General features: G+C 52.8%; 34 protein-coding genes. 24 read left to right on the top strand and 10 right to left on the bottom strand.

Going from position 1 to position 41,452, the window contains the following annotated elements:
* Positions 1 to 175: 175 nt before the first annotated feature.
* Complete coding sequence (gene metK / locus DRI82_RS21810) at positions 176 to 1,330, bottom strand: methionine adenosyltransferase (RefSeq protein WP_114196007.1); 1,155 nt, start codon at positions 1,328 to 1,330, stop codon at positions 176 to 178.
* 395 nt (positions 1,331 to 1,725) lie between these two features.
* On the opposite strand from metK, the gene DRI82_RS24865 reads away from it, so the two are divergent.
* From DRI82_RS24865 to DRI82_RS21790, 6 genes are all read left to right on the top strand, one after another.
* Positions 1,726 to 1,875 (top strand): hypothetical protein, encoded by a 150-nt coding sequence (locus tag DRI82_RS24865; RefSeq protein ID WP_484068170.1) that lies wholly within the window; start codon positions 1,726 to 1,728, stop codon positions 1,873 to 1,875.
* A gap of 139 nt (positions 1,876 to 2,014) precedes the next feature.
* A complete protein-coding gene (locus tag DRI82_RS23955; protein ID WP_157968126.1) occupies positions 2,015 to 2,158 on the top strand; it encodes a hypothetical protein in 144 nt (47 codons plus the stop codon).
* A complete protein-coding gene (speA, locus tag DRI82_RS21805) occupies positions 2,151 to 4,133 on the top strand; it encodes a biosynthetic arginine decarboxylase (protein WP_114196006.1) in 1,983 nt (660 codons plus the stop codon). Before DRI82_RS23955 ends, speA begins: the two co-directional genes overlap by 8 nt.
* Before the next feature lie 116 nt (positions 4,134 to 4,249).
* Entirely contained in the window at positions 4,250 to 5,176 is a 927-nt protein-coding gene (gene speB, locus DRI82_RS21800) for an agmatinase (protein ID WP_114196012.1), read from the top strand.
* Between the two features lie 168 nt (positions 5,177 to 5,344).
* Positions 5,345 to 6,271 (top strand): glutaminase B, encoded by a 927-nt coding sequence (glsB, locus tag DRI82_RS21795; protein WP_114196011.1) that lies wholly within the window; start codon positions 5,345 to 5,347, stop codon positions 6,269 to 6,271.
* Positions 6,272 to 6,319: 48 nt separating this feature from the next.
* Complete coding sequence (locus tag DRI82_RS21790) at positions 6,320 to 7,048, top strand: YggN family protein (protein WP_114196005.1); 729 nt, start codon at positions 6,320 to 6,322, stop codon at positions 7,046 to 7,048.
* A gap of 200 nt (positions 7,049 to 7,248) precedes the next feature.
* On the opposite strand, the gene hemL is transcribed toward DRI82_RS21790, so the two are convergent.
* Entirely contained in the window at positions 7,249 to 8,535 is a 1,287-nt protein-coding gene (hemL, locus tag DRI82_RS21785; RefSeq protein WP_114196004.1) for a glutamate-1-semialdehyde 2,1-aminomutase, read from the bottom strand.
* 248 nt (positions 8,536 to 8,783) lie between these two features.
* Here hemL and clcA point away from each other — a divergent pair, with 248 nt between their 5' ends.
* On the top strand, positions 8,784 to 10,220 hold the full coding sequence (gene clcA / locus DRI82_RS21780; protein WP_114196010.1) for a H(+)/Cl(-) exchange transporter ClcA: 1,437 nt from the start codon (positions 8,784 to 8,786) through the stop codon (positions 10,218 to 10,220).
* Between the two features lie 96 nt (positions 10,221 to 10,316).
* Entirely contained in the window at positions 10,317 to 10,661 is a 345-nt protein-coding gene (erpA, locus tag DRI82_RS21775; RefSeq protein WP_114196003.1) for an iron-sulfur cluster insertion protein ErpA, read from the top strand.
* A gap of 525 nt (positions 10,662 to 11,186) precedes the next feature.
* On the opposite strand, the gene DRI82_RS23950 is transcribed toward erpA, so the two are convergent.
* From DRI82_RS23950 to mtnN, 4 genes are read right to left on the bottom strand one after another with little or no spacing between them, the layout of a single operon-like run.
* Positions 11,187 to 11,573 (bottom strand): hypothetical protein, encoded by a 387-nt coding sequence (locus DRI82_RS23950; protein ID WP_157968125.1) that lies wholly within the window; start codon positions 11,571 to 11,573, stop codon positions 11,187 to 11,189.
* A gap of 42 nt (positions 11,574 to 11,615) precedes the next feature.
* Positions 11,616 to 12,236, bottom strand: coding sequence for a TRIC cation channel family protein (locus DRI82_RS21770; RefSeq protein ID WP_114196002.1), 621 nt, complete (start codon positions 12,234 to 12,236; stop codon positions 11,616 to 11,618).
* Positions 12,236 to 13,108, bottom strand: coding sequence for a vitamin B12 ABC transporter substrate-binding protein BtuF (gene btuF / locus DRI82_RS21765; RefSeq protein ID WP_114196001.1), 873 nt, complete (start codon positions 13,106 to 13,108; stop codon positions 12,236 to 12,238). Before btuF ends, DRI82_RS21770 begins: the two co-directional genes overlap by 1 nt.
* Entirely contained in the window at positions 13,074 to 13,775 is a 702-nt protein-coding gene (gene mtnN / locus DRI82_RS21760; protein ID WP_114196000.1) for a 5'-methylthioadenosine/S-adenosylhomocysteine nucleosidase, read from the bottom strand. Before mtnN ends, btuF begins: the two co-directional genes overlap by 35 nt.
* Before the next feature lie 163 nt (positions 13,776 to 13,938).
* Between mtnN and dgt the strand changes: the two genes are divergently transcribed.
* From dgt to DRI82_RS21745, 3 genes are all read left to right on the top strand, one after another.
* Complete coding sequence (dgt, locus tag DRI82_RS21755) at positions 13,939 to 15,456, top strand: dGTPase (RefSeq protein ID WP_114196009.1); 1,518 nt, start codon at positions 13,939 to 13,941, stop codon at positions 15,454 to 15,456.
* Between the two features lie 214 nt (positions 15,457 to 15,670).
* A complete protein-coding gene (gene degP, locus DRI82_RS21750; protein WP_114195999.1) occupies positions 15,671 to 17,113 on the top strand; it encodes a serine endoprotease DegP in 1,443 nt (480 codons plus the stop codon).
* 312 nt (positions 17,114 to 17,425) lie between these two features.
* The gene (locus tag DRI82_RS21745; RefSeq protein ID WP_114195998.1) at positions 17,426 to 18,583 is read left to right on the top strand and encodes a CdaR family transcriptional regulator; all 1,158 of its coding nucleotides are present in this window, start codon (positions 17,426 to 17,428) and stop codon (positions 18,581 to 18,583) included.
* A gap of 104 nt (positions 18,584 to 18,687) precedes the next feature.
* On the opposite strand, the gene garD is transcribed toward DRI82_RS21745, so the two are convergent.
* Positions 18,688 to 20,253 carry a galactarate dehydratase gene (gene garD, locus DRI82_RS21740; RefSeq protein WP_114195997.1) on the bottom strand — a complete coding sequence of 522 codons (1,566 nt, stop codon included), beginning with the start codon at positions 20,251 to 20,253 and terminating at the stop codon, positions 18,688 to 18,690.
* A gap of 582 nt (positions 20,254 to 20,835) precedes the next feature.
* Here garD and garL point away from each other — a divergent pair.
* The 4 genes from garL (at position 20,836) to DRI82_RS21720 (ending at position 25,270) form a co-directional block, all read left to right on the top strand.
* Positions 20,836 to 21,606: a 2-dehydro-3-deoxyglucarate aldolase gene (gene garL, locus DRI82_RS21735; protein ID WP_114195996.1), complete on the top strand. Its 771-nt coding sequence runs from the start codon at positions 20,836 to 20,838 to the stop codon at positions 21,604 to 21,606.
* Positions 21,607 to 21,685: 79 nt separating this feature from the next.
* A complete protein-coding gene (garR, locus tag DRI82_RS21730; RefSeq protein WP_114195995.1) occupies positions 21,686 to 22,570 on the top strand; it encodes a 2-hydroxy-3-oxopropionate reductase in 885 nt (294 codons plus the stop codon).
* A gap of 99 nt (positions 22,571 to 22,669) precedes the next feature.
* The gene (locus tag DRI82_RS21725) at positions 22,670 to 23,809 is read left to right on the top strand and encodes a glycerate kinase (RefSeq protein ID WP_114195994.1); all 1,140 of its coding nucleotides are present in this window, start codon (positions 22,670 to 22,672) and stop codon (positions 23,807 to 23,809) included.
* Positions 23,810 to 23,977: 168 nt separating this feature from the next.
* Positions 23,978 to 25,270 (top strand): amino acid deaminase, encoded by a 1,293-nt coding sequence (locus DRI82_RS21720; RefSeq protein WP_114195993.1) that lies wholly within the window; start codon positions 23,978 to 23,980, stop codon positions 25,268 to 25,270.
* 23 nt (positions 25,271 to 25,293) lie between these two features.
* On the opposite strand, the gene barA is transcribed toward DRI82_RS21720, so the two are convergent.
* Positions 25,294 to 28,062, bottom strand: coding sequence for a two-component sensor histidine kinase BarA (gene barA, locus DRI82_RS21715; protein ID WP_114195992.1), 2,769 nt, complete (start codon positions 28,060 to 28,062; stop codon positions 25,294 to 25,296).
* Between the two features lie 65 nt (positions 28,063 to 28,127).
* On the opposite strand from barA, the gene rlmD reads away from it, so the two are divergent.
* From rlmD to queE, 6 genes are all read left to right on the top strand, one after another.
* Complete coding sequence (gene rlmD / locus DRI82_RS21710) at positions 28,128 to 28,796, top strand: 23S rRNA (uracil(1939)-C(5))-methyltransferase RlmD (RefSeq protein ID WP_114196008.1); 669 nt, start codon at positions 28,128 to 28,130, stop codon at positions 28,794 to 28,796.
* A gap of 9 nt (positions 28,797 to 28,805) precedes the next feature.
* Complete coding sequence (relA, locus tag DRI82_RS21705) at positions 28,806 to 31,052, top strand: GTP diphosphokinase (protein WP_114195991.1); 2,247 nt, start codon at positions 28,806 to 28,808, stop codon at positions 31,050 to 31,052.
* Between the two features lie 120 nt (positions 31,053 to 31,172).
* Positions 31,173 to 31,964, top strand: a complete 792-nt coding sequence (gene mazG / locus DRI82_RS21700; RefSeq protein WP_114195990.1) for a nucleoside triphosphate pyrophosphohydrolase — start codon at positions 31,173 to 31,175, stop codon at positions 31,962 to 31,964.
* Between the two features lie 252 nt (positions 31,965 to 32,216).
* Positions 32,217 to 33,854: a glutamine hydrolyzing CTP synthase gene (pyrG, locus tag DRI82_RS21695; protein ID WP_114195989.1), complete on the top strand. Its 1,638-nt coding sequence runs from the start codon at positions 32,217 to 32,219 to the stop codon at positions 33,852 to 33,854.
* A gap of 77 nt (positions 33,855 to 33,931) precedes the next feature.
* Positions 33,932 to 35,227: a phosphopyruvate hydratase gene (eno, locus tag DRI82_RS21690; protein ID WP_114195988.1), complete on the top strand. Its 1,296-nt coding sequence runs from the start codon at positions 33,932 to 33,934 to the stop codon at positions 35,225 to 35,227.
* Positions 35,228 to 35,374: 147 nt separating this feature from the next.
* Positions 35,375 to 36,046, top strand: a complete 672-nt coding sequence (gene queE / locus DRI82_RS21685) for a 7-carboxy-7-deazaguanine synthase QueE (protein ID WP_114195987.1) — start codon at positions 35,375 to 35,377, stop codon at positions 36,044 to 36,046.
* 52 nt (positions 36,047 to 36,098) lie between these two features.
* Here queE and queD read toward each other — a convergent pair whose 3' ends face one another.
* Entirely contained in the window at positions 36,099 to 36,461 is a 363-nt protein-coding gene (queD, locus tag DRI82_RS21680; RefSeq protein ID WP_114195986.1) for a 6-carboxytetrahydropterin synthase QueD, read from the bottom strand.
* Between the two features lie 388 nt (positions 36,462 to 36,849).
* Between queD and cysJ the strand changes: the two genes are divergently transcribed.
* Genes cysJ through DRI82_RS21665 form a run of 3 tightly spaced genes read left to right on the top strand, consistent with a single transcriptional unit; the run spans position 36,850 to position 41,130 of the window.
* Positions 36,850 to 38,655: an NADPH-dependent assimilatory sulfite reductase flavoprotein subunit gene (gene cysJ, locus DRI82_RS21675; RefSeq protein WP_114195985.1), complete on the top strand. Its 1,806-nt coding sequence runs from the start codon at positions 36,850 to 36,852 to the stop codon at positions 38,653 to 38,655.
* Positions 38,656 to 38,668: 13 nt separating this feature from the next.
* Positions 38,669 to 40,384, top strand: coding sequence for an assimilatory sulfite reductase (NADPH) hemoprotein subunit (gene cysI / locus DRI82_RS21670; RefSeq protein WP_114195984.1), 1,716 nt, complete (start codon positions 38,669 to 38,671; stop codon positions 40,382 to 40,384).
* Positions 40,385 to 40,395: 11 nt separating this feature from the next.
* Positions 40,396 to 41,130: a phosphoadenylyl-sulfate reductase gene (locus tag DRI82_RS21665; protein ID WP_114195983.1), complete on the top strand. Its 735-nt coding sequence runs from the start codon at positions 40,396 to 40,398 to the stop codon at positions 41,128 to 41,130.
* Here DRI82_RS21665 and DRI82_RS21660 read toward each other — a convergent pair.
* Positions 41,116 to 41,346 (bottom strand): hypothetical protein, encoded by a 231-nt coding sequence (locus DRI82_RS21660; RefSeq protein WP_114195982.1) that lies wholly within the window; start codon positions 41,344 to 41,346, stop codon positions 41,116 to 41,118. The genes DRI82_RS21665 and DRI82_RS21660 overlap by 15 nt on opposite strands.
* Positions 41,347 to 41,452: the final 106 nt, after the last annotated feature.

Genomic DNA, 41,452 nt, shown 5'->3' with positions numbered 1-41,452 from the left:
AACGTTTGCAGTTGCCAGACCGCAAACTGTTTTAACAAATCAAAAGGGGTTTTTATAACTGGCTCAAAGCTGAAAGCTTTACGGAACCTCCAGCCTAGCTGGAGGTTTTCTGTGCACAAAAAAACGGTGAGCTTCTGGCTCACCGTCTTATAGGGAATAAAGGTCGTCAACAGGGTTATTTGAGGCCAGCGGCTTCACGCAAGACGCCTGCTTTATCCGTTTTTTCCCATGGGAAGTGTTCACGGCCAAAGTGACCATAGGCTGCGGTCTCTTTGTAGATTGGGTGCAGCAGATCCAGCATCTGAATCAGACCATACGGGCGCAGATCAAAGAATTCACGCACCAGCAGGGTCAGTTGCTCGGTTGCCACTTTCTCGGTACCGAACGTTTCCACCATGATCGAGGTAGGTTCAGCCACGCCGATAGCGTAGGAAATCTGGATTTCACAGCGATCGGCCAAACCCGCAGCAACGATGTTCTTCGCGACATAACGTGCCGCATAGGCCGCTGAACGGTCAACTTTAGACGGATCCTTGCCGGAGAAAGCACCGCCACCGTGACGAGCCATACCGCCGTAGGTATCAACAATAATCTTGCGACCCGTCAGACCGCAGTCACCCATCGGTCCGCCAATAACAAAACGACCTGTCGGGTTGATAAAATACTTGGTCGCTGGGCTCAGCCATTCTGCTGGCAGGGTTGGCTTGATGATCTCTTCCATTACCGCTTCATGCAGATCTTTCTGGCTGATCTCTTCAGAATGCTGGGTAGACAGAACGACAGCATCGATACCGGCAATCTTGCCGTCATCGTACAGGAAAGTGATCTGGCTTTTCGCATCAGGGCGCAGCCATGACAGCGTGCCGTTTTTGCGCACTTCGGCCTGGCGTTGTACCAAACGGTGAGCGTAAGTAATCGGCGCTGGCATCAGCTCGATAGTTTCATTGGTGGCATAGCCAAACATCAGGCCCTGGTCACCGGCACCTTGCTCCAGCGGATCGATACGGTCAACGCCTTGATTGATATCAGGGGATTGTTTGCCGATTGCGCTGAGTACTGCGCAAGAATTCGCATCGAAACCCATTTCAGAATTGACATAACCGATTTCACGTATGGTTTGACGGGTAATCTCTTCGATATCTACCCACGCGCTGGTGGTGATTTCACCGCCAACCAGCACCATGCCGGTTTTGACATAGGTCTCACACGCCACGCGTGCTTTCGGATCCTGCTCCAGAATCGCGTCAAGAACGGCGTCAGAAATCTGATCAGCAATTTTGTCGGGGTGTCCCTCTGATACAGACTCGGACGTAAAGAGGTGTTTAGCCATTATCTTCTTTACCTTGAAAAGACGGATTAAAAATCACTGCATAGCGCTGATGTTCCCAATACGGGATAGGCTCTTACTTACCTAATGCGTCCTGCAACGCCCTCGCGGGCAAAGCCGTTAAGCAGTTAGTATAGACGGATTAACATCTGGACGGCTATTTTAGGTCAGCTTTTACCCGGATTGCCAGCAGTTTTTTTTCTTTCGGAATTCCTTGCGGACAGTGAATAATCCTCTATTCACAGGATGAAACAATAACGGCTGCATTTTCATTTTGCTTTTTTAGTGGGTTATGGGTATAAACTGCGCGCGCCAGACATTCGTTTGGCGTACATATGAATGTATCTTAGAGGCATTGCCGATCATGACGATTGGCGCGCGTGGAGGTGAGTAGATTAATGACCCGCTGTTTACTGGTTGTTACATTTCAGCAGACACTGCACCTTCAGGTGCTTCCTATCACTGCGACCTGTTTTTCCTCTTCATCTGTAACATCCGATCGATGTTATACGCAACTGAGCGCTACCCAGGATTCACGGGCCGGTTAACCGCCACTGAATATCTGAAAGGGTACCTGCAACCTTCCTGTAGGAATTTTTCTTTACTGGGTTAATCGATCCTCTCTCGGATCTGTTACTGGTTTATTAACCGTGCAGCGCATGGTTTAAACAGGGTGTTTACAATTATATGAGTGATAAACCGATCGCGTCCGGTGTTGGGCAGCGTTTTGTCCTGCCATTTGCCCGCTGGAGTGGGTTGTTCTCACCTGTTGTTACTGCGATAGTGACTGGCCATGTTGTCAGTGTAGAAAGAGGAATTAACTATGTCTGATGACATCCAGTCCCACCGTCCGACACATGCGGGCGATTCTGTTTCTTTGCGCTCCATGCAGGAGGTTGCCGTGAACGATCGTGATGCCAGCAAAATGCTGCGTACTTACAACGTTGCCTATTGGGGTAACAACTATTATGACGTCAACGAACTAGGCCACATCAGTGTTTGCCCGGATCCAGACGTTCCGTCAGCCCGTGTGGATCTGGCACAACTGGTGAAAGACATGCGTGAGCAAGACGGCCAACGTCTGCCCGCACTGTTCTGCTTCCCACAAATTTTACAGCACCGTCTGCGTTCGATTAACGCCGCGTTCAAACGTGCGCGTGAGTCGTTCGGCTACGAGGGTGACTACTTTCTGGTTTATCCGATCAAGGTCAACCAGCATCGCCGGGTGATTGAATCCCTGGTCGAATCCGGTGAACCCCTGGGTTTGGAAGCCGGTTCAAAAGCCGAGTTAATGGCGGTTCTGGCGCATGCGGGCATGACCCGTTCGGTGATTGTCTGTAACGGTTATAAAGACCGTGAATACATTCGCCTGGCGCTGATCGGCGAGAAGCTGGGTCACAAGGTCTATCTGGTTATCGAGAAGATGACCGAGATTAAACTGGTTCTGGAAGAAGCCGAACGCCTGAATGTGGTGCCACGCCTCGGCGTGCGTGCGCGCCTGTCATCGCAGGGTTCCGGTAAATGGCAGTCCAGCGGCGGTGAAAAATCCAAATTTGGTCTGGCAGCCTCACAGGTTCTGCAACTGGTTGAACTGCTGCGTGAAGCGGGTCGCCTTGAAAGCCTGCAACTGCTGCACTTCCATCTGGGCTCGCAGTTGGCGAACATCCGTGACATCTCTACCGGCGTGCGTGAGTCCGCGCGTTTTTACGTTGAGCTGCACAAACTGGGTGTCAATATTCAATGCTTCGACGTCGGCGGCGGTTTGGGTGTTGACTATGAAGGGACGCGTTCGCAGTCAGACTGCTCGGTTAACTATGGCCTGAACGAATACGCCAACAACGTTATCTGGGGTATTGGCGATGCCTGTAATGAACACGATTTGCCGCACCCGACGGTGATCACCGAGTCTGGTCGCGCCGTGACTGCCCATCACACGGTGCTGGTGTCCAATATCATCGGTGTTGAACGTAACGAATTCCGTGCTCCTGTCGCCCCGCAAGACGATGCACCGCGTGCGCTTGGCAGCATGTGGGATACCTGGAATGAAATGCACGATCCGGAAAATCGCCGCTCACTGCGCGAATGGCTGCACGACAGCCAGATGGATTTGAATGATGTTCACAGCCAGTATGCACACGGAATATTGGATCTGTCCCAGCGCGCCTGGGCGGAAGATATTTATCTGAATATCTGTAACAAGATTCAGGATCAACTTGATCCGAGCAACCGCGCGCACCGTCCAATCATCGACGAACTGCAAGAGCGCATGGCTGACAAACTGTACGTCAACTTCTCGCTGTTCCAGTCAATGCCGGATGCCTGGGGCATTGATCAACTGTTCCCGGTCCTGCCGCTGGAAGGTTTGGATAAACCACCGGTAGGCCGTGCGGTGTTGCTGGATATCACCTGTGATTCCGATGGCACCATCGATCATTACATCGACGGTGACGGTGTGGCGACAACAATGCCGATGCCACCCTATGATCCAGAAGATCCGCCGGTGCTGGGCTTTTTCATGGTGGGTGCCTACCAGGAAATCCTTGGCAACATGCACAACCTGTTTGGTGACACCGCCGCAGTCGACGTGTTTGTGTTCCCTGACGGCAGCATCGAAGTGCAACAGTCTGATGAAGGCGATACGGTTGCTGATATGCTGGAATATGTGCAGTTGGATCCGAACGTGCTGCTCAGCCGTTTCCGCGATCAGGTGAAAGAAACCGATCTGGATGCCGAATTGCAGGCACAGTTCGTTGAAGAGTTTGAAGCCGGTCTGTACGGTTATACCTATCTGGAAGAAGACGAGTAAGCCTTACCCTGATTACACGTGTTACGGCATCAATTACGGGTATGACTATTTAATGGACCGTAGCCGGGGAAGGCTGGCACGGTGATGGCAAAAGAGGATTGTTTATGAGCAAATTAGTGAGCACATTGGGACATCAGCCCGATAACTCCCTGGTTTCAAATGCGTTTGGTTTCCTGCGTTTTCCGCTGAATTTCCAGCCTTACGACGCAGATGCGGACTGGGTTATCACCGGTATTCCTTTCGACATGGCGACTTCTGGCCGTTCCGGTGCGCGTCTGGGCCCGGCGGCGATTCGCCAGGTGTCCGTCAATCTGGCGTGGGAAGGTAAACGCTGGCCGTGGGATTTCGATCTGCGTGATCGCCTGAATGTGATCGACTGCGGCGACGTGGTGTTCAATTTTGGTGATGCCCAGGATCTGACTGACAAACTGCAGCAACATGCGGAAAAAGTGCTGGCCTCCGGCAAGCGTATGCTCTCCTTCGGTGGCGATCATTTCGTTACGCTGCCACTGCTGCGCGCACATGCCAAACACTTCGGTAAAATGGCGCTGGTGCATTTCGATGCACACACCGATACCTACGCCAATGGCAGTAAATTCGATCACGGCACGATGTTTTTCCATGCGCCGAACGAAGGTCTGATCGATGCCAACCACTCCGTGCAGATCGGGATCCGTACCGAGTTCGATCGCGACAATGGTTTCACCGTATTGGACGCGGCGCAGATCAACGACCGCACCGTGGATGACATCCTCGCCGAGATTAAGCAGATTGTTGGCGATCTGCCGGTATATCTGAGTTTTGACATCGATTGCCTGGATCCGGCACATGCACCGGGAACCGGTACGCCAGTGATCGGCGGTCTGACCACCGATCGCGCACTGAAACTGGTTCGTGGCCTGAAGGATTTGGATCTGGATATCGTCGGTATGGATATCGTTGAGGTTGCCCCGGCGTACGACCAATCCGAAATCACCGCACTGGCTGCAGCTACGCTGGCGCTGGAAATGCTCTACGTTCAGGCGTCCAAAAAAAGCGCATAACCTGAGCACCCGCATGACTAAAGCGGGCGTACTGGTGAGAGAGCCGCGTAAAAACCGATGATGCTGTCATCGGTTTTTTTACGTCATGCGGATGGTGGTACACTCAGCCGTCAGTCTGCAAAATTGGCGTCAATGGCGCAGATGTTTCACTTCCTAGGGAGAATCGCAGTGGCGACCGAATTGGATAATGTGCTGCTTGGCGATATTTTACAGCAGGTTCGGCCATTGATCGGCAGCGGCAACGTAGCGGATTATATTCCCGCACTCTCTGAAATCTCCGGCGACAAGCTGGGTATCGCCGTCTGCACGGTTGACGGGCAACAGTTTCAGGCGGGTGATGCCAATGAGCGTTTCTCTATTCAGTCAATTTCCAAGGTACTCAGCCTGACGCTGGCGCTCACCCGCTATCAGGAGAGTGAAATCTGGCAGCGCGTCGGCAAAGAGCCTTCGGGCCAGCCGTTCAATTCGCTGGTGCAGTTGGAATTGGAAAAAGGAAGACCGCGCAATCCGTTCATTAATCCTGGGGCGCTGGTGGTATGCGATATGTTGCAGACCCGCCTGAGTGCGCCACGGCAGCGGATGCTGGAAGTGGTGCGCCAACTGGCTAATCAGTCAGACATTGTCTACGATCAGCGCGTCGCCCGATCTGAATTTGAACACTCCGATCGCAACGCCGCCATTGCCTATCTGATGCGGTCCTTTGGCAATTTCGAGAATGACGTGATCCCGGTTCTGCATACCTATTTCCACTATTGTGCGCTGAAAATGAGCTGTACCGAACTGGCGCGGGCGTTTGTGTATCTGGCCAATCAGGGGCGCGCGCTGGGTGTTGACGAGCCGGTTATTTCGCCACGTCAGACCCGGCAGATTAATGCCCTGATGGTTACCAGCGGTATGTATGATGGCGCAGGGGAATTTGCCTACCGCGTGGGTATGCCCGGTAAATCAGGGGTCGGCGGTGGCATTATCGCCATTGTACCGGAAGAGATGTGTATTGCCGTTTGGTCGCCTGAACTTGATGATTCAGGGAACTCTCTGGCAGGAACGGCTGCCTTAGAGTTGCTGGCACAGCGCATAGGCCGCTCAATATTTTAGGAACGGTTTTACATCATGCGATGAACAAACCGCTTCAAGGGAGAAAATATGTCCGTAAAAAATGTGATGAAAAGTACCGCATTGGCAGTATTGATGTTAACCGCCTGGCAGGCGCAGGCTGATTATCAATGCAGCGTGAAACCTCAGGATGACATTATTATCACCCCGCAAAATGTGCAGGTGGTGGGCAGCAGCGGCAACGTACAGATTTTGCCAAACGGCGACGTCACCCGCAACGGGCAAGCGGTAACGCTGAACGCAGTACAGCGGCAAAAAGCGGTGGATTATCAGAACGCACTGCGTCGCGATCTGCCGTGGATTGATCAAGGTGCACAGCAGCATCTGGAAAAAGCCCGCGTTTCACTGGATAACGTGATTGTGCAGCAGTTGGGAAGTTCAAGTAATGTGCGTAACCGCCTGACTACGCTCAATGATCAACTGAAACAGCAGATGAACCGCATTATCGAGCATCGCAGTGACGGCCTGGCGTTTCACCACAAAGCCGTTGATCAGGTGGAACAGGATGGTCGGCAGATTGTTCAGCAAAGTATGGGCGGTGTCTTGCAGGACAGCCTGAACGAAATGGGTATCAAACAGGCGACCAGCGGTTCCAATAATCCACTGCAAGCGATAATGGGTAATTTGGGTGGTTTGCAAAATTCCATTCAGACTGAGTGGAACAGACAGGAGCAGGATTTCCAGAATTTTGGTCACGATGTCTGTAACCGGGTAACGACCCTGGAGCAGCAGCGTAAAGATCTGCTTGGCAGTCTGTAGGCATTTTCAGACGCAGGGTGGATCTATCAGACTGCTGACAAAGCCCGTTATTAGGGAGAGCGTGCCGAAGGGGTCGTAGCGGCGTAAGCCGCCGGAGCGCCCCTCGGTGCGCTAGGCCCGGGTATCTCGGGCTAAAAGGCCACGTTGTCATCAACTCATCTATTTCGCCCTGCGACTGACAGTCTTGCTTGTTGCTACTTTCAGTTTGGCAACCTGGCGAAGCAACGGCGTGCTGCATCAACCGTGCGCTGAATATCTTCGCGAGTGTGGGCCAAAGACATAAAGCCCGCTTCAAACGCGGACGGTGCCAGATAGATACCTTCTTCCAGCATCAGATGGAAGAAACGTTTAAAGCGCTCAACATCACACTTCATCACGTCCTGATAAGACGTCACGGCTTGCGCATCGGTGAAGAACAGCCCGAACATGCCGCCAACGTGATTGACCACGAACGGAATATTTTCTGCTTTCGCTGCCTTCAGCAGGCCGTCAGCCAACTCATCGGTCAGTTCAGTCAGGGTTTGATGAACGCCAGTCCGGGCGACTTCCGTCAGGCAGGCAAATCCTGCCGCCATGGCAATCGGGTTACCCGACAGCGTACCCGCCTGATAAACCGGACCGGTTGGTGCCAGAGCGTCCATAACCTCACGACGGCCACCAAATGCCCCCACAGGCATTCCGCCACCGATTATTTTACCCAGGCAAGTGAGATCCGGCTCAACGCCGTAATATGACTGTGCCCCGGCCAGTGCGACGCGAAAACCGGTCATTACTTCATCAATGATCAGCAATGCGCCAAACTCATCACACAGTGCGCGCAGTCCCGGCAGGAAATCAGGCAGCGGCGGCACACAATTCATATTGCCCGCAACAGGTTCGACGATGATACAGGCGATATCTGCCGGATATTGCTCAAATGCGCTACGCACTGAAGGCAGATCGTTAAAAGTGCAGGTCAGCGTGTGCTTGGCGAAATCTGCCGGAACGCCCGGCGAGTTGGGTTGACCGAGGGTTAATGCACCGGATCCGGCTTTCACCAGCAGGCAGTCCGCATGGCCGTGATAACAGCCCTCAAACTTGATGATTTTATCGCGGTGGGTAAAACCACGCGCCAGACGAATGGCACTCATGGTCGCCTCCGTACCGGAGTTCACCATCCGCACCATATCCATAGTCGGCACCAGTTCGGTCACCAGTTGCGCCATTTTGACTTCCATCTCGGTAGGTGCACCGAAGCTCAGCCCGCGGCTTGCGGCTTCAATCACCGCCTCACGGATGGCCGGATGGTTATGACCCAGAACCATAGGGCCCCAGGAACCGACGTAGTCTATATAAGCTTTGCCATCGACATCGAACAGGTAGGCACCGTCAGCACGTTCAATAAACAGCGGTACCCCACCGACGCCGGTAAATGCGCGCACAGGGGAGTTCACCCCACCTGGGATCAACTGCTGTGCCTGGGCATACAGACTTTCTGACTTACTCATGGATCGGCTCCTGATGTTCATGTTTATCGTTAGATAGATATATTCTATTGAAGTCAGCGATGTTATGAAATCATTGCCGCGCGTTCATTTTCGGTGGCAGCGATAAAAAGGGGCCATTTTGTTGCAAACGTTATCATTGGCGCTGATAAGCGAGACCTTTCCGTGGCTCGAGAGTAGAATGCCCCTCCGGTTGATTTGTATGATATATCTTTTGCGTTTTTCCTTTGCTCACTCAAGAATGAATGATGATGCCTGACATAAAAACGGAAGTCGCCCGAGAACAGAATGTGCGAATTAGCCGCAGTGAAAAGCTGCGGCAATTTATCCGTCGCGATAAAACGCCGGTGGCGATCCTGCTGACTGCCGCGCTGGTGGGGACTCTCGCCGGGCTGCTCGGCGTTGCGTTCGAGAAAGCGGTGGATTGGATGCAGCAGCAGCGTCTGGCGTCTATTGCGCAGGTTGCAGACTATTGGTTTTTGGCGTGGCCGCTGGCTTTCATCGGCTCCGCATTGTTGGCGGTGTGCGGCTACTATCTGGTACGTCGATTCGCGCCAGAGGCCAGTGGTTCTGGTATTCCCGAGATTGAAGGGGCCCTGGAAGAGCTGAGGCCGGTGCGCTGGTGGCGGGTGATTCCCGTTAAATTCGTGGGTGGGATGGGAACGCTGGGTGCCGGCATGGTACTGGGGCGTGAAGGGCCGACGGTGCAGATGGGGGCCAATGTCGGGAAGATGATGGTGGATATCTTCCGGCTGCGCAGCGCAGAGGCGCGACACTCCCTGCTCGCTACCGGGGCCGCCGCCGGGCTGTCTGCGGCGTTCAATGCACCGCTGGCCGGGATTCTGTTCATTATTGAAGAGATGCGCCTACAGTTCCGCTATAGCCTGATTTCGATTAAAGCGGTGTTTATCGGCGTGATCATGTCGAGCATCGTTTTTCGCATTTTCAATGGGGAAGGGGCGGTTGTCGAAGTGGGGAAACTGGCCTCTGCGCCACTGAATACGCTCTGGCTGTATCTGGTTCTGGGTATGGTTTTCGGCGTCGTGGGCGTAATGTTCAATGCCTTGATTTTCCGCACTCAGGATCTGTTTCAGCGGCTGCATGGTGGCAACATGCGCAAGGTATTGCTGATTGGCGGCTTGCTGGGTGGCTTGTGTGGCGTGCTTGGCCTGATTCAGCCCGAAGCGGCCGGTGGGGGATTTGCGTTGATCCCGATTGCGGCGGCAGGGAACTATACGCTCGGAATGTTGCTGTTCATCTTTATTGCGCGCATTGTCACTACCCTGTTATGTTTTGGTTCGGGTGCGCTTGGCGGAATTTTCGCGCCGATGCTGGCACTGGGCACGCTTTTTGGTACCGCGTTTGGTATGGCCTGCGCGGCATATTTCCCGCAATACGGTATTGAGCCGGGTACGTTTGCCATCGCGGGAATGGGGGCGTTGTTCGCGGCGACCGTGCGTGCGCCCTTGACCGGCATTGTATTGGTGCTGGAAATGACTGATAACTATCAACTGATTTTGCCGATGATTATTACCTGTCTGGGCGCGACGTTGCTGGCGCAGTTTTTAGGCGGCAAGCCCTTGTATTCTTCGATCCTGGCCCGCACTTTACAAAGGCAGGAGCAACAACAGGCGCAAAATGGCGGGCAACCTGCTGAGAACGTACAGGAAAGCAATCCAATGCGGTGAATACTTGAACGTATCAGTCAGGTATTGGATAATTACAGTATTAATCAGGTTGCCATTGAAGCGGTCTGAAGCAGAACACTGGTTGGGAGTAACGAGATGAGCGAAGAAATGGCACTGCCCCTGCAATTCACCGAGGCGGCGGCACACAAGGTTAAGCACCTGATTGCTGACGAAGAAAACCCGAATTTGAAATTACGGGTCTACATCACCGGTGGCGGTTGCAGCGGATTCCAGTATGGCTTTACCTTCGACGATCAGGTTAACGACGGCGATATGACTATCGAGAAATCGGGTGTGGCATTGGTGGTTGACCCGATGAGCCTGCAATATCTGGTGGGTGGATCGGTTGATTACACTGAAGGGCTCGAAGGTTCGCGTTTTATTGTTACTAATCCGAATGCAAAAACCACCTGCGGGTGTGGATCGTCATTTAGTGTGTAATATGGGGTATTTAGTTTAAGTGCCGGGTTGGCGTAGGTTTCAGTTGAGTTAAGTTTGGCTTCTACGTTAGCCAATGTCCAAAGATAGCTTTGTTGGTTGGATGCTTGGCTATGCTGTTGTTTAAAAATGGGCTCGGCGCAGGTTTCGGTTGAGTTAAGTTTGGCTTTTAGCTTGAGTTGAAGTTAAGGTCAAAAGATAGCTTTGTTGGTTGATTGCTTTGGCTATGCTATTGATCTTTAAGTATGAAGATCGGCAATCAAGCAAGGGGCGAAAGCGCGCCCCTTGCATCCGCGCTTTACGCAGCACGAATTGCCCGCGTTGCGGGTTCCTTCGGTTGTCATTCCGGCGGACGGGTCGGCTTTAGGCTACAGGTCCCTGTAGCCGGACGCCTTTCGCCGCCATCCATGGCGGCTCATCCCTGCCTTCATTCCGCCCTCAGCAATTCATGATGCTCGGGGGAAAGTCAAAGACAAAAGAAATAATCAAAAGAGAAAATGAAAACATCAAGATTTTCTCAAGGCATTATCATTTTTTTATCTGTTGCTGTTTCTTTTGACCTTCCCAGAGCGTCATGACTCGCTGAGCGAAGAACGCAGGCAGGGGCGAACCGCCAGGACGGCGGTGAGAGGCGTCCGCCGCCAGGGACTGGTGGCTAAAGCCGACCCGTCCGCCGGAGAGATGAGTGAAGGAACCGGCGCAGCCGGCGAGGAGTGCCGCGAAAAAGCCCGGGTTCAAAGGGTCGCGGCGACTGGCGACCCTTTGTCGGTTGAGGCGAAAACGTTCAAGTAGAATTGCGATCGTAAGCCAACCGAAACCTGCGCCGAGCCCGTTTTTAAAGATCAACAGCATAGCCAAAGCAATCAACCAACAAAACCCTCTTTTGAGGCTAACGTCGAAAGCCAACAAATCCACCGGAATTATTTCGTTAACGAAATAATCACCGCACGAAACTATTCATCCATTATTCTCCAAAATAAACGTCGGCAATTTCAAATGCCAACGTATCGCAGCCAGACGAATGGCGAGCGTCACTACCATCCCCAGCATCATCGCCTGTTGCAGCGGCATATCAAAGAAGTGGAAAGCAGTAGTATGAACAATCCCACCGGCGATACACGCAGAGGCATAGATCTCTGTTCGCAGGATCATGGGAATTTCACGCGCCAGAATATCGCGGATGATGCCCCCGCCGACGCCAGTAATCACCCCCATGCATATGGCGATAAGAGGGCTGGTTTCTGCAGCAAACGCCTTGTTGACGCCAATCCCAACAAAAACGGCCAGCCCAACGGCATCCAGTACGGGCAGCACCCACTTGGGTAACCGACGGGGCTGACGCACCAGAATAATGGTCAGCATGCAGGTCACCATCGCGACAACCAGATCCGTGGGATCTTTTACCCAAAAAACCGGGCCATGCGCCAGCGCCATATCACGGATCGTTCCACCACCCACGGCGGTAACCACCCCGAGCACCAGAACACCAAAAGGATCCATGCGCAGTTTGCCTGCCAATAACACACCAGAGATGGCGAAAACTGCCGTACCCAGAATATCAAGCCAGTAGACGAGCATCAGTGATTACCTGTCGGTGGAGTGGAAAGGGCAGCCAACTGCGGGCAGAGTTGCTGGGCCGCAAGAATGATCCGTGGCCCGGCGCGGCTGAACCAGTCATCGTTCAGCGCAATAACCGGTACGCTGAGCTGGGGATGCCAGAATGCACGCACGTTGGCGCGCTGGGTTTCAGAACCGGTGATGACAATGGCGGCGGGATGGCGTAATAACACTTGCTCGCGACTGATTTGTGGCCACGGAACCCGGCTATCAGCAAAGATGTTTTGTGCCCCACACAATGACAATACCTGACTTTGCAAGGTCGCTGAAGACGCTGTGAACAAAGGTTGTGTGCCGAATTGCAGCAGCACCGGAATCCGATCCTTGCGCGCATATTGCTGCTGTAACCTGATCTGTTGTTGCAGAAGGTCATGGGCGGCCTGTCTGGCCAGATCCGGCTGCGGGCTGTATTCAGCCAAGGACGTCAATGCGGCAGCGACCTGATCGATACTTTCAGGATCAAGGTAAAGGATCTTTATACCGAGCGAAGCCAATTGATCGAGGGGGCGCTGCGGATTTCCACCACGCCACGCCAGAATCAGATCGGGTTTCAACGCCAGGATCCTCTCTACATTGATGCCCTGCCAACTGGCTATCCGTTCGATCTTCCTGGCGGCCTCGGGGTAATCGGAATAACTGCTGACACCCACCATCTGCTCGCCCATTCCTGCGGCAAAAGCCATTTCAGTCAGGTTGGGAGAGAGTGAGACGATCCGTTCGGCAGGCGCAGATTGTGCAAGGGAAGGCCAGGCTACCAGCAGTACCAGCAGCCATAACAAACGTGACGACACGTTCACGCTAAGCGCGCTTGGCCAGCGTCTGCAACATGGCATCAACCATGCGCGTGGACTGCTCGGCAGCAACCACCAGGAACTCCTCAAAACTCTGGTGGGAGGCTTTATCCGCCACGTCAGAGATTGCGCGAACCACGACAAATGGCGTATTGAACAGATGGCAAACATGACCAATCGCGGCAGCTTCCATTTCTACCGCAGCCGCGGTAGGGAAAGTTGCGCGGATACGGGCCAAAGGTTCAGCACCATTGATAAAGGCATCGCCGCTGCATACCAGACCGCGAACGGCATTCAGATCCAGATCACGAATACAGTTTTCTGCCAGGGCAATCAGCGCCTCATCGGCCACAAATGCCGCCGGGCAACCGGCCATCTGACCCGGCGCATAACCGAAAGCGGTCACATCCACGTCGTGGTAACGCACTTCTTCTGACACGACGATATCGCCGACTTTCAATGTAGATGCCAAGCCACCAGCGGAACCGGTATTGATCACGACATCAGGTTGGCAATGCTCCAACAGCAGCGTGGTGCCCAGCGCCGCAGAGACTTTACCAATGCCGGATTTCAGCAGTGCCACGTCCACACCATGCAGTGTGCCGGTATAAATTTCGCAGCCAGCGCGTTGCAGAGTCTGGCGGTTTTCAATTTTATCGCGCAGCAGGGTGACTTCTTGCTCCATCGCGCCAATGATGCCAACTTTCATAGGGATACTCACAGATGATATATGGGTGGAATTCGCTTTCTAATGCAGCAGCATAGTCTATCATGGCTACAGGCAACAGATAATGCGTTTAGCCACGGTGTTGACCCGTTTGCAGGGGATCACACCCGCGCTGAAGGGGGATAATGAGCAGATGGGGGACTCAATGTCAGGAATCGATTTTAGGAAGAAATTCAGTTTCCAGCGTCCTTTCAGCCCACTGATTACGGCTGAAGATGAATATGGCATTGTGCGTCAGTTCGAAAGCGATCGCGGACGGATCATCAATTCGGCGGCGATCCGCCGGTTGCAGCAGAAAACCCAGGTTTTTCCCCTTGAACGCAATGCCGCAGTGCGCAGCCGTTTAACCCACTCCATGGAAGTTCAGCAGGTTGGTCGGCATATTGCCAAAGATATCCTGTATCGCTTTCGCCAGGACGATCGGCTTGAGGAACTGGGACTGCAACAACTGCTCGATCCCTTTGAAAGCGTGGTCGAAATGGCGTGCCTGATGCATGACATTGGAAATCCGCCGTTCGGTCATTTCGGTGAGTCAGCGATCAACAACTGGTTCGGCAGGCGGATGGACACCGCCAGTTGTGGCAGAGAGCCGCAAAGTCACGATCGTTGCCAGGTACAATTCCTGATCCTGCGTGAAGGCGAAAGTGAACTGAACCAGTTGCGCAGCCGTATCCGTCACGATCTCAGCCATTTTGAAGGCAATGCCCAGGCCATCCGTTTGGTTTTCACGCTGTTGAAACTGAACCTCACCTATACACAGGTGGCCTGCATTCTTAAATATACCCGCCCTGCCTATTGGTCGGAGGACGTTCCGGCAGATTTTCACTATCTGATGAAGAAGCCGGGCTTCTATCTGGCAGAAGAAACCTTTATCCAGACGTTGCGCAGTGAATTGCAATTGGGCGAATTCAACCGTTTTCCGCTAACCTATATTATGGAAGCGGCCGATGACATCTCTTACTGCATCGCGGATCTGGAAGATGCCGTGGAGAAAAGCATTTTCACTGTTGAACAGCTTTACGGCCATTTGGCAGAGGAGTGGGGAGAAAGTGCGTGCGGGGATCTGTTTGAACTGGTGGTCGGCACGGCGTATCAAAAGATGGCCAGGTCGAAAACCTACCGCCATCCGATCGACTATTTCTTTATGGAGTTACGGGTGCAGACGGTGAAGCAATTGGTTCCCCATGCGGCTGCGCGATTTATTGATAATTTACAAAGCGTCTTCGATGGCACCTTTAATCAGGCGCTGTTGGAAGATTCGAGTCAGGCCAATCGGTTACTGGAAATATTCAAAAGTGTAGCCTTTAAACATGTGTTTAATCACCACGAAGTCGAAGAACTGGAATTACAAGGATATCGCGTTATTAGTGGCTTACTGGATATTTACAGTCCGCTTCTGGATATGCCGCTGAATGATTTCCGTCAATTGGTCGATGAGGATACTCATCGTGCTTATCCCATTGAAACAAGGCTTTTTCATAAACTCTCGACGAAACATCGCCTTGCTTACAATGAGGCCGTTAATCGCATTGGGAATGCGTCGGCCGATCGTCAACAGATTGAGGAATATTATTACCGCGCCCGACTTATTCAGGATTATATCAGCGGTATGACCGACCTCTACGCTTACGACGAATATCGACGCCTAATGGCTGCTGAATAAGACAATATGGGGTTCAGTGATCCTGCGGGTTAATAACAAAAAGGGATTGGTTAAAAAGTAGACATTTGTAAATGCCGACAATAAATTTTTACCATTAGCGGATCGCCGCAAATGAACTATGGGTTATTAATTTAATCTTATCCATACGACTACACAATCAGTCGGCATCGTACTTGTCGCCTTCAATAATTTATATTTATAGAGATACAGACTCATGAAAAAGAAGACCTTACTCCTGAGCGCATTGGCGTTAAGCATCGGTATGGCTATGGGACCCGTTTCAACCGCAATGGCGGCGGAAACGGCATCATCAAGCACTGCACAACTGCCAAGCCTGGCACCGATGCTGGAAAAAGTCATGCCTTCCGTAGTTAGCATTAATGTTGAGGGCAGCACTACTGTAAATACGCCGCGGATGGGACAGCAGTTCCAGCAGTTCTTTGGTGAAGATTCCCCTTTCTGCCAGGACGGCTCACCGTTCCAGGGATCGCCGATGTGCCAACAGGGCGGTGGCGTTGAAGGGGGTGGGGCTGCACCTCAGCCTAAACAGAACTTCCAGGCACTGGGTTCTGGCGTCATCATGAATGCGGAAAAAGGCTATGTCGTAACCAACAACCACGTTGTTGATAACGCTACAAAAATCACCGTGCAATTGAATGATGGCCGTAAATTCGAAGCGAAAGTCATCGGTAAAGATCCGCGTTCTGATATCGCGTTGATTCAGTTGCAAGATGCGAAGAACCTGACCGCAATCAAACTGGCAGACTCCGAGCAACTGCGTGTGGGTGATTACACTGTCGCTATTGGTAACCCGTATGGTTTGGGTGAAACCGCGACCTCAGGTATCGTATCCGCGCTGGGTCGTACCGGGCTGAATGTTGAAAACTACGAGAACTTTATCCAGACGGATGCCGCAATTAACCGAGGGAACTCAGGTGGGGCGCTGGTCAACCTGAACGGGGAATTAATCGGTATCAATACGGCGATCCTGGCACCGGACGGCGGTAACATCGGTATTGGTTTCGCTATCCCAAGCAACATGGTGAAAAATCTGACCAACCAGATGATCGAGTTCGGCCAGGTCAAACGTGGCGAACTGGGCATTATGGGAACCGAGCTGAACTCCGAACTGGCGAAAGCCATGAAGGTTGATGCCCAACGTGGGGCATTCGTCAGCCAGGTCATGCCTAAATCCGCTGCCGCGAAAGCCGGGATCAAGGCAGGTGATGTCATTCTGACCCTGAATGGCAAACAAATCTCCAGCTTTGCCTCGTTCCGTGCCGAAGTGGGTACCCAGCCGATTGGGACGAAAATGTCTCTGGGACTGCTGCGCGACGGTAAGCCGGTAACGGTTGAAGTCACGCTGGAACAGAGCGTTCAGGCTCAGGTTGATTCCGGAAATATCTACACCGGGATCGAAGGGGCTGAACTGAGCAATACAGAAGTGGACGGTAAGAAGGGTATTAAAGTTGATAACGTGAAAGCGGGATCAGCGGCGGCGCGTATCGGGCTGAAAAAAGGCGATGTGATTCTGGGTGTGAACCAGCAGCCGGTCGCTAACCTCGGCGAACTGCGTAAAATCCTGGATAGCAAGCCGTCAGTACTGGCGTTGAATATTCAGCGCGGCGATACCTCGCTCTATCTGTTAATGCAGTAATCTTTTTTTTACCGCTATACCTAAAGTAATTGAATGCAGCGAACACTCCCTGCAACGTCAAGTACCTAGGGTAGATATAGACCTTGCCACAGGCGACAATGCTCGTCTGTGGCAATCCTTTCTCAAGCACGTCACACTTTGTTATCTCCTTCCTCGCAGCGTCCCGCCTGAAAGATGTGATATTAACCACAACTTTAATCTCATTATTCACGCTTAAGGCATTTGCACAATGTATTAGGACTTTCTCCTGAGTATGCTAGGGCAAGGGCATATGTCGACGTTGACCAAAAAAGCAGGGGGACGGAGAAGGAAATGGCGGCTTATCATCTCGATGCCAAATTGGCACAGGACATTGTGGCTCGCACCATGCAAATCATCGACAGCAATGTCAATGTGATGGATGGCCGCGGGAAAATCATCGGAAGTGGTGACGAAGATCGTTTGGGCGAATTGCACGAAGGTGCTCTGCTTTCCATCTCGCAAGGCCGGGTTGTCGATATCGATGAAGCGGTTGCGCGCCATCTCCACGGCGTTCGTCCTGGCATCAATCTACCTTTGCGTATTGATGGGGACATTGTCGGTGTCATCGGTTTGACCGGCAATCCGACCTATCTGCGACAATACGGCGAACTGGTGTGCATGACCGCCGAAATGATGCTCGAACAGGCGCGATTGCTGCATATGCTGGCGCAGGACAGTCGTCTGCGTGAAGAGTTGGTTCTGAACTTGATTCGTGCTGACGAACTCTCCCCCGCGTTGATGGAATGGGCGCAGCGGTTGGGCATCGATCTTAATCAGCCACGTGTGGTTGCGGTGGTAGAGGTTGATAGCGGTCAGCTCGGTGTGGACAGTGCCATGGCGGAGTTGCAGCAACTCCAGACTCTGCTGACAACGCCTGAACGCGACAATCTGATCGCCATAGTATCCCTGACCGAAATGGTAGTATTGAAACCGGCGTTGAACAGCCATGGCCGCTGGGATCCTGAGTCGCACCGCAGCCGCATCGATACCCTGTTATCGCGTATGAGCGACAGCGGTCGTTTGCGTATCCGGTTGGCACTGGGCAACTACTTCTCCGGCCCAGGCAGCATTGCCCGTTCCTACCGCACCGCCCGCACGACCATGATGGTCGGTAAACAGCGGATGCCAGAACAGCGCTGTTATTTCTATCAGGATCTGATGCTCCCCGTGTTGCTGGACAGCCTGCGCGGCGGTTGGCAAGCCAATGAACTGGTACGCCCCTTGGCAAAATTGAAAGCCATGGACAGCAACGGTTTGCTGCGCAGAACGCTCTCTTCGTGGTTTTTGCATAATGTCCAGCCCACCGCAACGTCAAAAGCGTTGTACATCCACCGTAATACGCTCGAATACCGTTTGAACCGTATTTCAGAGCTGACGGGGCTGAATCTCTCCAATTTTGACGATCGGTTGTTGCTGTATGTAGCGCTGCAACTTGATGACGAAAATTAGCGTCGGCGCAGTGGGTTGGACGGGTTACTAAAAAGGCGCTTCCTTCTGGATAGCGCCTTTTTAGCATCAGCGTTGAACCACCTCCAGAGGGAAGTGGTGACAAATCAGGTCACCGGTGCCGGATTAAATACCGCCAGCGCGTTGTGGAGTCCCCATTGATCGGACCAGGTTTTCTTGCGTCCGCTGGCGATGTCGAGAATTAATTCAAACAACTGCCAGCCCACATCTTCGATGGTCGCATCACCGGTTGCAATGGTTCCCGCGTTGATATCCATCAAATCATACCAACGATCGGCGAGTGCAGTGCGCGTTGCCATTTTTATCACGGGCACGGCAGTCAGGCCATAAGGTGTGCCGCGGCCCGTGGTGAATACTTGCACCGTAATACCGGAGGCCAATTGCTGGGTGCCACAGACAAAATCACTGGCCGGTGTGGCGGCAAAGATCAGGCCGCGTTTCGTTGGACGTTGGCCGGGTGACAGAACCTCTGAAATGGCGCTGCGTCCAGATTTGGCGATGGAACCGAGCGCCTTTTCGACGACGTTCGCCAATCCGCCTTTTTTGTTACCGGGGGAGGGGTTGGCGCTACGGTCGGTTTTTCCGACATCCAGGTAATTATCGTACCACGCCATTTCCTCCAGTAAGCGCTTGCCAACTTCCACATCCGCAGCACGCGGGGTAAGCAGATGGATGGCGTCACGCACTTCCGTCACTTCCGAGAACATCACCGTTGCACCACAGCGCACCAGCAGATCGGAGGCAAAACCGACCGCAGGGTTGGCCGTTACGCCAGAGAAGGCATCGCTGCCGCCGCACTGCATACCCACAACCAGTTCCGAGGCCGGGCAGGTTTGGCGCTGGCGACGGTTCAGGCGCTGCAAATGACGCTCGGCCACCGCCAGAATGTCGTCCACCATCGACTTGAAGCCAACGTGTTTTTCATCTTGCAGACGAACTATATTGCTCTCGTCGAGGGAGATGGCCTGCACATCAGGCGTTCCTTCGAGCAGGCGCTCTGGCTGCAGTTTTTCACAACCGAGCCCGACCACCATGACTTCACCGCCAAAATTTGGGTTCAGTGAAATGTTGTGGATAGTACGGATAGGCACCACCGCAGCGGGCGCATTGATGGCAACTCCGCAGCCGTAAAGATGGTTCAGGCCCACTACGCCATCTACATTCGGGTATTTGGGCAGTAAATCGCGTTCGATGATTTTCACGACATAATCAACCACACCCGCGACACAATGCACGCTGGTGGTAATGCCGAGCAGGTTTTTGCTACCCACGCTGCCGTCATCATTCAGATAGCCTTCAAACGTATAGCCGTCCAGCGGTGGCAACGGAGCGGGAACCCGGGTTGCCAGCGGCAGTGTTTCCAGAGCCGGTGCGCTTGGCAACGCGACCAGCGATTCATCAATCCAACTGCCACGGGCAATATCACGAACGGCATAGCCAATCACTTCGCCATAGCGAATAATATCGCCGCCGGATGAAATATTGGTTAACGCGACTTTATGGCCTTGTGGAATATGCTCAATTAATTCCAGACCGCAAGAAAATCGGGTGCCAGCAGTTAAACCATTATCATTAACAATAATCGCGACATTATCGGTGTCGTGAACTTTTATATAGAATGCCTGTTGAGCATTTTCATTTGTACGTGACATAAACGTCCCCGCTTTATAATTGGTTAATTCCGAACACTGGCTCACAAACGTTTAAATAATCAGACTCTGGAAAAGAGTATAAGCCAATGGCTTTGACACTTCATTGTGCGGATGACCAAGTTTTCGTTCCCGGAGTAGGATTCTATTTGGCGGATGACATGTAATATGTGACTTGAATCACTGACTGTTGCAGAGACAGAGGGATTGATTCCTTCACCGCTGACCCATTAATTCAGGTGCGGATATATGTTCATTATTACCCATGGGTTCACCACTCTTGTGCAACTCGAATTATTTGGCTCGAATGCAACTGACATAATGTGATTGTTCTCCCAGTGTGATGTGTGAATGCAAAAAAATGAAGGCAATAAATTGCGCTATTGTTGGGCGAATGCACAGTGTCATTTCCGCCTACTCTTTTTATACTGTACCTGCGCTCTGATATCGCCTCTGCTGGAAAATGGGATGTCATTGGCGATTATTTTCAACAGGCTACGACCATGGGTGATATGACAATTTACACTCGTGGCAACCGGGAAAGCAGAAAAACGAGACTGCCGCCGCTTTACTACGAGGTAACGTATGACTACTCCACTTTTGCCCAATAAATTCCGTCAATCGCTGATACAGGGTGAGACTCTCATTGGTTGCTGGTGCGCACTGGCGAATCCAGTGTCGACAGAGGTCCTGGGTTTGGCCGGTTTTGACTGGCTGGTACTTGATGGCGAACACGCCCCGAACGATATCACTACTTTTGTGCCGCAATTGATGGCACTGAAAGGGAGCCACAGTGCGCCGGTGGTACGCCCACCGTGCAACGAGCCAGTGATCATCAAACGCTTGCTGGATATCGGCTTCTATAACCTGTTGATCCCCTTCGTCGAAACCGAAGAACAGGCGTTGCAGGCCGTTGCATCGACCCGTTATCCCCCGGCGGGGATCCGCGGTGTCTCCGTCGCCCATCGCAGTAACAACTTTGGTACCGTCCCGGACTATTTCGCCACGATTAACGACAATATCACCGTGATGGTACAGATCGAGAGTCAGCAGGGTGTCGATAACATTGACGCGATCGCCGCCGTAGAGGGTGTGGACGGCATTTTTGTCGGCCCTGGCGATCTCTCTGCCGCGCTGGGTTATCTCGGTCAGCCAAACCATCCCAATGTGCAAGAGGTTATCCGCCACATTTTTACCCGTGCCAAAGCGCACGGCAAGCCGAGCGGGATCCTCGCTCCGGCAGAAGCCGATGCACGCCGTTATCTGGAATGGGGCGCGACCTTTGTGGCCGTTGGCAGCGATCTGGGCGTTTTCCGCGCCGGCACGCAGGCCCTGAGTGACAAATTCAAGAAATAGACAGTTCAGGATTACCACGAAAGTAGGTGTTCCACTTACTTCCTCAGTAAATGAATGAAATGGATAAGAGGTAAATCGCATGAAAATTGGTTTTATTGGCCTGGGCATCATGGGTAAACCAATGAGCAAAAATCTGCTGAAAGCAGGTTATTCGCTGGTGGTGATGGATCGTAATCAGGATGCGATTCAAGAGTTGGTGGCCGCAGGCGCAGAGTCCGCAGAGACGCCGAAAGCGGTTGCTGCCCTCAGCGATATCATCATCACTATGTTGCCAAACTCACCGCAGGTGAAAGAGGTGGTACTGGGTGAGAATGGCGTAATAGAAGGTGCCAAGGCTGGCAGTATCGTTATCGACATGAGTTCTATCGCCCCATTGGCCAGCCGTGAAATCAGTCTGGCACTGGCGCAGAAACAGGTCGCGATGCTTGATGCGCCCGTCAGCGGCGGGGAGCCGAAAGCCATTGATGGAACGTTGTCTGTGATGGTGGGTGGCGATAAAGAAGTGTTCGATGGCTGCTTTGACGTCATGAAATCCATGGCCGGTTCAGTGGTCCATACCGGGGATATTGGCGCGGGCAACGTGACCAAACTGGCGAACCAGGTGATTGTGGCCCTGAATATCGCGGCCATGTCGGAAGCGCTGGTTCTCGCTACCAAAGCGGGTGTTGATCCGAATCTGGTTTTCCAGGCTATTCGCGGGGGATTGGCGGGAAGTACCGTTCTGGAAGCCAAAGCACCGATGGTGATGGATCGCAATTTCAAACCGGGTTTCCGCATTGATCTGCATATCAAGGATCTGGCAAACGCGCTCGATACATCGCATAGCGTAGGCGCACAGTTGCCGCTGACGGCTGCTGTAATGGAGATGATGCAGGCGCTGAAGGCTGACGGCATGGGTACGGCGGATCATAGTGCGCTCGCCTGCTATTATGAAAAATTGGCGAAGGTTGAAGTAACCCGGTAGTCGGTCAGGGATAACCGGATGATGATATCCATTCCGGTTATCCCCATCGACAAGATGAAAATTGACAGGACGCAGTTATCTCAGCGGCGCGGGTAGTGTATGAAAATTGTAATCGCACCGGATTCATATAAAGAAAGTCTGTCTGCCCTGGAGGTCGCGACGCAAATCGAGGCCGGTTTTCGGGAGATTTTCCCTCAGGCGGAGTACGTCAAACTGCCCGTCGCCGATGGCGGCGAAGGGACTGTGGAAGCGATGGTTGCCGCAACCGGCGGACAGATCATTAATGTCACCGTTACGGGCCCCCTCGGTGAGAAGGCCGATGCGTTCTTTGGTCTGTCAGGTGATGAGAAGACTGCATTTATCGAAATGGCTGCTGCCAGCGGGTTGGAACGCGTTCCGGCCGCAAAACGCAATCCCTTGAAAACGACCTCGTATGGTACGGGGGAATTGATTCGCTGTGCACTGGATCATGGTGTGGAGCACTGCATTATCGGTATTGGCGGCAGTGCGACCAATGACGGTGGCGCAGGAATGGTACAGGCATTGGGTGCCAGACTGTTAACCAGGGAAGGGAAGCAGATTGGTTATGGCGGGGGGGAACTTGCCCATCTGGATCACATCGATATCAGCCAGTTGGACAAGCGCATCCAGAAATGTCGTTTTGAGGTGGCCTGTGATGTGACCAATCCCCTGACCGGGGACGACGGCGCATCCGCGATTTTCGGTCCGCAGAAAGGCGCAACCCCGGCGATGGTAAAACAACTCGACGGCTACCTTCGTCACTATGCTCAGGTTATTGAAAAAGACCTGGGGATTAAGGTCGAGAATGTTCCCGGTGCGGGCGCCGCAGGGGGGATGGGCGCAGCATTGCAGGCATTTTGTCATGCTGAATTGCGTCAGGGAATCGAGATCGTTACTGAGGCTCTGGGGTTGGATGCGTTAGTGAAAGACGCAACGCTGGTCATTACAGGTGAAGGACGCATTGATAGCCAGAGCATTAATGGCAAAGTCCCTATTGGCGTTGCGCGGGTAGCGAAACGTTACAACAAACCGGTCATTGGGATTGCAGGGAGCCTGACTGAAGACGTAGGCATCGTGCATGAGCATGGTATCGACGCTGTTTTCAGTGTGCTTTACAGTATTTGCACATTGGAAGAGGCGTTGGATGATGCAGCCAACAACGTACGCATGACGGCAAGAAATATCGCCGCAACCATCAAACTCGCGCAGAATCTATAAGCGCCCAAAAGCGTATCTGGCCGTATAAGAGCCGACGCGATAGCAATGACGCCGGTGCTGCCCAATATCGGGTCGGCACCGCGATTTTCCCTTTCTTTTAATGAGAACACATTCCTTCCTTATGCGTTTTACGCTAGCGTAGTCTGACACTCTTCAGGAGGCTTCCCCATGTCAGAAACACGCTTTTCCTCACAACCCATCAATCTGAAAACCAAAGGATTGGGTCATCTTAATGCCGATGCCCAGTGTGGTGATGTTGCTTCGCAGAACTGGAATATCCTGCGCGAAGACGTCAGTCTGCCGGTGGCGGTGTTGCGGGAGGAGCGCATCAATCACAATCTGGCCTGGATGCGCGATTTCATCGGGCGTTATGGTTTGAAGCTGGCTCCGCACGGCAAAACCACCATGAGCCCGGCCCTGTTTCAGCGCCAACTCGATTACGGCGCATGGGGAATTACCCTCGCCAGCGCGTCTCAGGTCAATGCGGCTTTCCAGTGCGGTGTTCGCCGGGTGATTATGGCCAATCAACTGGTTGGCAAAGCCAATATGGCGATCATCAGTAAACTGCAGAGGGAAGACAGCGGTTTCAGTTTTACCTGCATTGTGGATTCGGCAGATAACGTTGCGGCCCTGGGGGCATTTTTCAGCGCACAACAGCAAACGCTGAGAATTTTGCTGGAGTATGGCGTGGCGGGTGGACGTACCGGGATCCGCAATGAGCAGCAGGAAGCGCAGATTCTTGCGGAGATCGCACGCTGGCCTGATGCACTGGCGCTGGTGGGGGTGGAAATTTATGAAGGTGTGATGAAGGATGAGGCGGCGATCCGCACTTTTCTGCGTCACGCCTTATCGCGCACGCAGGCTCTGGCTGAGCGCGGACTGTTCGCTGAACCGGAGGTGATCCTCACTGGCGCGGGCTCTGCCTGGTATGACGTTGTGGCGCAGGAGTTCACGCTCGCTACGCCTTACCTGGACAGCGCGCAGCGATATACCCTTAATGTGGTGCTTCGACCCGGCTGTTATCTGACCCACGATGTTGGTGCTTATAAGCAGGCGAATGAGCGCATTCTGGCAAATAACCCGGTCGCCCGGGAAATGAACGGGAGTTTGCTGCCCGCGCTGCAAGTTTGGGCCTATGTGCAGTCGTTGCCTGAATCTGGGCTGGCTATTGTTGGGCTGGGTAAGCGAGATGTGGCTTTCGACGCCGGATTCCCACAGGCCGCCTTGCACTATAGGCCGGGAGCCGATCTCCCGCCTGGCGTTGCTGACAGCGAATGGCGTATTTTCAATATGATGGATCAACACGCTTTTATGGCCGTACCTGCCAACGCCGACATCCGGGTGGGAGATATGCTGGCGTTTGATGTATCGCATCCCTGCCTGACATTTGATAAGTGGTGTCAATTATTGCTGGTGGATGAACAGTTCCAGGTGACAGATTTAGTTGCTACCTGGTTCTGAGAACCGCGGGGACAGCGTCCCCATTATTTTGGCTTGATGTCACTTTGCAGGTGGATCTTGGCGGCGTTGCAGACGTTTTCTATCTCATCAAGCAACTCCAGCCATTCGGGTTCGAGATCTTCATTTCTTGCATTCTGGCGCAGACGTTGCTCGATATAAAAACAGATCTGTTTCAAACGCGGGACGCCGCTATAGCTGCAACTGCCGTGCAGTTTATGGATGAGCGCCAGCATGGTGTCATCGGTGCCACCCTCCATAATCGCATGCACACGATCGCTAACCTGCGGCAGGAATTCGACGAGCATTTGCAGCAGATCGCGCGCCAGATCCTCTTTATTGGCCGATTGACGCAGCGCCAGCGGCCAGTCGAGCGATTTGAGCGGCTCATTCGACACGGGGCTCATCAAATCCTGTTGCGGAAGAGGCGGTTTTGGGAAAGCCAATTGCCTCGTCAGAACACGCTTGAGCATCGCTTCGTCGATGGGTTTAGCCAGATAATCTTCCATGCCCGCTTTCATCAGATATTCCCGCTCACCGGTGATCGCGTGGGCGGTGACCGCCACAATAGGCGTCTTGGTATGGCGCGGTTGCTGGTGGATCAATTCGCTGGTGCGGATCCCATCTATTTCCGGCATCTGAATGTCCATAAGAATGACATCCAGATCCTGTTCTCGCGCCACAGCGATCGCCTCTACGCCACTGTGGCACAAAATAGTGCGTTCGACCTGTTCTTCAAGCAGGGCACCGATGAGTTTGAGGTTGGCCGGATTATCATCAACCGCCATGACGGTGAGCGGCAACCGCGGCCCCCGTTTCTCCTCGGGTACCGGCAGCGAACCATGCTCCCGGTAATCAAGCAGTAACGGCATCAATCGCACGCTGGAAACAGGTTTAATCAGGCAGGCCTGCACGCCGCTGTGCTTCAATCCCTCAGCATCAATCTGCAAATGACTTGGCAGCGCCAGAATGACCCGATCCGACATCTGCAGCATCTTGTCCAGACTGTCCTGATAATTTGGCGGCATCTGCCGGAGTTTGACTGGAACACCGAGCAGCAGAATATCAAAATGCTCTTCGGGCAGTTGCGCCAGATGCGTACCGTGGGTGACGTGCAATGGCGTCGTGGACAGGATTTCGAGCGTGGCTTTGGCTGCGGCAGGATTCAACTCCACATAGGCCAGGCGTTTGCCTTCCAGGCGATCCATCGCGCCAAGGCTGGCGAGATAGTTGTCATTCAGTTCAATATTGACGTGGAACCAGAAAGTTGACCCGCGATTAAGCTGACTGTAGAAACTGATATCGCCGCCCATCTCTTTGACCAGTTTCTGGGTGATGACCAGTCCAAGCCCGGTACCACCGTGCCGGCGGGAGATACTCGCATCGGCCTGGCGGAAGGCCTGGAAAAGCTGTGACTGCTGGCGTTCGGATATACCGATACCCGTGTCATGGATTTGCACTTCCAACTCGGCATGCAGATTGTCCTGCGAACGCAACTCAACGTTGATATCGATATTGCCGTTTTCAGTGAACTTAATCGCATTGCCCAGCAGATTGGTCACCACCTGCTGTAATCGCATCGAGTCACCAATGACATATTCCGGCACGTTATTCTGTACGTTGATGGTGAGCTCAAGCCCCTTCTCATGGGCGCTGTTAGCCAACAGTACGACGACTTCATCCAGCGTTTCGCGCAGCGAGAACGGGATATGTTCCAGAACTAGTTTCCCGGCTTCAAGTTTGGAAAAGTCGAGCACATCATTAATGATAGTCAGAAGATTATTGGCTGAACGCTCAATGGTTTGCAGATAGTCAGACTGCGTGGGTGACAGCGCCGTCTTGAGCGTCTGGCGGGTGAACCCAATAACGCCATTGAGCGGGGTACGTAATTCATGGGACATATTGGCGAGGAATTCAGATTTGATGCGCGCCGCTTCCTGAGCGCGTTTTTTCGCCAGATCCAGTTCGACGTTCTGGATCTCCATCTGTTCCAGCGTTTCCCGCAGATCGGAGGTGGCCTGATCAATATTCTGCTGCATCTCTTCGTGATAGGCCGTCAGCGACATCGCCATCGAGTTGATGCCGTTTTTCAGCATATCCAGTTCACCGAGCATATGCCCTTCAACCCGGCTGTCCAATTGCCCGCGGCGGATGCGATCGACGGTATTGACCATATTGCGGATTGGCCCCGTGACATCACGCATCAACCGGTAGGCGAAAAGAATGGCGATACACAGACACAACAACAACAGAAGGGTGGAAATAAACACTTCTTTGTATTGCTGTAACCGCACCGAATTCAAATCCAATTCAATGGCGATGTAACCGAGACTATTGCTTTTCAGGCTGGAAGCGTTGTCATTTTCATCGGGAGAATTATTTTCAGAAATAATCGGCGTGCGCAGGATCAACTCGTCGCCATAGCGCGTCAGCATCAATTCGCTCGGGATTGGCATTCCATCGCTGATTTGTAACTGGCTGTAATTGCGGTGGTAATTTGATGTAACAAACAATTTATTGTCGTGATCGAACACCGTGATCGAACGTACAATGTCGGAATGGCGACGATGCAAAAGACTGACAAGCTGTCTCACTGCTTCGCGGTTATTGAACGTCATGCCATATTCACTGGCTACCGCCAAGGGTTCGATGATACTGGCACCTGAATCAACTAATTGATTTTGCAGCTCATTGTAGCGGTGCACCACGAAGAAGGTGCTGAGCAGCAAACCAATCAGCAGCGTGGGGGCTAAAATCAGGATCATCATCCGTGCGCGAAGGCTATATTTGGTCATGTGATTCCAATGTGGGAGAATTGGTCGCTGACGCAAGCTTAATGAACCAGCGCTTAATCGACAATATGGCTCAATTCTACTCTCCGGACCGTCGTGTGACGACCCGACAAACAATAAGTGTGACGGCGACAGACCTTGATGCCTTCGGGCAAGGTGTTGCGCGGCATAGAGGCAAGGCCATTTTTATCCCCGGCCTGCTCCCTGAAGAGCAGGCTGAAGTCGTGATTACTGAGGATAAACGCCAATTTAGCAAAGGCAAAATAAAAAAGTTACTGATTCGCAGCCCACAGCGGGTGCTGGATCTGTTCTGTGGGATGGGGAATTTCACCCTGCCGTTAGCAAAGTGTGCAAAAGAGGTCGTTGGGGTAGAAGGTGTGACTACCCTGGTGGCGAATGCACAGTATAATGCTCGTATTAATTTGGTGAATAATGTTTCTTTCTTCCATGCAAATCTTGAAGATGAAACGACGTGGCAGCAGTGGGCGACACAAGATTTTGAGAAAGTGTTGCTCGATCCGGCGCGGGCGGGTGCCCCCGGAGTGATGCCACACATTGCCACACTTGCACCCAAACGGGTGGTCTATGTCTCCTGTAATCCGGCCACATTGGCGCGGGACAGTAAAATTTTGCTGGAGGCGGGTTATCGATTGGCGCAATTGCGCATGCTGGATATGTTCCCCCATACGGGACATCTGGAATCGATGGCTCTGTTCATTAACCAGTCTGAAGAGTAGGGAGAGGGTATGGTTGCGGTAAGAAGTGCGCATTTGAATAAAGCTGGCGAGTTTGAACTCGATAACTGGATCGAAAGTTTAGGTCTTTCCAGTCAGCAGTCATGTGAGCGTTTAGCCGAAACCTGGCGTTACTGCGAACAACAGACCATGGACCACCCCGATGCGTCGCTGTTGCTATGGCGCGGATTGGAGATGGTTGAAATCCTCTCGACCCTCAGCATGGACAACGACAGCATGCGCGCGGCGCTGCTGTTTCCGTTGGTCAACGAAGGCATTGTTGACGAAGCGACGCTGACCGAACATTTCGGTGCCGGAATTACCGCGCTGGTTCGCGGTGTGATCGAGATGGATGCCATCCGGCAGTTGAAGGCGACGCAAAATGACTCGATGGCCTCCGAGCAGGTGGACAATGTCCGCCGTATGCTGCTGGCCATGGTTGAAGATTTCCGCTGCGTAGTGCTGAAACTGGCTGAACGTATCGCCCACCTGCGTGAGGTCAAGGATGCGCCGGAAGACGAGCGCGTTCTCGCCGCCAAAGAATGTACCAACATCTATGCGCCATTGGCGAACCGGCTGGGTATTGGTCAACTGAAGTGGGAACTGGAAGATTTCTGCTTCCGCTACCTGCACCCTGATGAATATAAACGCATTGCCAAACTGCTGCATGAGCGGCGCATCGATCGCGAACAGTACATCGATGATTTTGTTGGCAACTTGCGCAACGCGATGAAAGAAGAGGGCATCAAGGTCGAGATTTATGGCCGCCCGAAACACATCTACAGCATCTGGCGCAAGATGCAAAAGAAAGCGCTCTCGTTTGACGAACTCTACGATGTCCGCGCAGTCCGCGTGGTGGTCGAACGGTTGCAGGATTGCTATGCCGCACTGGGCATCGTGCATACCCACTATCGCCATCTGCCGGATGAATTTGATGACTACGTGGCCAACCCCAAACCGAATGGTTATCAGTCGATCCATACCGTCGTTCTGGGACCGCGTGGCAAAACGTTGGAAATCCAGATCCGTACCCGCCAGATGCATGAAGATGCAGAGCTGGGTGTCGCCGCGCACTGGAAATACAAAGAAGGTACCGTGGTCGCTGCCGGGGCGCGTACCGGTTACGAAGAGCGTATCGCGTGGCTGCGTAAACTGATCGCGTGGCAGGAAGAGATGGCCGATTCTGGTGAGATGCTGGATGAGGTGCGCAGTCAGGTGTTTGACGATCGGGTTTACGTATTTACGCCAAAAGGCGATGTGATCGATTTGCCGGCTGGCTCGACGCCACTCGATTTCGCCTATCACATTCATAGCGATGTGGGTCACCGCTGTATTGGCGCCAAGATCGGCGGTCGTATAGTGCCGTTTACCTATCAGTTGCAGATGGGCGATCAGATCGAAATCATCACCCAGAAACAACCAAACCCGAGTCGCGACTGGTTGAATCCCAACCTGGGTTACATTACGACCAGCCGTGGCCGCTCCAAGGTACATAACTGGTTCCGCAGACAGGATCGCGACAAAAATATCATCGCCGGTAAACAACTGCTGGATGATGAATTGGGGCGTCTCGGTATCAGCCTGAGAGAAGCAGAAAAACTGCTGATCCCGCGCTATAACATGAATTCGATGGATGAAGTGTTGGCGGCGATTGGCAGCGGTGATATCCGCATCAATCAGATGGCCAACTACCTGCAGTCGCACCTGAATAAACCGAGTGCGGAAGAGCTGGACAAACAGGCGCTGCGCCAGTTGACGCAGAAAACGACGCCACCGCCGCAGCGCGGCTCTTCGAAGAAAGACAATGGTCGCGTCGTGGTCGAAGGTGTCGGCAATCTGATGCACCATATCGCGCGCTGCTGCCAGCCGATCCCTGGCGATGAAATCGTTGGATTTATCACTCAGGGGCGGGGGATTTCGATCCACGGTGCAGATTGCGATCAGCTTGAAGAACTGCGTTCACATGCGCCGGAGAGAATCGTTGATGCGGTCTGGGGTGAAAGCTACTCCAGCGGTTATTCGCTGGTGGTACGCGTCACGGCCAACGATCGCAGTGGGTTGCTGCGCGACATCACCACCATCCTCGCCAATGAAAAGGTGAACGTGCTTGGCGTGGCCAGCAGGAGTGACACCAAAAAACAGTTGGCAACCATCGATATGGATATCGAGATTTACAACCTGCAGGTGTTGGGGCGGGTTATCGCCAAGCTCAACCAATTGCCGGATGTGATAGATGCCAAGCGGCTATACGGTACCTGATTCTCACTTTGTCTTATAAAAACAGGGGCTGGAATGTGTACAATGTCCGGCCCCTGTTACATTGCCAACTTTCCACATTCGCTAAAACTTTCCATACTTGCTAAAACAATGAGCCCAACCATGACTGACACCGCCCTGCAACGCCTGCTTACTATCATGAAAACCTTGCGCGACCCGCAAACGGGTTGTCCGTGGGATCGCAAACAGACCTTTGCGACCATCGCGCCTTATACTCTTGAAGAAACTTATGAGGTACTTGATGCGATTCAGCGGGAAGATTATGCCGATCTTCGCGATGAGTTAGGCGATTTACTGTTCCAGGTGGTCTTTTATGCCCAAATGGGCAGTGAGCAAGGGCTGTTTGATTTCGATCAGGTGTGCAACGCCATCAGCGATAAACTCGAGCGCCGTCATCCGCATATTTTCGCCACGGAACTGAAGATCAGCAGCGATGAGGCGCTCTCCAAATGGGAACAGACCAAATCGCAGGAGCGCGCGGATAAAGCCCTCTTTTCAGCGCTGGATGATATTCCGCAGACGCTGCCTGCACTGATGAAAGCCCATAAGATCCAGAAGCGCTGCGCGGCAGTCGGTTTTGACTGGGATACGTTGGGGCCAGTGCTGGGCAAAGTGTATGAAGAGATTGACGAAGTGATGCACGAAGCCACCCAGGCCGTCGTTGATGAAGAGAAACTGGGCGAGGAAATCGGTGATTTGCTGTTTGCGACGGTTAATCTTTCCCGTCATTTGGGCCATAAAGCAGAAGACGCCTTACAGGCGGCCAACCGCAAATTCGAACGTCGTTTCCGTCGGGTCGAGGAGCTCGTTGCGCAAGCGGGAATGACGATGAACGATGCCACGCTGGAGCAGATGGAAGTGTTCTGGCAGCAGGTGAAAAAAGAGCAGGGTTAAGCCGGCTCAGCCCCTGCAATGTGGAATTATCTATAGCGAATCTGCGTCACTCATGACAGTGGCTGAAAAGACAATAAAATGCCTGTAATTAAGGTGTTAGCGAGGGGGTAAGGGGTGGGAAACGGGTCTGAAAGCCTGCAATAACGCCTTAGGGGCTTAAAACGAGCAATTGTGGGGCAACCAAGGTTCGGGTATACTACTTTCCCGTCTTGGTTCTTCCATCGTCTTTAAACCTAAACTCTCAGGTTCAGCATGACAACTAATTATATTTTTGTGACCGGCGGGGTCGTATCCTCTCTGGGTAAAGGCATTGCCGCAGCCTCTCTGGCGGCTATTCTCGAAGCCCGTGGCCTCAACGTTACCATCATGAAACTGGACCCGTACATCAACGTGGACCCGGGCACCATGAGCCCGACTCAGCATGGGGAAGTTTTCGTCACCGAAGACGGCGCAGAAACCGATCTCGATCTCGGTCACTACGAACGTTTTATCCGCACTAAAATGACTCGCCGCAATAACTTTACTGCGGGGCGCATCTATTCCGACGTTCTGCGCAAAGAACGCCGTGGCGACTATCTCGGCGCGACCATTCAGGTAATTCCACACATCACCAACGCGATCAAAGAACGCATTATCGAAGGCGGTGAGGGGCATGATGTGGTGCTGGTCGAAGTAGGTGGCACCGTGGGGGATATCGAATCCCTGCCATTCCTCGAAGCTATCCGCCAGATGGCCGTTGAAGTGGGTCGTGAGCACACGCTGTATATGCATTTGACGCTGGTTCCTTACCTGGCTGCGGCCGGTGAAGTGAAAACCAAACCTACCCAGCATTCCGTTAAAGAACTGCTTTCTATCGGTATTCAGCCAGATGTGCTGATTTGCCGTTCAGATCGTGCGGTGCCTGCCAATGAGCGGGCAAAAATCGCATTATTCTGCAATGTGCCAGAAAAAGCGGTGATTTCACTTAAAGACGTTGATTCCATTTATAAAATTCCGGGGCTCTTGAAATCACAGGGTCTTGATGATTATATTTGTAAACGATTCAGCTTAAACTGTGAAGCCGCAAATCTGGCAGAATGGGAACAAGTGATTTACGAAGAAGCCAATCCTGGTGGTGAAGTGACCATCGGCATGATCGGTAAATACGTTGAATTGCCTGATGCCTACAAATCTGTGATTGAAGCGCTTAAGCACGGTGGGTTAAAAAACCGGCTTACGGTCAATATAAAGTTAATTGACTCACAAGATGTTGAGACTCGTGGTGTAGAATTGCTGAAAGGTCTGGATGCCATCCTGATCCCAGGTGGTTTTGGCTACCGTGGTGTCGAAGGGAAGGTCGCCACCGCCCGTTATGCACGGGAAAATAATATTCCTTATCTGGGCATTTGCCTGGGTATGCAAGTTGCACTGATGGAGTTTGCCCGCAATGTGGTGGGTATGGAAAACGCAAACTCCACTGAATTTGTGCCAGACTGTAAGTACCCGGTGGTCGCGTTGATCACCGAATGGCGCGACGAAGACGGTAACGTTGAAGTGCGCTCAGAAGAGAGTGATTTAGGCGGTACCATGCGTGTAGGCGGGCAGCAATGCCACCTGACCGACGGTAGCCGGGTTCGCGAGTTGTACGGTGAACCGACTATCGTTGAGCGTCATCGCCATCGTTATGAAGTCAACAATATGCTGTTGAAGCAAATTGAAGCTGCTGGTTTACGTGTTGCCGGGCGCTCAGCCGATAACAATCTGGTGGAAATCATAGAGCTGCCAAACCATCCGTGGTTTGTTGCTTGCCAGTTCCACCCGGAGTTTACGTCGACGCCGCGTGATGGTCACCCGTTGTTCGCAGGCTTTGTGAAAGCTGCCGGTGAGTATCAGAAGCGCCAGGTGAAATAAAATACAGGGGAAGCGGTGCTGAGTGGTCAGGGCCGTTTTTCTGGAGTTTTAGTTTAACTTGTACTGAGGAAAACCTAATGTCCAAAATCGTTAAAGTCATCGGTCGCGAAATCATCGACTCCCGTGGTAACCCGACTGTAGAAGCCGAAGTTCACCTGGAAGGTGGTTTTGTAGGTCTGGCTGCTGCGCCTTCAGGTGCATCTACCGGTTCCCGTGAAGCACTGGAACTGCGTGACGGTGACAAATCCCGTTTCCTGGGCAAAGGCGTAACCAAAGCCGTTGCTGCAGTAAATGGTCCGATTGCTGACGCTGTGAAGGGTAAAGACGCGAAAGACCAGGCTAACATCGATAAGATCATGATCGATCTGGACGGAACAGAAAACAAATCCAAGTTTGGTGCCAACGCCATTCTGGCTGTTTCTCTGGCTGCTGCCAAAGCCGCTGCTGCCTCTAAAGGTATGCCGCTGTATGAGCACATCGCTGAACTGAATGGTACCCCGGGTCAATTCTCTATGCCTCTGCCAATGATGAACATCATCAATGGTGGTGAGCACGCCGACAACAACGTCGACATCCAGGAATTCATGATCCAGCCTGTTGGCGCCAAAACCCTGAAAGAAGCTGTACGTATGGGTTCTGAAGTGTTCCACACCCTGGCAAAAGTTCTGAAATCCAAGGGCATGGGTACTGCTGTTGGTGACGAAGGTGGCTACGCGCCAAACCTGGGTTCCAACGCAGAAGCACTGGCTGTCATCGCTGAAGCGGTTAAAGCGGCAGGCTACGAGCTGGGCAAAGACATCACTCTGGCGATGGACTGCGCGGCTTCCGAGTTCTACAAAGACGGCAAATATGTGCTGGCTGGTGAGAACAACAAAGCGTTCACCTCCGAAGAGTTCACCCACTTCCTGGAAGGCCTGACCAAAGATTACCCAATCGTTTCTATCGAAGACGGTCTGGACGAATCTGATTGGGACGGTTTTGCTTACCAGACCAAAGTACTGGGCGACAAAATCCAATTGGTTGGTGACGATCTGTTCGTAACCAACACCAAGATCCTGAAAGAAGGGATCGAAAAAGGCATCGCCAACTCCATCCTGATCAAATTCAACCAGATCGGTTCCCTGACCGAAACTCTGGCTGCTATCAAGATGGCAAAAGACGCGGGTTACACTGCCGTTATCTCTCACCGCTCTGGTGAAACTGAAGATGCAACCATTGCTGACCTGGCTGTCGGTACTGCTGCAGGCCAGATCAAAACCGGTTCCATGAGCCGTTCTGACCGCGTTGCCAAATACAACCAACTTATCCGTATTGAAGAAGCACTGGGTAGCCGTGCACCATTCAACGGTCTGAAAGAAGTGAAAGGCCAGTAATTACTGCGCTGTCCCACTTTTTGCAAACCCGCTTCGGCGGGTTTTTTTTCGACTTTTTTCCTCTGGCGTGACGCTGTACTGAGAGTTTGGTGTGTGCGCGGGAATCTGCGATAATTAACGTTCAACCAGATAATTATTGAGATACTGATGCAGTACCCGATTAATGAGATGTTCCAGACCTTGCAAGGGGAAGGTTTTTTTACCGGCGTTCCCGCCATATTCATTCGCCTGCAAGGATGCCCGGTGGGTTGTAGCTGGTGTGATACCAAGCACACCTGGGATCAACTTGCTGAACGTGAAATTACCCTGGATCAGGTATTGGTAAAAACGCAGGAAAACGACGGTTGGGGCGCAGCCAGTTCCGAAGAACTGCTGGCGACAATCGAACAGCAGGGATATACCGCGCGCCACATCGTGATTACCGGCGGCGAACCCTGTATTCATGATCTTATGCCGTTGACCATGCTGTTGGAAAAAAACGGTTTTGGCTGCCAGATCGAAACCAGCGGAACCCATGAGGTACGCTGTTCCCCCCACACCTGGGTGACGGTGTCGCCAAAGGTGAATATGCGCGGTGGAATGAAAGTGATCGATCAGGCGCTGAAACGTGCCGATGAGATAAAACATCCGGTGGCGCGCCAGCGCGACATTGATGCATTGGATGAATTGCTCGCCACGCTTGATGACGAAAAACAACGGATCGTCGCATTGCAACCGATCAGCCAGAAAGAAGACGCCACCCGCCTGTGCATAGAAACCTGCATCGCGCGTAACTGGCGCCTCTCAATGCAAACCCACAAATATCTCAATATCGCCTGATTCAGGATGGGTCGGTGTGTCGTTTACACCGACTTTGCCGCTGCACCCTTGGCTATTCACCCGTGTAGACGCAGCCCGCAGTGCAGGTCTCTTTGACCATCACGGCGCTCAGTTCGGGTAACTGAGGTTTTAACTGCTGCCAAATCCAGGCAGCCAGCACTTCACTGGTCGGATTCTCCAGGCCAGGAATATCGTTCAGATAGTGATGATCCAGACGTTCCCAGGTTGGTTTAAACAGGGCTTTCAGCTCGGAAAAATCCATTATCCAGCCGGTATGTGCATCGACTTCACCGGTAATTTCCAGACGAACCATAAACGAGTGACCATGCAGGCGACCGCATTTGTGGCCTTCAGGCACATGTGGCAGCCGGTGGGCGGCTTCAAACTGAAAATCTTTAAAAAGCGTGGTTGCCATTTGACGGCCTCATTGACTCAAAAACCGCCGCATACTACCGGAAACCGCGCTTTCCCGCCATGTGTTCTGTACTGAAGTGCGCAATACGACCACCTTAAGTCTGGGGATTTGGATGAATTTTTATCAAACAGCAGATCGCGGTTTTTGTTAAATAGACAGAAAAAACAGGGGCTTTAAAGAAAGTTTTAAAAATGTTCATCTTTTTCAAGCGGATAAAAACTCATATCTACCACTTTTATACGTATGGCTTACCTAAAAATCAGCTTAGTCATTTTGGTTATTATATATTTCCATCCCTTATTTAATTGTTACTATTCCACTCGGTAACCTTAGACACCACCTACCCCCCGACCCACACTGGCTAACGCATAAGGGAATTCGTACCGCGATGACGACTCAGGCTCCTCCAACATCTTTGCTCCCGTTAACACCCGAGCAATTGGCTCGCTTGCAAACAGCGATTGGTGAATTTTCACCCACGCAACTGGCCTGGCTCTCTGGTTATTTCTGGGGAATGGTTAATCAGCAACCCGGAGTCACTGCTGCACTTCCTGCTGTCGCACCTGTGGCCGCCAGTATTACGCTGCTCTCGGCCTCGCAGACCGGCAACGCGCGCCGTTTGGCGGAACAACTGCGTGACGATCTTCTGGCCGCAAAATTGAACGTCAATCTGGTCAATGCGGGTGACTATAAATTCAAGCAGATTGCGCAGGAAAAATTACTGGTCGTGGTGGCGTCTACGCAAGGGGAAGGTGAACCGGCGGAAGAAGCGGTCGCGCTGCATAAATTCCTTCATTCAAAGAAAGCGCCGAAACTCACCGATACCGCGTTTGCCGTATTTGGCTTGGGTGACACGTCTTACGAACATTTCTGTCAGTCTGGTAAAGATTTCGATAGTAAATTGGCCGAGCTGGGAGCGGAACGCCTGCTGGATCGCGTGGATGCTGACGTTGAATACCAACCGCTGGCCGAACAGTGGCGCAAGCAGGTGGTTGAGGTGCTGAAGTCCCGTGCACCTGCCGAATCCAGCGCTTCGCTACAGGCTGCGCAGGTGGGAACCGTCAATGAAGTGACGTCCAGCCCTTATAGCAAAGAACAGCCCCTGACCGCGTCATTTGCGGTAAACCAGAAGATTACTGGCCGTAACTCCGAAAAGGATGTGCGCCATATCGAGATTGATCTGGCTGACTCAGGCTTACGTTACCAGCCGGGTGATGCACTCGGTGTATGGTTTGAAAATGACCCGGCTCTGGTGGATGAACTGGTGGCGCTGCTGTGGCTGAAAGGCGACGAGTCTGTTCAGGTAGAAGGCAAATCGATGCCGCTGCGTGAGGCGCTGATCGGGCACTTTGAGCTGACGCAAAACACCACGGTGATCGTCGATAAATATTCTGTGCTGTCGCGCAATGAAAACCTGACGGCGCTACTGACAGACAAAAGTAAATTGCAGCACTACGCGCAGAACACGCCGATCGTGGATATGGTGCGTCAGGCACCGACCGAACTGGATGCCCAGCAACTGATCGATCTCCTGCGTCCGTTGACGCCGCGCCTCTATTCCATCGCCTCCTCGCAGGCAGAAACCGAGACCGAAGTGCATATCACGGTGGGAGCGGTGCGTTATGACATTGAGGGGCGTAGTCGCACGGGCGGTGCTTCCGGATATCTGGCGGATCGCCTGGAAGAAGACGCTGCGATCCGCGTTTTCATTGAACACAACGATAATTTCCGCCTGCCCGCCAATCCGGATGCGCCGGTGATTATGATTGGTCCTGGAACGGGGATCGCCCCTTTCCGTGCCTTTATGCAGCAGCGTGAGGCGGACGGTGCCAGCGGTCCAAACTGGCTGTTCTTCGGCAATCCACATTTTACTGAAGACTTCCTTTATCAGGTCGAATGGCAACGCTACGTGAAAGAAGGTCTGCTGACGAATATCGATCTGGCCTGGTCGCGGGATCAAAAACATAAAATCTACGTTCAGGACAAACTGCGTGAAAAGGGCCCAGAGCTGTGGCGTTGGATACAGCAGGGCGCGCACATTTATGTCTGTGGCGACGCCAATCGCATGGCAAAAGACGTCGAGCAGGCGTTACTGGACGTAGTGGCCGAGCAGGGTGCAATGGATACCGAGCAAGCCGACGAATTTTTAAGTGAGCTGCGCCTTGAGCGCCGTTATCAGCGTGATGTGTACTAAGGGTAATAAAATAATGAGCGAAAAACACCCCGGACCTCTGGTCGTTGCAGGCAAACTGACCGACGCGGAACGCCTCAAGAAAGAGAGTAATTTTCTGCGCGGCACCATTGCAGAAGATCTCAAGGATGGCCTGACCGGCGGTTTTAACGGCGACAACTTTCTGCTGATCCGTTTTCACGGCATGTACCAGCAGGACGACCGCGATATCCGCGCCGAGCGAACCGAACAGAAACTTGATGCACGCCACGCGATGATGCTGCGCTGCCGCTTGCCGGGCGGCGTGATGACGCCTCAGCAGTGGCTGGGTATCGATAAATATGCCGCGGAAAGCACGCTATATGGCAGCATCCGCATCACCAACCGCCAGACTTTTCAGTTCCACGGCATTCTGAAACCGAACGTCAAACCGGCGCATCAGTTGCTCAATCAACTGGGGCTGGACGCGCTGGCGACCGCCAATGACGTGAACCGTAACGTGCTGTGTACGTCGAATCCGGTCGAGTCAGAACTTCATCTGGAAGCCTGGGAATGGGCGAAGAAGATCTCTGAACATTTGTTGCCGCGTACCCGCGCCTACGCAGAGATCTGGCTGGATCAGGAAAAAGTAGAGACGACCGATGAGGAACCGATCCTTGGAGCCACGTATCTGCCGCGTAAATTCAAAACCACCGTGGTGATCCCGCCGCAGAATGATGTCGATCTGCACGCTAACGATTTGAATTTCATTGCCATTGCCGATAACGGCAAGCTGGTGGGCTTTAATGTTCTGGTCGGCGGTGGTTTGTCTATCGCCCATGGTGACAAGGCGACCTATCCGCGCACTGCCAGCGAGCTGGGTTATATTCCCCTGCAGAATACGCTGGCCGTTGCTGAAGCCGTTGTGACTACACAGCGTGACTGGGGTAACCGAACCGACCGTAAGAATGCCAAAACCAAATATACGCTTGAGCGCGTGGGCGTTGAGACGTTCAAAGAAGAAGTTGAAAAGCGAGCAGGTATTACGTTTGCCCCCGTTCGCGCATATGAATTCACCGGGCGTGGCGATCGCATTGGTTGGGTGAAGGGTGTTGATAAGAAATGGCATCTGACGTTATTTATCGAGAATGGCCGAATCCTGGATTATCCGGGCCGCCCATTGAAAACCGGCCTGGCAGAGATTGCACGCATCCATAAAGGCGATTTCCGGCTGACGGCCAACCAGAATCTGATTGTGGCTGGCGTGGCCGAAAAAGATAAAGCCCGCATTGAGGCACTGGCGCGCGATCACGGTCTGATCGATGACAGCGTCAGTGAGCAGCGCAAAAACTCGATGGCCTGCGTCTCCTTCCCGACCTGTCCGCTGGCGATGGCGGAAGCCGAACGTTTCCTGCCGGAGTTTGTGACCAAAGTGGAAGGGATCATGCATGGGCACGGCGTTGGCAATGAACATATTATTTTGCGCGTAACCGGCTGTCCGAACGGCTGTGGCCGCGCGATGCTGGCAGAGATCGGTCTGGTGGGCAAAGCCATGGGCCGTTACAACCTGCATCTGGGTGGTAATCGCGAAGGGACGCGTATTCCGCGCATGTACCGCGAGAATATCAGCGACGAAGAGATCCTCGGCATTATCGACGATCTGGTTGGCCATTGGGCGAAGGATCGCAAAGACAACGAAGGATTCGGTGACTACGTGATTCGCGCGGGTATCATTAAACCGGTTCTCGATCCGGCGCGAGACTTTTACGACTGACGGAGAACGCGATGTCCAACATCGATCTTACAGAATTGAATGCGTTGCCGAAGTCTGGGCAAGTACTGGCGATGGCTGAGCTGAATGGTCGGCTTGAGAAACTCACTGCGCAAGAGCGCGTGAGTTGGGCGCTGGAGAATCTCCCGGGCGAGTTTGTGCTTTCTTCCAGTTTTGGCATTCAGGCGGCGGTGTGTTTGCATCTGGTGACCCGGCAGCGTCCGGATATTCCGGTAATCCTGACGGATACGGGGTATTTGTTCCCGGAGACCTACCAGTTTATTGATGCACTGACCGATCAGTTGCAATTGAATTTGCAGGTCTTTCGCGCAGAGCACTCCCCGGCCTGGCAGGAAGCACGTTATGGCAAGTTGTGGGATCAGGGCGTTGAAGGGATCGAGCGTTACAATCAGCTCAATAAAGTCGAGCCGATGAACCGCGCCCTTGAATCCCTTGGTGCAAAGACCTGGTTTGCGGGTGTGCGCCGTGAGCAGTCAGGCAGCCGCGCAACGTTGCCGGTGCTGGCGATTCAGCGCGGCGTGTTCAAGATCCTGCCGATTATCGATTGGGACAATAAGCAGATTTTCCAATATCTGCAGGATCACGATCTGGGCTACCACCCGTTACGGGATCAGGGATATTTATCCGTTGGGGACACCCATACAACGCGGAAATGGGAACCGGGCATGAGTGAGGAAGAAACGCGGTTCTTTGGGTTAAAGCGGGAGTGTGGATTACACGAGGGGTGATTTTTGGGCAGGTGCTTGAGCGAGCACCTGCAACCGCGCTGAATGTTTGTTCTGAGCATGCTGCTCGGCAGCTTCAGCTGTTGTGTTGTTTAAAACCGGCTCGGCGCAGGTTTCGGTTGATATCAGATTGATGTTTGTTAACGTCAAAAGATAGCTTTGTTGGTTGATTGCTTTGGCTTGGGTTTTCTTTCTTTCAGTGTGAAGATCGGCAATCAAGATACCGTCTTGTCACCTTAGTTGGCAAGACGGATTTCTGCATTGAATTTCATTCCTGACTTCAATACTCCATAGGCCAATTGCAAGAGTTTCCTCATTGCCGCGC

Origin of the sequence: Edaphovirga cremea (assembly GCF_003332275.1) — a bacterium.
GTDB lineage: Bacteria > Pseudomonadota > Gammaproteobacteria > Enterobacterales > Enterobacteriaceae > Edaphovirga > Edaphovirga cremea.
This window is presented reverse-complemented; position numbering and strand designations above follow the sequence as displayed.

Coding starts and splice junctions, on each gene's coding strand:
- garL (WP_114195996.1), top strand. CDS start 20,836: ATGACTACTCCACTTTTGCCCAATAAATTCCGTCAATCGCTGATACAG.
- clcA (WP_114196010.1), top strand. CDS start 8,784: ATGCCTGACATAAAAACGGAAGTCGCCCGAGAACAGAATGTGCGAATT.
- relA (WP_114195991.1), top strand. CDS start 28,806: ATGGTTGCGGTAAGAAGTGCGCATTTGAATAAAGCTGGCGAGTTTGAA.
- cysI (WP_114195984.1), top strand. CDS start 38,669: ATGAGCGAAAAACACCCCGGACCTCTGGTCGTTGCAGGCAAACTGACC.
- DRI82_RS21725 (WP_114195994.1), top strand. CDS start 22,670: ATGAAAATTGTAATCGCACCGGATTCATATAAAGAAAGTCTGTCTGCC.
- degP (WP_114195999.1), top strand. CDS start 15,671: ATGAAAAAGAAGACCTTACTCCTGAGCGCATTGGCGTTAAGCATCGGT.
- hemL (WP_114196004.1), bottom strand. CDS start 8,535: ATGAGTAAGTCAGAAAGTCTGTATGCCCAGGCACAGCAGTTGATCCCA.
- speA (WP_114196006.1), top strand. CDS start 2,151: ATGTCTGATGACATCCAGTCCCACCGTCCGACACATGCGGGCGATTCT.
- barA (WP_114195992.1), bottom strand. CDS start 28,062: ATGACCAAATATAGCCTTCGCGCACGGATGATGATCCTGATTTTAGCC.
- mazG (WP_114195990.1), top strand. CDS start 31,173: ATGACTGACACCGCCCTGCAACGCCTGCTTACTATCATGAAAACCTTG.
- metK (WP_114196007.1), bottom strand. CDS start 1,330: ATGGCTAAACACCTCTTTACGTCCGAGTCTGTATCAGAGGGACACCCC.
- DRI82_RS21790 (WP_114196005.1), top strand. CDS start 6,320: ATGTCCGTAAAAAATGTGATGAAAAGTACCGCATTGGCAGTATTGATG.
- DRI82_RS21720 (WP_114195993.1), top strand. CDS start 23,978: ATGTCAGAAACACGCTTTTCCTCACAACCCATCAATCTGAAAACCAAA.
- queD (WP_114195986.1), bottom strand. CDS start 36,461: ATGGCAACCACGCTTTTTAAAGATTTTCAGTTTGAAGCCGCCCACCGG.
- garD (WP_114195997.1), bottom strand. CDS start 20,253: ATGTCACGTACAAATGAAAATGCTCAACAGGCATTCTATATAAAAGTT.
- pyrG (WP_114195989.1), top strand. CDS start 32,217: ATGACAACTAATTATATTTTTGTGACCGGCGGGGTCGTATCCTCTCTG.
- DRI82_RS23955 (WP_157968126.1), top strand. CDS start 2,015: ATGAGTGATAAACCGATCGCGTCCGGTGTTGGGCAGCGTTTTGTCCTG.
- cysJ (WP_114195985.1), top strand. CDS start 36,850: ATGACGACTCAGGCTCCTCCAACATCTTTGCTCCCGTTAACACCCGAG.
- mtnN (WP_114196000.1), bottom strand. CDS start 13,775: ATGAAAGTTGGCATCATTGGCGCGATGGAGCAAGAAGTCACCCTGCTG.
- erpA (WP_114196003.1), top strand. CDS start 10,317: ATGAGCGAAGAAATGGCACTGCCCCTGCAATTCACCGAGGCGGCGGCA.
- DRI82_RS24865 (WP_484068170.1), top strand. CDS start 1,726: ATGACCCGCTGTTTACTGGTTGTTACATTTCAGCAGACACTGCACCTT.
- queE (WP_114195987.1), top strand. CDS start 35,375: ATGCAGTACCCGATTAATGAGATGTTCCAGACCTTGCAAGGGGAAGGT.
- btuF (WP_114196001.1), bottom strand. CDS start 13,108: ATGCCATGTTGCAGACGCTGGCCAAGCGCGCTTAGCGTGAACGTGTCG.
- dgt (WP_114196009.1), top strand. CDS start 13,939: ATGTCAGGAATCGATTTTAGGAAGAAATTCAGTTTCCAGCGTCCTTTC.
- DRI82_RS21770 (WP_114196002.1), bottom strand. CDS start 12,236: ATGCTCGTCTACTGGCTTGATATTCTGGGTACGGCAGTTTTCGCCATC.
- rlmD (WP_114196008.1), top strand. CDS start 28,128: ATGGCTCAATTCTACTCTCCGGACCGTCGTGTGACGACCCGACAAACA.
- DRI82_RS21745 (WP_114195998.1), top strand. CDS start 17,426: ATGGCGGCTTATCATCTCGATGCCAAATTGGCACAGGACATTGTGGCT.
- eno (WP_114195988.1), top strand. CDS start 33,932: ATGTCCAAAATCGTTAAAGTCATCGGTCGCGAAATCATCGACTCCCGT.
- DRI82_RS21665 (WP_114195983.1), top strand. CDS start 40,396: ATGTCCAACATCGATCTTACAGAATTGAATGCGTTGCCGAAGTCTGGG.
- garR (WP_114195995.1), top strand. CDS start 21,686: ATGAAAATTGGTTTTATTGGCCTGGGCATCATGGGTAAACCAATGAGC.